This is a genomic window from Aminipila sp. (assembly GCF_032051575.1).
Taxonomy (GTDB): domain Bacteria; phylum Bacillota; class Clostridia; order Peptostreptococcales; family Anaerovoracaceae; genus Aminipila.
In genome coordinates, this window is record NZ_DAMBYD010000013.1 from 57,672 (window position 1) to 111,956 (window position 54,285).

Here is a 54,285-nt window from a genome sequence, read left to right on the forward strand (position 1 = left end):
GGAATTTATATCTCCTTTAGGTAGTTTTAAATGGGCATCTAAAGCTAACGTCCCTAATGCAAAAACAGATATAACTAAAATAACATTTATAACTGTAAATGCAATATAATTTTTTATAAGAAGAGAAAAGAAACTTCCTCTCTTTCGCTTATCTTTTTTCAATTTTATATCCAAGCCCCCTGATTGTTTTTATATATTCGGAACTTTTAGGATCTCTTTCAATTTTTTCCCGAAGTTTTGAAATATGCACCATCATGGTATTATCATCACTTTCAAAGTACTCACCACTAATGGTTTCATAAATCTGAGCTTTTGTGTAGACCCTGCCAGGTGATCTCATAAGTAATGTTATAATTTTATATTCTGTAGGCGTTAAAGAAATTTCTTTTCCGGATTTAGTTAGTTCTAGTTTTTCAGTATCAAGTTCCAATTCACCGACAACAAGTTTTGTACTTGAAATAATTTCTTTTCCCGCACCATCATTTAATTGATAATATCGCCTTAGTGCAGCCTTTACCCTTGCAATTATTTCTAATGGATTAAAAGGTTTTGTCATATAATCATCCGCACCTATATCCAGGCCAATTATTTTATCACTGTCCAAATTTTTTGCAGACAGGATTAAAATAGGAATATTACTTATATCCCTAATCCGTTTTGTAACTTCATAGCCATTAAGTTTTGGCATCATTATGTCTAATACCGCTAAATCCATTTTATTATTTTCTAATATTCCCATTGCCTGGAGACCATCACTTGCAGCATAGACCTCATATCCTTCATTTTCTAAATATAGTTTTAAAAGATCCACAATAGAATCATCATCCTCTGCTACGAGAATTTTGTAACTCATATCATCAGCCTCCTTATATTTTTTGTACTTTCCTTCAAATTTACCTTATAAATTACCTAAATTCTGATATATTTATACCTTTCGTTATTAATTAATCATATTTCTTTATTCTTAATTGTACCTTTATATAACCTTAAGATTTCTTAATTAAAGACAAATAGTATCATATTTTATCATACAAGGATTTATTTATCTATCTGAATTAATCTTCTCCTTATTTTACCATTGCTTTACTAATCTTCCAAAACAATTCTCATACTTCTAAATCCTGTCGCATATATTGTGATATCGAACTCATTAGATTGAATCCAATAAATGATAGGGGCGGTGAAGTATTTAATATGAAGGATTACATAGAAGAAAGGGTCCTGGAACTAGCCAGGTACATTCTTGATACAAATTCTACGGTTAGAGCGACTGCTAAGAAATTTAGAGTCAGCAAAAGCACAGTACATAAGGATATAACGGAAAGGCTGCATGAGATTAATCCAGGGCTTGCCGCTGAAGTAAAAACAGTTTTAGATGCAAATAAGGCGGAACGTCATATAAGAGGCGGTCTAGCAACAAAAGAAAAATATCAGTCAAAATCATCTAAATAAAATTTTTTAAAAAGCCTTACGAAGGACTTTTAATCTTTCGTAAGGCTTTTTACTCTTTAGAACCTCTTTTTAGTTCTTATAAATTTTAATCTTATTTTTACCAGAATTTTTTGATTGATATTGAGCGGTATCAGCATTTCGGTATAGTTCATTAAATTCAATACCATGTTCAGGAAAAAATGCAATCCCAATTGAACTAAGTACTGTTACTTTTTTCCCTTTTTCTATAAATTGGATTTTTAGTTTATTAAAAATGGCCTTAATCTTATTTATAAAGTATTCTTTTGAATAGATATATGGGATAAATATTGCAAACTCATCCCCTCCCATCCTTCCAATTACATCATCTCTATCGACTACTTCTATCAAAGCATCCGCAACCTTTATTAGTACAACATCTCCTACATCATGTCCGAAAGTATCATTTAAATATTTGAAATCATCTAAATCTATCATTATAAACGCAGCTTTATCTATTTTCTGTTTTAACAAACGCTGCACCATTTCCTCGAATGCAGTTCGATTATAAATTTTAGTTAATGGATCCCGTAGGACCTGACGTTTTAAATTAATAATCTTAAGTATATTATTAATTCTTGTCTGTATTATTTCTATCTCACATGGCATTAATATAACATCTATTACGCCCATATTTACCGCCTTAACGGCAAGTTCCTGCTGTTTATTGCTACAAATTAATAAAAGTGCCGTATTTTCATCATCTCTGAATTTATTTATAAGTTCAGGCAGTGCAGTGCAGGTATTTTCTAACTTACTTACCTCCAAAACCACTAATTTAGTATTCCCTATATATTTATCTAACGCCCCCTCATTATATATAGTATCCATTGCTTCAACAATGTAGCAGTCTTTTTCAAGGCTGCTTGTTATTCTATCTATAAAGAATTGGTTATTACATATTAGTACGATCTTGTTCTTAATATCCATGACAAAACTTTATCCTTATCCGAGCTAGATTTTTATTAAACAGCATCACTTTTTGACTTATAATATAGGTCATTATAGTTCTAATTATAGCATATACTTTTTGTACATACAATGTATTTGTCTATCAAACTGGATATACTATAAACGGAGGAAAGAAATGTTTCATACCAAAAGTAAAGATGGATTAAATAATATCTGTGGTAAAAAAATCCGTGCCTTCAGAGAATCTCAGCCAGCCCGTTATTCCCAGCGAATGCTGGCCGATGAAATGCAACGCAATGGAGTAGATATGGACAAAAATATTATCCAGCGAATTGAAAGTGGCGAACGTTTTGTCACTGATATTGAGCTAAAAGCATTTGCAAAAATACTTGGAATGACATATGATGATTTACTAAAATAAGCCTTACTAAAACTGTTAAGTCCTAGTAAGGCTTTTTTCTTTATTGTTTTTTACTGTTGTTATGTGCGTATGGATCACTATAAGCAAAACCAAAATTCTTTTCTAAATATGGACTTTCGCATTTAATCTTCGTTGATTCTGAATTCTCTATTCCTAAAGTAAGGTATTTGGCATTTTTTTCGAGTTGTATTTTTATATAGGAATTTAATTCATTCGGTGAACTATGGCTATAAATTCCCGTTAAATCACCATCTACTTTGGGCCATGCACTTAATAAACCACCTTTTTCCGAATCATATGGTTCTGATCTTCCGATTTTATAATTTGCTGTAATTCCATAGGGTTCTACTTTAGTCTGCAGTTCCATACCATTACTATATTCGTGTAATGGCAGCAACCTTACGAGTTTTCCCACTGCACTGGCATCTCCAACATATTCAACATTAGCGTTACGTAATACTTTTGGTAAAATTTCACGTTCATACTTGTCATTGATTAATTTTAATACTGAATAATCTACGCCCCCCTCTGTTAAAAAGTCAGTAGGTAAGAATCCAAGAAAAACAGCTTTATAAGTTTTCCCTTCTTCCGAATAGCCATAAAATACAGCATAACTTTGTATATAATGTTTGTTGCCATTTGCAGTTATTTCATAACCTCCATCAGCTGAGTCATCGTATTTTTTTACATCTTGTGGTATTAACTCATAATCTACTTTAAATACTTTTGCCGTAGGATAAATGATATTCCAAGGTGCAGTTTCATTTTCAACCATGCCCATATCAATTATTCCTGGAATATCCATAACTGGTGAGATTTGTTCAAAACTATTTATTTTATATCCTTTAATATCTCTGCTTGGAGGCATTACAATATTCACATAGTTATCAAAATAATCTTCCATTAATGCTTTTGCATCGTACTCTCCCCCCATAACAGCAGTGCCTGCTTTAGTATCCGTCTGCATTCCAGCCTCAGCTACTGGTGTATATGAAGAAGGCTCCTTGATTTTTTGTAAAGTCATAGCAACTTTAATCAATTCTTCATCCGTTATACGATTACTTACTTTATATAAGACAGGAATAATCTGAGCATAATCATCTGCTATAAGATAGATTTCAGTTCTTACTGACTTTAAGTTACTCAAATAATTTACTTTATAGGCTGCCCAAATATCTGTAGAATTGGACTTTATCCGTTCAATCTTTACATTTTTTTCGTGATTATCTGCTAATTCAGAAAAACTACTTGATTGTTTTATGAGTTGCTTTACCTTTGATTCATAATCCACTCGTCCTCTCATGGTTAAAGCATTACTGTCTTCTGGAATCCATTCAGATTCTGATAAATCAACCTTTCTATAATTTAGCCCTGCAACTTCATTTTCTTTTTTATCTTTAAATAAAATCTTTTCACAATAAGGAGGTTCCTCAGGCACGGTCTCTTCATATTCTTTACCCCAAGATAGAGGGACTTCCATCATATAATTATCCCCTTCATTATTGGGCCCATTTACACCAATTATCTGTGTCTTTTTAGAAAGATCTACCGCATTGGTTAAACAGAAAATACCCAATAACACGACTAAAAGCAATCCAACCATGCTTACCCATAATTTAGGAGTCTTAAAATATGCAATTTTTTTAATACGCTGGCTTACCTCTTTTTCTCCGCTTTCCAAGCAAGTTGTTGCAAAAATAAAAGAATTTTGAGTAGTTGCTGTTTTTAAAAGCACCTCTGCATATGCTTTTTTCTCTCCTGCAATACCTATGACCATATAATCACAATACATCTCTAAATCACGCCTAAAAATTTTAAAAGCATACCACGCTAGTGGATTAAACCAGTTCATACAAAGAAGTACTGAAGAAACCATATTCCAAATGTTATCTTTGTTTTTATAATGACATAGTTCGTGATAAAATACATGTTTTAATTCTTCATTATTATACCCCTCTGATATATAGAGAGACGGTTTAAATACGCCTGCCAGCATAGGGGATTCTGCACCTTGTTTTAAGGTGAGTTTATGACTTCTGACTCCAAGTCCTTCTTTGCAAATGGAAAACACCTCTAGAATTTCATCATCACTACATATACGCAGTTTCCTTATTCTCTTAAGTAGCCTGCCATATGAAAGGAATAAAGCAAATGCCATGACTAAAGTTCCCAACCAGTATAGGGCTAATATGATTTTTTCTATATACTTCATTGAATTAATATTTTTTGCCTGATTTTTATCAATTGTTTGTGCGATAGAGTTTTCCTGGTTGCTGCCGTCTGTTTTTAAGGTAATATTCTCATCCTGCAGCTTATGGTCTTGCAGATTGCTGATGTTCTCCACTGACGTATTGTTTAATTCTTCAGTTTTCTGGTCTATAAAATGAACATATTTTGCTGACATATCTGGTATATAGTTAAAAATGCTTATTTCACTTTCAGGTAGTATGGGAATAGCTAATCGGATAATTAATACTGTCCAAATAAGCACATGCCACTTAGGTGTAAATCTATTTTTAAACACTTCTTTTAATATTAAAATCAGTATAACTGTCACTGAAAATGTAACCGTCATATTAATCAGTATACCCATATTCCATCCCTCATCATTCATTCAGCAACGCGTCACAACACTTGGCATTGCCTATTCACAGTTTATTTACAATATACATTTATTACTTATCAATTTTATCAATAATCCCTTTTAATTCTTTCTGCTCTTCCTCGGATAAGTTTGAGTTTTTTGCTAAGGCAGATATTAGCATTCCTGCTGATCCGTCAAACACTCTTTCCAGAAAACTTTTTACTTCTCTAATTTTGCATACCTCTTCAACAGCTATCGGATAATATTTAAAATTATTGGCAACAGATTTGTCTGCATCAATTGCCCCCTTATCTGCCAGTCTGTTCACTAAAGTCCTAACGGTAGTATAACTCCATCCACATTCATTTACCCTTCCTGCTATTTCTTTCAGGGTGATATTGGGTGATTCCCAAAGTACCTTCATTATTTTCCACTCTGAATCACTAATGCTGAAATTACTATTACTCATATGTTAAACCCCTTTCATGACCTAACTCAATTTGTGAAACAAATTGTTAGTAAGTCAGATGCTTAAAAATAAAAAACAATGAGGACTACAAATGTAATCTTTGTTTTAGTTTACATTTGTAGTCCTCGTTTGTCAACACTATTTTATTTTTAATGCCGCCTTAACGAATTCTCTAAATAATGGATGAGCCTTATTGGGTCTGCTTTTAAATTCAGGATGATACTGAACGCCTACATGGAAGCTATTACTTGATACTTCAACAGCTTCTACTAACCTTTCATCTGGCGAAGTCCCGCTGATCTCCAATCCAGCCTCTAAAAATCGGGTTCTATAAATGTTATTAAATTCATATCGATGTCTATGTCTTTCATATATCATTTCCTGGCCATAGGCCTCTGCCATTTTACTATTTCCCTTAATCTTACAAGGGTACGCTCCTAGTCTCATAGTTCCACCCTTAGGTATATCTCCTGATTGGTCTGGCATAAAGTCAATAACAGAGTTCAACCCATCTGGTAAAAATTCACTTGAATCAGCATCCTTTATTTCAAGCACATGTCTGGCAAATTCTATAACTGCAATCTGCATACCAAGGCATATTCCGAAATAAGGTATGTCATTTTCTCTAGCATATTGAGCCGCACATATTTTACCTTCTATTCCTCTGTCTCCAAAACCTCCTGGTACTAAAATTCCAGTCACATCGTCTAATACCGATTTTGAAGTTTCCTCAGTTACATCTTCAGAATCTACCCATTTTATATTTATCCTGCAGCCATTTTCATAGCCTGCATGACGGAGTGCCTCTGCCACCGATAAATAAGCATCATGCAGCTTTACATACTTTCCTACAATTGCAATCTTAACTTCTTTATCACGCTTCTCAATTCTGTCAAGCATCTGATTCCATTCAGTCATATCACAAGGTCCGGCATTAAGTCCTAATTCTCTGCAGACTATCCAAGAGAAATTGCTTTTTTCTAACATAGTTGGTGCTTGATATAAAACTGGTAATGTAATGTTTTCAATAACACAATCTGGCTTTACATTGCAGAATAATGAGATTTTCTGACGAATGTCTTCGTCAATAGGTTCATCTGCACGCATAACAATTATGTCGGGAGAGATCCCCAGCGCACGTAATTCTTTAACTGAATGCTGTGTAGGTTTTGATTTATGCTCTCCAGAGCTTTTAATATAAGGAACCAATGTTACATGTATGAATAAACAATTTTCTTTCCCGACTTCTAATGATACCTGGCGAATAGCTTCTAAAAATGGCTGGCTCTCAATATCCCCAGTAGTTCCCCCAATTTCCGTTATAATTACTTCTGCCTGGCTTGATTTTCCTACGTTATATATAAAGCTTTTGATTTCATTTGTAATATGGGGGATAACTTGAACTGTACTTCCTAAATATTCTCCATTACGCTCTTTAGTTAAAACATTCCAGTATACCTTACCTGTAGTTAAATTAGAAAATTGGTTTAAATCTTCATCTATAAATCTTTCATAATGCCCTAAATCTAAATCTGTTTCAGCTCCATCCTCTGTTACAAAAACTTCACCATGCTGATAGGGACTCATGGTTCCCGGATCTACATTTATATATGGATCCAATTTTTGTGCCGCTACTTTCATTCCTCTTGCTTTAAGTAACCGCCCTAGTGATGCAGCTGTAATGCCCTTTCCTAGCCCTGACACTACACCGCCTGTCACAAAAATGTACTTCTTATTCATTCCTTCATCATCTCCTTTTTTCCAATAAAACTGCATAAAAAACGCACAAAAACTAAAAAAATAAGGTCAAACAGCTAATTAGAGTGAAAGAGATACAAGACCCCTATTTCTGCCGTCTTCCTTATTAATATTTTGTTCTTGTGCACTTTATATACAATAAATATTTATTTTATTATTCTACTATAACTCAAAAGAAAAATCCAATACTTTTTTCTTTTATTTATATTTTTTCTTTGCCATTTGTTTATCCCTTAAGTAAGAGGGGCAATGGCTAAAAATCACTATCTTTCAGTTTGTAGATTTTTATGGTAATTTAATATATAATATGCTTAGGCTTACAACACTACAAAGCCACAAGATAAACTTTTAGGAGGACTATTCTATGATATTTTTAAGATGTGATTATAGTGAAGGTGCACATCCTCAGATTCTGGAGGCACTAGTAAAAACAAATATGGAACAGACAGTAGGCTATGGTGAAGACCCTCACTGTTTAAACGCTGCTGACAAAATAAAAGCAAGAATTGGAAGAAAAGATGTTGATGTACACTTTTTTGTAGGTGGGACTCAAACAAATTTCACTTCAATAACAGCTTTTCTCAGACCTTACGAAGCTGTAATATCCCCAGCAAGAGGTCATATATGCGTACACGAAACAGGTGCTGTAGAAGCCCGTGGTCATAAAATTATTGCAATGCCTACTAAAGATGCAAAGCTGAATCCTGACCAAATTGACGAAGCTGTCAGATACCATGAGGATGAACACTTTGTAAAGCCTAAAATGGTGTATATCTCAAATACTACAGAGTTGGGAACCATATATAAAAAATCAGAATTACAAGAAATAAAAAAGAGATGCGAAAAGTATGGTCTATACTTATACCTTGACGGGGCTAGGCTTGCCTCTGCTTTAACTTCACCAGAAAACGATATGACCATTGAAGATATTGCACAGTTAACAGATGCTTTCTACATTGGCGGAACAAAAAATGGTGCTTTATTTGGTGAAGCCTTAATCCTCTCAAATCCAGAATTAAAGAAGGAATTCAGATGGCTTATAAAACAAAGTGGTTCTATGCTTGCGAAAGGAAGGCTTCTAGGTGTACAATTCGAAGAATTTTTCAATGATAATCTTTATTTTGAGTTAGGACAACATGCGAACGATATGGCAAAACTTTTAAGAGAAGGCATCGCTGCTAAGGGTTATAAGTTTATTACCGACTCCCCTAGCAATCAGATTTTTCCCATATTTCCTAATGCCCTTGTTGCAGAACTGGAAAAAGAAGTTTCCTTTGAAAAAGAATGCCCTATTGGGGACGATGAATATTGTATTCGTTTCGTAACGTCTTGGGCTACTCCAAAAGAAGATATAGAAAAAGTAATTAATATGTTATAATCTATAGCATAAAAAAAGGGACTTGCCCTACGTCGGTCCCTTTTTCATTTTTACTAGTCAATATATTTATTTCTGCCTGTTATTTCATATTTTTTTAGGATTTTATCTACCTGTTTATTCTCTGCTTTTTTCTGATCATATTCTGCCCTTTCGTTCTCCGTAAGTTCTGTAATTCTCTTAATATGTGATTTTATTGGCTTTGGTAATATTGCTAAATATATTAACGGATTGATCAGGACTAAATCTATAAGAATCCATAAGACTATTGCCGCTGCTATATATTGGCTTTGCAAATGTTTCCAGGCATTAAAACCAACAACTCCAATGCCAATCAGACCAATTAAGGAAGTAAGAAATGTCCTTTCTATTCTATCCATACATTTTTGCATTGTTTGGTCATACCACGTATCTTTTAAACTTTTGAATATATATTTACCGCCCCTAACATTACTCCAGCACACGATTTCAGCTAATTTTATATCTTCAAAAGTAATTTTGGGTTTTACAGTTTGTTGTGTTAAATCCTGCTGTTGATTATTATCTTCAATACAAATTTTTTCTTCATTAAAATACACATGAGTCCTTATAGACTTTCCCTCGCCCATTATTCCTATTTCGTAGGTGTCATCATAATCACAAGTTACCACAAATAGATCTCCTGCATTTAGCATGAAGCTCTGCTTATTAAAACTAACTACACAAAATCCTTCCGCACAGTAAAATCCCTGACTCATCTTTTTATATTCATCAAATTTATCTACTTTCAGAGACATATGCTCATTGGTCAAAGTTATTGCTTCTGCAAACCCCTGGTTTCCTTTTTTCACCATCAAATTAAAATCGGTTATTTTACCAAAGCTTTTTGTTTCATACGCGCCACTAAACCTGTCCTGCTCATATTGGGCCAGTCTTGCTACACGAATTTCTTTATGCACTAACACAACTTCTCCATTCAGTACAATCAAAACTCGATCATAATCCGGCAAAGGAGTAAATTCAGATTCCTCAATTTCCACGGTTGCAGAACTAAGTCTCCAAATAAATTTTCTTTCACTATATTGGGCGTCATTAGGATATATCCCCAATTCAGTAGTAGTTCCACCGGACCAATTTCCTATTTTATATTCATCTTTTTTATATACGTTAATCGCTATATTACTCATTTTTACACCCTAACTAAAAGTTAAATTTAATGTATTACTTTTATAATATTATACATTAATTTATCTCTATTTGCAAATTCTGATAATTTGTGGTAATATATACATTAGCTTTATTATTAGAGGAAGTTTTTTAGAAATAATTAACTTCAAGACTTTTACCAAGGAAGGTTCCAGATGATTTTCGTACAAACAAATCAGCTTAAGCCAGGTATGATAGTTGGTCAATCTGTTATGAACGATGTAGCAGTTGTCCCGCTTTTGCTTGCCGATCAAAAACTAACTATACGTAATATCAGAAGATTAAGAGAACTAAATGTTCCTGGAGTTTACATAAAAACAAAATATAGTGAGGATATAATAGCTCAAGGTTTTGTTGACCCCATTTTGAAGCATAAGATAACATCAGATTTAAAAAATGTATGCAGGAATTTTGTGTCGAAGTCCGCAATAACTTCAAGCATGGCCAATACGTTAATTGAGGTTTCCAGTTCTCTAATGGATCACATACTATCTAAAGATGAGTATGTATTAAATATGGTAGAAATAAAAACATTTGACAATTATACATATTCACATTGTATAAATGTTGCAAGCTTAGCAACTCTTATTGGTATACAACTTGGTTACAGCCGCGTTTCCCTGCAAGAGCTTACATCTGCAGGTCTAATGCATGATTTTGGTAAATTAGATGTTCCAATAGGCATTATCAATAAGCCATCCTCTTTAACAACGGAAGAATTTTCTATTGTTAAAAGGCATCCGACTTATGCTATAAATAAGTTGAAAACTTCTATGAAAATTTCGTTAACTGTTTTAGACGGAATTGCAAGCCACCATGAAAAGTATGACGGGAGCGGGTATCCTAACGGACTTGTAGGTGCGAATATTCCTCTATGCGGTAGAATTTTAGCTGTAGCAGACGTTTATGACGCATTAACAACTGCACGTTCATACCGACCTGCATGGCAGACTAAAGATACATTAGATTTTATGGCAAGTAATTCAGGTACGCATTTTGACCCTGATATTCTCAATGCTTTCTTTAAAACTATATCAGTTTACCCTGTGGGAACTATGGTTAAGCTAACGGATGATTCCATAGCTCTGGTTATAAAAAACACACCTGGATGTATGCTTGATCCTGTGATAAGAATTCTTTCTTCTAAGAAGCTTTCTAATGGAACAGAATTTGATTTAGCAAAAGTGGAAAATTTGCATATCGTCAAGTCCATCGATGCTGATAGTGAAATCCCAATGGAAATCTTTGATTAAACATAACAATAAAGCCTGATTCTTGTGCAGTGACTTTTACACTGCTGAATCAGGCTTATTTTTATTTTCTACATAAAATCATCTATGCATCAAACCCATCTCCACTAATACATAGTTCTGGATTTTTAATGCTTACCTTGGTATGAGGGGTTATAGATTTAGTAATAAAAGCATTACCACCAATAACACAATCATGACCAATAATGGTTTTCCCGCCTAAAATGGAAGCTCCAGAATAAATGGTTACGTTATCTTCGATAGTAGGGTGACGCTTAACTCCAGCCAACGCCTGACCTCCCCTTGTAGATAAAGCACCGATTGTAACTCCTTGGAAAAGTTTAACATTATCTCCAATAATCGTAGTTTCTCCAATTACAACCCCTGTACCATGATCAATAAAGAAATACTTTCCAATCGTTGCTCCCGCATTAATATCAATACCAGTACGGCTATGTGCGTATTCTGTCATGATTCTTGGAATAAAAGGTACATTTCTAATATATAATTCATGTGCCATACGATATACATAAATTGCATATAGTCCAGGGTAAGAGAATATGATTTGTTCCTTACTTCCTGCAGCAGGATCCCCATCATAAGCTGCCTGTATATCGGTTAAAAGTACCTTCTGAATCTTTGATAATTCTTTAAGGAACTCAACGGTAATTGTTTCAGCCTGTTCTGTAATTTCCTGACTTTTTCCATTATTCATATAGGAAAGACCTCGTTCTATCTGAGTAGAAAGGCCATCAAAAACAGTTGCAAGTTTCTGCCCAATAAAATAAGGAGCTATCGTGCAATCAAGCCTGTCTGTGCCAAAATATCCAGGGAACATAATGGTTCTAAGCTCTTTTAGCAAATTGATAATCACACTTCTATCAGGTAATGTAACTGATTCCTTTGCTAAAAATAGTTCTTCTGTCAAATAATTAGCTGTAATGTCTTCAACTATATCTTGAACGTTTTGTTTAAACTTATCTTTCACTTTTATAACATCTCCTCTATCTATTATATAAAATCACATTAAAGTTTATTATACTACAGTGTATTCCTATCAGTCCAGCTTTTTACTATAATAAACGCAAAAAGCCATCAGATTAGACCTCCAATGGCTTTTAAGTCACTTTTATTAAGTTATGCCTTTTGTACTTATTCTGTTACTAGAGAAAGATCTACCGGAATTGACTTTTCTACTTTTTCGCCGCCAATAACCTTCATTGCAGCTTCAATACCTGCCGCACCAATTTCTTTAGGAAGCTGTTGAACAGTAGCAGCCATGTCACCAGCCTTAACTGCAGCAACTGCATCATCATTAGCATCGAATCCCACAATTAGAATATCTCTGCCTGATGCCTTAATTGCTTCTAAAGCACCTAATGCCATTTCATCATTGTGTGCAAATACTGCATCAATTTCTGGTTGTGCCTGTAAAATATTTTCCATTACCGATAAGCCTTCCGCTCTGTTAAAATTAGCAGTCTGTTTTGCAACTACTTCGATATCACTTTTAGCAATAGCTTCATTAAAGCCTTTACCTCTGTCAATTGCTGCAGAGTTTCCTGGAATGCCTTCAAGTTCTACTACTTTGCCTTTTCCATCAAGCTGCTTAATGATAAAATCACCTGCAAGCTTGCCGCCTGCAACGTTATCAGAAGCAATGTGGCAGACAACTTCGCCTGTATCAGCCGATCTGTCCAGTGTGATTACGGGTATCTTTGCTTCATTAGCAGCAGCCACAGCATTGCCCGCTGCTTTTGAATTTGTAGGATTGATTAAGATTAGGTCTACCTTCTGTGTAATTAAGTCTTCCATGTTTGAAATCTCTGTTGCAGAATCGTTTTGTGAATCAAGAACAATTAGTTTAGCTCCCATTTCATCTGCCTTAGCCTGTGCACCGTCTCTAAGATCTACAAAGAAAGGGTTGTCTAAAGTTGATACAATCAGACCTATCGTTGCTGTTGTTTCCCCCTTATCTTCTGGAGCTGCCGCTTTGCCGCCACATCCGAACATCCCTAATGCTAAAACAAGCACTAGTAAAACCACTAAAATCTTCTTCATTTTTCGTCCTCCTAAAATAACAATTAAAACAATATATATTTAATCGCCCATCGATTAAATAGCATAGTTATCTGGCTGATTTCTGCTTTCTGTCCAAAAGAACAGCAAATAGAATAACTGCCCCCTTGGCAACGTTCTGATAGTAGGAAGGTACTTGTAATAAGTTTAGCGCATTGTTTAATATACCAATAATCAAAGCTCCTATGGCAGTACCGCCAATTGTTCCAACCCCGCCTGACATACTTGTTCCTCCAAGTACTACAGCCGCTATGGCATCCAGTTCGTATCCCTCTCCTGCAGTGGGAGAGGCTGTTCCAAGTCTTGCAGTCACAATAATACCAGCAAGAGCAGCAAGCAATCCGGAAGCTCCATATACAAAAAGCTTCACTTTATCCGTTTTTACTCCAGAATAAATAGTTGCTTCTTCATTGGATCCAAGGGCATAAACGTACCTTCCTGTCCTTAAATGTCTCAAAATATAATAGGCAATTACAAATACAATAATCATAATATAAACAGGAATTGGCAGACCGAATATATATCCTGATCCAATTTTCCCAAATATGAGACTGCCTGTCCCACCACTTGTTCCAATAGGCTTGCCTTGTGTATACACAAGAGTAAATCCCCTAAATAACGTCATAGTTCCTAATGTAGCAATAAAAGGTTGTAACCGCCCCTTGCTAATTAATAAGCCATTTACAATACCAATTGCCAAGCCTAGAAGCAGAGTAATAAGTATAGCTAATATAAGGTCCATACCAGAAGCAATCAGATTCGCCATGACAGCACCACATATGGCTAGTACGGAGCCAACTGAAAGATCAATACCACCAATTAAAATGGCGAATGTCATCCCTGTTGCAATTACTGCATTAATAGATGTTTGCCTAAGTACTGTAAGAATATTCCTCCAAGTAAAAAAATTATCACTTAAACATGCCATAATAATACATAATATAACTAAAACAACTAACGGTTTATTTTTCTGGATAATGCCCTTCACACTATTATTAGACGTCCATTTCAATTTTATTACACACCCTTCCCTACAGCTAAACTCATAATACTCTCCTGATTAGCGTTTTCTTTATCTAAAATACCACTTACTCTGCCTTCATGCATAACTAAAACTCTGTCACTCATTCCTAAAACTTCTGGAATTTCAGAGGAAATCATTATTATGCTCATACCCGCTTTCTTAAATTTATTAATTAAATCATAAATTTCTTTTTTGGCTCCTACATCTACACCTCTTGTAGGCTCATCCAGAATAAGAATACTAGGCTCAGCAAATAAATTTTTCGCAATAGAAACTTTTTGCTGGTTTCCACCACTTAAATATTTAACCAATTGTTTTGTTCCACTGGTTTTAATGGATAAATTTTTAATATACTCTTTAGAGATTTCTTCTTCTTTAGCTTTATAAATATGTCCAAATTTTCCACTAATATTTTTCAAATAGGTTAGTGTAATATTTTCTCTTATACTCATACCTAAAACAATGCCATTGGCTTTTCTGTCTTCAGATACATAAGTAATTCCTGCTTTAATTGCATCTTTAGGATTGTTTATACGGACCTTATTCCCATTTATGCAGATTTCACCTTTGTCCATTTTATAGATTCCATAGATCGTTCTGGCTAACTCCGTTCTGCTAGAACCCATAAGCCCTGCAATTCCTAAGGTCTCACCTTTTTTAAGATTAAACGAAGCTTCTTTCACAAACTGATTTGTAAGTCCTTTTACCTCAAAAATAACATCTCCAATTTCAGAGTCAACTTTAGGATATTGTTCTTCCAATTTTCTTCCCACCATCATTTCTATAAGCTTGTCTTCATTTACATCTGATATAGGAACTTCTCCTATAAGTGCTCCATCACGAAGTACTGTTATATCATCGCAAATTCTAAAGATTTCTTCTAATCTATGTGAAATATAAACAATACTATGGTTTTGCTCTTTTAGTTTCTGGATAACACTAAATAGCTTTTCTGTTTCTGAAATTGTTAATGCGCCTGTAGGCTCATCCATGATAATAATTTTGGCTTTTAAGGATAAGGCTTTTGCTATTTCAACTAACTGTTGTTTTCCTACACTAATGTTGTTTACAATTTGCTTAGGACTCTCATTTAAACCTAACATAGAAATCCATTTCTCAGATTCGCTGTATAACCGCTTCCAATCTATTTTTCCAAGCTTGTTTATAGGTTCCCGCCCTAAAAAAATATTTTCTCCAATGGATAAATGTCCAATCAAATTCAGTTCCTGATGTATAATGCCTATGCCCTTTTCTTGTGATTCTTTTGTATTTTTAAATTCTACGGGGTCACCATCTAAGTAAACTTCTCCAGATGTTCTTTCATATACTCCAGTGAGAATTTTCATCAAAGTAGACTTTCCTGCACCATTTTCTCCGAGCAGTGCCATAATTCTTCCTTCATATATATTAAAGTCAACCATATTTAACACAGTAACCCCAGAAAATGCCTTGGTTATCTTGCTCATGGTTACAATCTTTTTATGCATTTGAATCCTCCTTAGAAAACTACCCCTGAAATTAAAATAATATTTGCAAAGGGCGTAAATTCTCCTGTTCTTATGGCACATTTACAATTTTCTGTGTTATTTTTAAAAACTTCATGGGGTATATACTCTATTTCAATTTCACTCTCTGCTTCTTTACATATCAATAAAATTTCATCGTGAAGTTTAGCACTAACCATCTTTATTTCTTCTGCCAAAATAATCTTTTCAATCTTTTGTTCTGATAAAACAGCTTTTAAAACTTCCACAAACGACGGAATCCCTTCCGATAACGCTAGATCTATACGTTTTACACCATCTGGAATAGGTAGTCCCGCATCTCCAATAACAATCCTGTCCTTGTGTCCTAACTTTGAGATACTATAAGATATTTCAGAGTTAATTAACATACTTTTTTTCATCTATTACACCTCTTCGAAAATTATTTAGTTGACTTACGAACAATTAATTCAGTCGGAAGTAATAAGGTATTTTCTTGAACTAAATCTTCTTTATTTTCATATTTTATTCTGTCCAGTCTCATTTTTTCTATGTTCTTAATAAGTAATTCTGCAGCCTTATATCCCATCTCATAATTCGGTTGTTTTATTGTAGTAAGAGGCGGCTCGACCAAGCTGGCTAGATATATGTCATCAAATCCTACAATTCCTACATCCCCAGGAACATTTAATCCACGCTCTTTTAATTTCTTGATCGCACCAATAGCAATTAAATCATTACCGCAGAAAATACCATCAATCGGTTCATTTTCATTAAGAAGCTGCTCAACAGCTTCTATACCCCACTGCATCTTGTATTCTCCAACTTTTATAAAGCTATTTTTTACGGTTATATTTCGGTCTGCAAGAGCCCGATTATATCCTTCAAGCCTGCCTATTGCAGTGGCCGTAGTTATAGAACCTGCGATGTACGCAATATTTTTATATCCTCTGTTCAGTAAATAAGAAGTTGCCATATATGCCCCTTCTTTATTCTCAACGATTACTCTGCCTATAACATTTCTATTATCATAATCTCGGTCTATTAAGATGATGGGAACCTTACACTTATCTAAGCTGTCAAATCCCATCTGTCTGTCTGAAGAATGGGCAAAAATAATACCATCAACCATTTTTTCTGTCAAAACCTTAATATACTTATCTTCTCTTTTAATCTTATCATCTGTGTTACAATATATAACGCTATAACCAAATTCACTGGCCTTATCCTCCACGCCCCTTGCTATTTCAGGGAAAAATGGATTCACTATATCGGGAATTACTAATCCAATTGTACGAGTCTGTTTAGTAATCAGGCTTCTTGCCATCGTATTTGGTGTATAATTATATTTTTGTGCAATATACAAGATTTTTTCTCTCGTAGCCTCACTAATTTTCTTATCTTTTTTATTTAATACCATAGAAACTGTAGCTATGGAAACCTTTGCTTCTGCTGCAATTTCTTTTATTGTAATGCTTTTTTTCATGTCCATATCCTTCTTTTTATATTAGTTAAACGTTTAACCAACTTTACACATACATTTTACTGTAAATAATTCATGGTGTCAATGTATTAAATGTCAATACAATCCAATGAAAAATGTGGCTTCGCCACTCCGTTAGGGACCCCCTTGGTTCTCTTCGGCTCTCATTTTATTCGCTGAACACCCTCCTTTATGGGCAAAGAGGCTTCCGCCCAATGCCTTTTTTCCACAGCTTTAGCTGTATTGGAAAAACGGACAGCGAAATGAGCTTTGCGAATGAAGGTGCACTTTCTTATTTTATTTAATAGGAAAATCCAACGATATTTTCTATTAAATAAAAAAAGAGCTGTCTCATTTTTGAGACAGACTCTTTTATATTATTGTGAGCAGTTTATAATTCAGCTAATTTTTTATAACTGTCAAATAGTGTTATATATAGTTCTTTATATAATTTGTAGTATTTCTGATATTCAGCACTATTTGCTTTCACTGGCTCATGTATAGATTTCTTTATTATAAATTTTTTACAAGTTTCTTCTAAGTCTTTATATACACCTGCACCAACTCCAGCTAGTATAGCAGCACCTAAAGCACCGCCCTGTTCAGCCTTTATAGTGCTTACTGGGCACTGATACATGTCAGCAAACATTTGTCGCCAGAAATCACTCCTTGCTCCACCGCCACAAATCATCATTTTATTTATATTTACACCCATTTCTCTGAAAACATCCACGCACTCCAACTGAGAGTATGCAACACCTTCAAGGACAGCTCTAATTAAGTGCTTTCTTTCATGAATTGCTGAAAGGCCAAAAAATGTACCACGGCAATCCGGATCTGGGTGAGGTGAACGTTCACCCATTAAATATGGCAGATATATAAGCCTGTCAGCTCCAATAGGTGTTTGTGCCGCCATCTCAGTCATGATTTCATAAGGATCAATGGCCTTTTCTTTTGCTTCTGCTACCTCGCTGCTGCATACATTGTTTCTTAGCCATTGAAGTGAAAGTCCTGCTCCCTGAGTACAACTCATTACAGTCCATTTTCCTGGAACTGAAGCGCATAAAGTGTGTACACGTCCTTTTTTATCGATAGCCACCTTATCTGAAATGGCATATACAACACCAGAAGTACCTATAGTTGTAAAGGCACTGCCTTCAGATACGATTCCCGTACCAATAGCCGCAGCTGGATTGTCCCCAGCACCTCCAACTACTATAGTACCTGCCGCAAGTCCTGTCTCTGCTGCTGCCTCTTTATGAACTTCACCCGTTATATCAGGTGATTCATACATTTTTCCAAGTAGTTCTCTGTTTATACCCAAGGCGTCTAAAACTTCATCTGACCAGTTTCGCTTTGATACATCCATAAGCTGCATTCCTGATGCATCTGAAACTTCTGTTGCAAACTCACCAGTAAGTTTATATCGTATATAGTCTTTAGGCAATAGAATGTGAGCACACTGACTATATATTTCGGGTTCATTTTTCTTAACCCATAGAATCTTTGCTGCCGTAAATCCTGTCAATGCAGGATTTGCCGTAATGTCTATCAGTTTTTCTGGAGTCAAAATTCGATTCATATCTTCCACTTCGTTTCCAGTTCTCTGATCACACCAGATGATAGATTTTCGAAGTGGATTCCCCTTGGAGTCTAACATAACCAAGCCATGCATCTGGCCAGAAAGACCTATTCCCTTTATTTCTCTAGGATCAACCTTTGATTCTCTTATGACCGATTTAATTCCTGCTACTGTGGCTTCCCACCAATCATCTGGTTTTTGTTCTGCCCAGCCATTTTGCTCTTGATAAAGAGGGTATTCGCCAGTTTTAGAGCTTATGGTATTTGCATCTACATCAAATAAAACGGTTTTTGTCCCTGAAGTTCCTATATCTATTCCCAATAAGTATTCCATAATTTTTACTCCGTAATCTTAATTACTGCTTTTACTACATTATCTTTATCATTTATAGCACATTCAAATGCTTCCTGAATATCATCAAAATCAAACTCATGCGTTACGATACCTGATACATCAATAATGCCGTCTGCTATAGCTGCTATAGCTTTTGGATAAACGTTACGATACCTGAATACAGATTCAATCTTCGCTTCTTTGGCCATAATCTTACCAAAGTTAAAGTTAATTTCAGGCTGTGCTGCTAACCCAACTAATACAATGGTTCCACCATTTTTTACTAAATAAGGTGTCTGTGCTATAGTAACCGGTGACCCTGCTGTTTCAATTACTTTTTCTAATCCCATACCGTTAGTTAATTTTTCTATTTCAGCAATTACATCAACATCTTTGCCATTTAAGACCCTAGTAGCTCCGAGTTTCTTTGCATATTCTAGTCGCTTAGGAATAACATCCACTACTGTAATGTCTGTTGCGCCATATGCTTTGCATGCAAGTAATGTAACAAGACCAATGCACCCAGCTCCAAGAATTATCACATGGTCACCCAGACTAATTTGTCCCTGTGATGCAGCATGCATACCCACTGATAAAGGCTCTACTAACGCACCTTCTTTGGTTGAAATGTTTTTAGGCAATTTAAAACACATGTTTTCTGGGAATGCAATGTAGTTTTCATAACAGCCCTGAACTGGTGGCGTTGCTAAAAATTGTACATCAGGACAAAGATTGTATCTTCCTGACTTACAAAATTCACACTGTCCACAAGTAATACCTGGTTCCAGTGCAACTTTATCGCCCACAGCTAACTTAGTCACACCACTGCCCACCTTAACTACAGTACCTGCGCATTCATGACCAAGCATAAATTCACCATCTACCACAAAGTCTCCACATCTGCCATCATGGAAATAATGGACATCGGACCCACAAATTCCCACATATTCAAGTTTTACTAGAACATCCTGTTCCCCAGTTTCAGGTACAGGAATTTCACGAATCTCCATTTTATTTAATTCTGTCATATAAGCTGCTCTATTTTTCATACGACCTATCCTTTCTTTGCTCTTATAACTGAAAAATTTCTAGCAGCTAAAGCTGCTGAAATTGCAGTAAGTTTCTACAAATTAGAAATTTGTGAAACTTTTGCATAAGTCTGTCACCTAATTACTCCGTAATTAGAACAGGCTAGTATCTATATGAGCCCTGCAGGACCACATCACAGATGTGGGCAGGACTTCAATTTAATAAAGATGCCTTAATTTAGTCTCAAGGCACCTTTAATATTAGTAATTAATTATTCAGTGATTAGACCTCTGTCTCTGTAGATCTTTACATATTCGCTTGCATTATCCTTTGTGATAAGTGGTGCATCAATGTCTGTATCAATCTGAGTTTCTTCACCAGTTAATAGCTTATGAACAGTTTCCATATTAAGCTTAGCAAGGTCAATAGCTGACTGTAAGCAAGTTGAAGTCATTTTACCCTGTTCAATAAGAAGACAAGCTTCTGCAGTACCATCTACACCATAAGATAAGATGTTTGCATAATCAGGATTATCTTTAACAACTTCTAAAGCACCTGCTGCCATGTTATCATTCATTGAAATAATAGCATCAATCTTACCCTGAGATGTAACCCAGTCTTCCATTAGCTGCATAGCTTCATCTTTATTCCAGTTTGCGAAATCTTCGCCGACAATCTTTACATCAGGTCTTGCTGCAAAGAATACTTCTTTCCAAGCTTTTAGTCTCTGGTCAGCATGGAAGTTACCTGAAGGGCCCTTAAGAACTACAACTCTGCCATTCTTAGGTACCTGTTTGATAGCAGCTTCAGCATTAACCTTTGCCTGTACATAAGGATCAGCGTCAACAGAAGAAGCGCCTTTGATGTTATCAATACGTGCATTTGTAGTAATAGCAATGATACCAGCATCAACAATCTGTTCTACATAAGGTCTCTGAGCTTCGCCATTGTTAGGCTGTACAATAATTGCATCAAAACCATTGGCTATAGCATTTTCGATTGCAGCATTTTCCTTTTCATCATCAGCCTGTCCATCAAAAACTTCAAGATCAATATCTTTGTACTCTTTTGCTGCTGCCTTCATTTCATTGGCAAGCCAAGCTGCAAAAGAGTCAGACTGAGCTCTTGCGATATAAGCTACTTTGTAAGTTTTGCCTTCCTTATCGTCCGTTTTAGGTTTAGAATCAGTGTTTCCACAGCCAACAAGTGTAGCAAGCAAAAGGGTTAAAACTAATAGAATGGATAAAATTTTCTTTTTCATAATGCTCTTTTCCTTTCTGTTTTACATTTATACTTAATAAATAAAATTGGAACCATAAAAAATTAATTCATTTTCTCTGTGTTTTTCTTTTCTTTATTTCCAAGAATAACCTTTACACTCTTTTTATTCTTAAACTTAAGGTCATATAATACTGCCGCCACAATGATACCACCCTTTACAACCTGTTGAACATATGAATCTACGCTTTGCAAGTTCATAATGTTGTTTAAACATCCAATAATGAAAGAACCCACTAATGTTCCCAGCGTAGTCCCAACACCACCAGAGAAACTTGTTCCACCTACGATGGCAGCTGTAAGCCCTTCCATTTCATACCCAACGGCACCGTTGGGAAGACCCGCATTAACACGAGACATAAATAAGATTCCTGCTATACCAACCAGAATTCCATTTATGATAAAGGCTTTATATTTTGATGAAATTACGTTGATACCTGACGCAATAGCTGCCTCTTCATTGCCTCCTATAGCGTAAAGTGAGCGTCCAAACTTAGTATGATTTAATACATACCAGATAATTATAGTAATTAATATTAAAAAAACTATTGGAATTGGTACGCTATCTAAAAATGTCATTTTTTCTAAAAATGGAACATCTGTAAGTTTTCCTTGTCCAAACACTTTATAATCACCAATTTGAAGAATATTCTGTCCTTGGGTATACATCAGAGCCAGCCCTCTGGCGGCCATAGTCATTGCCAAAGTAACAATAAATGCTGGCATCTTACAATTTGCCACAAAAAAAGCGTTAACAATATTACAAGCTACGGCTACCACTATGGCTACCAGAAATGCGCCCAACAGCGATCCTGTAGTTTTATAAAAGCTTACTGACAACACTCCAGAAAGTGCTAAAACAGCACCCGCAGACAAGTCCAACATACCGCTTATAATAAGTAACATCTCACCATAAGCCAATATGGTTGCAACAGCCAGCTGTCTACCTATATTGGTAAGATTCCCTGGGCTGAAAAAATTATCATTCATAGTCATCGAAATTAATATCATAACCAGCAATACAAAAAATATTGAATATTTCTGCATTATCTGGCTCGCACTGTCCTTTAGTCTCATTATTTTGCTTCCTCCCTTAACATGTTCCTGTAGCAAATTTCATGATTGCTTCCTGCGAGAACTGCTCCTTTTGAAGTTCTCCCTCAACCCTGCCCTGACACATAACGTATATACGATCACACATACCAATCAGTTCAGGTAATTCAGAAGATACCATTATAACGCCTTTGCCATTTTCAGCCATCTCAGTCATAAGTTTATATATTTCAAACTTTGCACCTACATCAATACCTCTCGTTGGTTCATCTAGAATCAGTATATCTGGATTTCTAAGCATCCATTTTGCTAAAAGTACTTTTTGCTGATTACCACCGGATAAAGACTGAATGGTTGTTTCTAAGGTAGGGGTTTTAACATTCATTTTATTAAAATAATTTCCCACTTGTTCTTTTTCTTTTTTTCTATGAGTATAGCCACCATATACAAACTGCTCTAGTGAAGACAAACTGGCATTCTCCATAACACTTCTGACTGGAACAATCCCATACCTTCTTCTATCCTCTGAAAGCATAATCATTCCATTTTTAATACTGCTGGCTACATTTTTAATGGTAACTTTTTTCCCAGATATAAAAATCTCACCAGAGGACATGCTGTCCAAGCCAAATAATGATCTCATCACTTCTGTTCTACCAGCTCCCACTAACCCAGCGAAGCCTATGATTTCACCACGATTTAATTGGAAAGATACATTTTCATAAAGATTATCACTGCATAAGCCCTTAACTTCCAAAAGCGTCTCACCTATTGTTAGATTTTTCTTAGGATAAACATTGTCCATCTTTCTTCCGACCATAAGAGCAATCACCTCATTTATATCAGTTTGCTCTGCCCTCATACTCTTTACAACAGTTCCATCTCTAAATACTGTTATATCATCCGCAATTTGAAAAACTTCATCTAGTTTATGGGATATGTAAATTATACTTACACCTTTTTCTTTTAAAATATCAATTTTCTTAAACAGTAATTCTACTTCCTTCTGCGTAATGGCAGATGTTGGTTCATCCATTACGATTACTTGTGCATCGTTAGAAATAGCTTTAATTATTTCAAGCATCTGTATATCAGAAACAGTTAAAGTTTTAAGTTTCTGATCTGGTTTATAATTTAGTCCTTCGTCCTTAAGGAACTTTAAAGTTCTTTGGCGTACTTCCTTCCATTTAACCTTACCGAATTTATTTACTGGAAGCCTTCCCAAAAATAAATTTTCTTCGACTGACATCTCAGGTACATAATTAAGTTCTTGAGCAATCATTGCAATCCCCAAGCTCTGTGCCTGTATAGGGTCCTTAACTTGCACAGGCTGTTCATCAATAAAAATCTGCCCTGCATCAGGCTTATAAATACCGTTTATGATTTTCATAAGTGTAGATTTTCCAGCTCCATTCTCTCCACAAAGAGCATGAACTGTACCTTTTCGAACAGAAAAATCTATTTTATCAAGAGCTTTAACTCCTGGAAAAGTTTTTTCAATTTGTGAAACTCTTAACTTAATTTCATCGCCCATGGCAAAACTCTCCTTTCTTACAATCTTCGACGGATATGTCAAATACTTTTGTATATCTACTTTACATAAGTTTTAAAAAAAGTATACACTCTACCGTTTTTCATGTCAATCTTTTAAACTAAATTTTCAAATATTATAGACATTATTTATTTTTTATATACTCATAATATAATCATCTAAGTAATGTAGTGCAGCCCCCACTGCTGATGCTTCAAACTTATAATTACATACTTTTACATAATTTCCACTTTTCTCAAACGGATTTCGGTTATTTACCAGTTCAGTAAGTTTTTCTACATGTTTTTCCATATGGCTTCCCACATATCCACCTAATACTACGTCGCAGTCAAATGTCATTCTTAAATTGCATACTAGTTGTGACAGATAATATAAATACTCATCAAAAGTCTTTAAACAAACTGGGTCATGATCTTCTACCTTACTAAAGAATTCAATAAGATTTCCCTCTGTTAAATCGGATAGAATCTTTGCATTGCAATATGCATCAGCACATCCCTTCTGCCCACAATAACAAGCTTTGCCTTCAGGAACTAAGGTTATATGTCCAAATTCTCCACTTCGCTGATTCATTCCACTATATGCACTTTGCGAATACATAATAGCGCCTCCAACGCTGTTACTTAATGAAACATATACAATCGGCTCTTGAGAATCTCTTCGCCAAAATTCTGCAAATCCCCCTGAATTTGCATCATTAAAAAACTCTAATTTATATTTAATATATTTTGACATTCGATTGTATAAATCTTCTGGAGCAGGCAGTATCGTTAAGTATATAATACTCTTACCATCCTCCCCAATAATTGCAGGTAAAGATACACCAAGTCCCAATATTTTCTCTGGTTTTATATTGCTTTCTTCTACAAAATTGTCAATAATTTTACCCAGTCCTTCATAAAAGCTGTCTTCATTTTTAAACTCATATCTTATCCTGTTGCTATGCAAGATAGCTCCTTTTAAATCTACTAAAACTAAACTCACATGATTTCTTGTTATATCTAATCCTAAAGCAACCTTAAAGTCATCAACACTACAGATAACTCTTGCTTTTCTTCCTCCTGTTGATTCAAAAGTTCCATCCTCAGCAATTAAACCTCGTTCTTTTAGTTCTGTTAAATTCTGGCTTACTGTAGGCAGACTCAAATTCAAAATCCTGGTAATCTCCTGCTTAGATATACCTTCTGACTCATAAATTAATTTATATATGTTGTTACGATTTTTGCCTTTCATTAGCATCCTGTTTTCCATAATCTCTCCACTTTTCTAAAACACTTTTATAAAACTTCCGTATGCATTTTACCTTATATAATTTTTTATTTCAATAAAAAAGTGCAAATTACAAAATTGAGAATTTGTATTTGCACATATTGGCAGTTTGATAATCAAATCATCTGCCAAGAATTCATGTATTTTTGACATCTCAACCTGAGAGATATATAATGATATATACTTTTTACAATATATAATAAAGGGATTTAACAAAATGATTAATGTTAATAACGAAATTAAAATAAGAAAGCTTACCATAATAAAAGCTTCAGCAATAATCTTAATAAGCTTATTGCTTTTTTTCTTGGTATATAATAATTACAGCTTATACGATTCAACTATTGCAAAAGTAACCTCTGTAAAAGATAGCTTTTTATACAGCAAGGACTCCTCTTTAGGGAATACCGAAGATTATTATAGACAGGATATTACAGCTGAAATAAAAAATGGAACGTATAAAGGCCAATTGGTAACTCTTCAAAATACCTATGCTGAATCTTTAGTATACGACAATAAATACGCAGTTGGTACTTCACTTTTTATAGAAAAACTTGCAGAAAACAATCATAAACTGACTGCTACCATTACTGAAGTGAAACGAGATTATTATGTAGCCGGGGTTATTCTAATTCTTGTGGATTTACTTATTTTTGTAGGCGGTCTACAAGGCATTTTCACGATAATATGCCTTGCTGTAAATGTTTCACTACTTTATATAATGCTTCTCTTAAACACTTGGGGTATTAATATTTTCCTTCTTTCCTCCGTAATATCTATACTTTTCTCATGTATTGTATTATTTCTTATAAATGGGAAGAACAAAATTACTTTTATTGCCCTCTGTGCAACTTTAGCATCCATAGCATTTGTAACTCTGTTAGCCTATATTGTTATGAGATTTACCTCTGATATTGACTATGAATTTTTAGAATACCTAATCCATCCTTATGAACGCTCCGATGCAGATTTGCTTTTTCTTTCCGAAATTCTAATGGGTTGTGTTGGGGTAATTATAGATATTTCTGTAACCATTACCTCCTGTGCCTCAGAGCTTATAAAAAAAGATATCAATATAACCAGAGAAGCTTTAATTTCATCTTGCAGGGAATTAAGTGATGATATATCAGGCGCTATGATCAACGTAGTTTTTTTTACTAATGTGTCTTCCTGTATTCCTCTATTCGTCATTTCCATGCAAAATGAAATTGGATTTGCCACTGTTATTCGTTACAATGTATTTTTTGAAGTGGCCAGATTTTTAACCGGAAGCATCGGTATAGTTGCTGCTATACCTTTTTCTATATTAGCTGTTTACTTATCATACGGAAGGAGAATTCCCAAATGTTAATTGTTTTAGTTTTAGTGCTTATCGCATTAATTCTTTTAATTGGTGGTGATCGAACTGCAAAATCACTAATCACTTTAGGATTCAATGCCGTTATACTTTTATGTACTATCTTTGCTATAAATATTGGCTTAAATCCAGTTATTTCAACCATTATATCCTGTATTATTATCAGCCTTATAACCCTTTTTTATCAAAATGAAGTTAATATAAAAACTAAACTAGCTTTTTTTTCTGTCATAATTGTTATTGCCTTACTTTTCTTGGTGATATTCCGGATTACTTATATCTCGAACATTCAAGGGTTTCCTTTAGATCAGCTTTCTATACAGGACTCCAACGGATATTCGAGAAACATCAATAGAAATATGGTATATATTCAAATCTCGGTTGTACTAATGGTTTTTATAGGTGCAGTTATAGATACTGGACTTGCAGTCACATCAGCCCTTTATGCCGTTCATCAAAATAATCCAGATTTGTCAAAGGGAAAACTATTTCAGTCGGGCGTAGGAATCGGAAGAGATATATTAAGTTCAACCATAAATACTTTGTTTTTTATTTATATAGCAGAATATCTTACCCTTTTTATACAGTTTGTAAATGATTTTACTTTCGTCGAAATGATAAACTCAAAACAATTCTGCCAGGAATTTATATCAATTTCCCTAAGCGGCATGGGCTGTGTATTGATTATCCCTATTGCCGCCTTATTAGGAGCATGGTTTTACAAAGACCACTTGCCTCTTTTTGATTAAAATGTAGACAACTAAAGGAATTACAACTTTACTTGCTCTATTATTTTTATTATGCTATTATCAATCTAACCATAAGGAAAAATTTATATAGGAGTATTACATATATGAAAAAATTTGCTTTGTTCATTATATTAATTTTACTATCTACTTTAAATGCTGGCTGTAAAAATGGCAATGAGGAATTAGAGGATATGCAATTTAATGAAACCTGCGGTAATATTTATCAAACAGATTCTACTGAATCGAAAGATGAGGATAAGGGATATACTACAATAAGTGCTGATGAAGCCAAAGCAATTATGGATGAAAATCCCCATGTGGTTATCTTAGATGTACGTACACAAGAAGAATATGATCAAAAGCATATTCCTGATTCAATTCTTATACCTAATGAAACCATTAATGAAGAAACGGTTTCTGGGCTTGGATTAACTTCAGATTCTGCTATTTTAATTTATTGCAGAAGTGGCAACCGTAGTAAAGAAGCTGCTTCAAAACTAGTTAAGTTAGGATACTCCAATCTATTTGATTTTGGTGGCATCAAAGACTGGCCATATGAAACCGAATAAAATTGCATAAAAAAAGAAGCCGTTGTATACAATCGGCTTCTTTTTTTATTTATTATTAAAATTGAGAATACACATATCTTGGTGCAGTAGATAAATTTGCATTCATAAGATATAGGTATATAATCATCATTAAAGTATAAAAAACTAGTACCCAGCCAATCGACTTACTTAGCTGGCTGCTCTTTATCTTCATTATAATAGTTGTAAAGAACTTCATTGACTGTTACCCATCCTTTCCCTCCAAGATGTATGCTATCTTCGAAGAAATATTTAGTATATTCCTCATCGGATAAATCTACTAATTTTACTCCATACTCTTGAGTAATTGTTCGTATATTATCATAGTATTTTGTTCTGGTATCAGCTGGGAACCCTGTATAATCAAACCAGTATCCATTGACAGGAAGTGCCACAATTAAGGGTTCTATGTCCATCTGCTTGCAAATATCTAAAAAACATCTGAAATCATCATATTCAATAGAGTTTGCATAGCAATTTTTTACAGGTTTTTTCTTTGGACATACTCCACTCTTTAACCTATATTCTACTTTCATATATCCCCTTGGTGTCATATAAAAAGGATTTGTATTATTTTTTTCACCTTGCTCCTCTGCCTTAACCATATAATTTTTCCAGTCAATACTTCGGTCTTGGTTCCCTTGATTTTGATTTGCCTTCAAGTTTGCCAGCTTAGCTTGTAAAATAACTCCTTGGCGTTCTTTTTCCATTAGAAACTGTTTATACACATTGTAACTTAAATCATCCATAAGAGAAGTGCGTTCACCCATCAATACACGATTATATATATTAACACGATTGAGTGTCCCTTGATCAACCTGCAGCAGCTTATTCGTTCTCTCTTTTATATAATCCTTTGTTTCAGGTGATAAATTATCATTTTTTAACATTCCAAGGTAACTACTTTCAGAAAATCGAGATGCAAAAGCTGTATCAACAACTCCTTTCTTTCTAAACCATGTAGGCGAAAGTAATAGTACAACCTTTTTAGACTGAATGCTTTCACCTATAGATGCAAGCGTAATAGCATGCTCCAGACTTTGATAATACCCTGCTCCAATCAGCATAGGATTAAATTCAAAATCCTTAAACATGGCTTTAGGGTGATATATAGTTTTCTGCCCATGCTGAAATTCAGAAGACCCAAATACAACTATGGAACTTTCATTTAAATTAGCTTTAATTGCATCTGGAGAATTGAATTTTACCTTATTTGACCATGTACTAAAAGCATTATTATCTAAAGATAAAGCTTGCATACTATACATATGAAAACCACCTACCGTAAAGCCAAACAAAATTAACGCAACGATAAAGGCCTTTACTTTTTTCACTGTTTTATCCCCTTGTTTCTATTATTTCTATAATTTTAGCAGGTGTATTTAAATCTGACCTTTGGAATTCGGATGGAGATAAAATAATTCCAAACTCTTCCTCTATTAGTGCCAATAGTTCTGCAAATGCCAAAGAATCTAGCAAATCAGTTTTCAATAAATCAATATTTAAGTCTTCTTTTACAATATCATCTTCACAAATTTCCGCTAACATATCTAAAATTCTTTCTTTCATTCTAATGTCCTCCTAAATTTAAAATTTCCACAAATCTTCCGGAAAAGATCAGGAATCCAAACATAACAAGCTGCAATGTAATAAACCAAGATAAAATCTGATAGCCTTTCTTATCTTTATTCTTTTTATATAACTTTGATTTTTTCTGATATATTTCTGTAATGGCTAAAAGTACACCATGATACAGTCCATATAAGAGATATGACAGCGTTAATCCATGCCACATACCCATAATAAACATATTTACTATAAATCCTGCAGAGGCCCTTTGGAGCCTAGAATCAAACCATTTTTTCTTTACGCATTTCATAATAAAACGTGAAAATATAAAATCTCTAAACCAATAAGACAAAGTAATGTGCCATCGATCCCAGAAATCCCTCATATCCTTTGCTATGAAAGGTTTTCTAAAGTTATCTGGTGTCTGTATTCCCAAAATATAGCTGGTTCCTACAGCCATCAAACTATATCCTGCAAAGTCGAAGAATAAATAAAATCCATACATATAGGCATATCCAACAGCAAAATACCACTGCTGTCCATCAAAGAACCCCATTATTTTATAAAATTGTACTGCTAAAATTAATTTATATATAAGCCCTAATAAAATCTTAAATATACCGGTACCGACTAAATCTAAATATTCCTCTCGCTCATATACCTTTGTCCAATCCTCATGGAATCTTCTGCTTCTATCAATAGGTCCGCAGCTCAAAGCTGGAAAAAACAGTATAAAACCGGAAAACTCTAAAATCGGAACATCTGAAATAACTCCATCATAAATTTCTATAATCATTTGTACTGTTTTAAAAGTTAAATAAGAAATCCCTAAAATTCCGAAAACATTTAATTCAAATAAGGAACAGCATTTATTAAGAACAAGTGGTAAAATACTTAAACAAACAGCTGCATAATAAAGTTTTGCATTTCGTCCATACTTATTTCTTATAAATAAATATCCTTTTACAACCATCAGTTCTGCTAAGAAGAATCCCGTAAAACATAATAGCTGGTGTATATCACTTGCTAAAACCAGACAGATAAATATCAATGATATACATAATGTATAATGTTTTAATGGTTTTTGCATAATTCCAAGTGTAATTGCTGGAATCAATGCTACCACTAAACATATGTAAAACAAATATCCCCCATATAGTGTCACTTTGATAGTCCTCCCAAAAGTTTTCTATCGATTTTGCCATTATTATTTATAGGGAATTCATTTAAAAATACAAATTTTTTGGGTATCATGTAATCGGGGATGAATTGTTTTAGCTGCCTTTTCAATGCCAGCGCAGTGTCAAAAGGCTCAGTTATTTCACCGTTATATATTATATAAGCGGATAAGCTCTTAGTCTTGCCCTCTTTTATATTAGGTATAACCACCGCTTTTTCAATTCCTTTTAATTTTAAAAGATTATTTTCAATATCCTCAATTTCAATACGATAACCATGCAGTTTTATTTGTAAATCTATTCTTCCACTATAATGCAGCATTCCGTTATTTAAAAATCCTTCATCTCCTGTACGATATCCCCTTACTATATGCCCCTCTTCATTTACTTCAAAAAAAGCCTTTTTGGTCAATTCAGGAGATTTATAATACCCACTACTTACCGTATCCCCCAAAATAACAATTTCACCTTTCTCGCCATCAGGAACGTCTCCCCCCTCTTTATCCCTGATTTGTATAATAGTTCCAGGTCTTGGACTTCCCACTGGTAAAGGACTTACTGATGCACATAATTCCTCTGTAATGTCAACACTGGTCACCGCAACTGTTGATTCTGTTGGTCCATAGGTATTGATAATTTTGGATTGAGGAAATCTTTTTCGCAGTTTAGTTACCGTATCATTGGTAAGCGTTTCCCCGCAAAATAAGAAAGTGTCAAGTTCTGGCATCAATGCTCCATCAAACTGCTTGTCAGTTAAACAAATTTCTGCAAAAGATGGGGTAGAAACCCATATTCCAGCCTGTGAATCTCTTAGAGATTCCATTAAAAGACAATAATCACTTTGCACTGTCTTTGATAATGCCCACAAAGTTCCACCGCTGGCTAAACAAGTATATAAATCCATCACTGACAAATCAAAAGAGAATGGTGCCTGGTTTAAAAAACACTTTCCACGCTTTTTCTCTCGTGAGCTGCCAAGGCCTACCGACCAATCCAAATAATTATTCAAACAATTGGCAGTAATTTGTACCCCTTTTGGCTCCCCTGTACTCCCAGACGTAAAGATAATGTAAAATACCTCATCATTTTTTACCCATTTATCAGGAGAAATCCCTCTCGTCTGAAGCTCAATAATATTTTTTATCTCTTCTATATTAATCACCCTATTATACTGACATTGCAGTTTTTCAACAGCTAATGTAATTGGTGAATCCATTTTATTTAGTATCAATTGTGTACGTAAATCAGGAACTGAAACATCAATTGGGCAGTAAGCGCGTCCTGATTTTACACAAGCTAACATACAAATAAGCATATATACTGATTTGTGCCCATAAACTGCTATTGGTGATTTGTTTTCTCCACAAGTGTTGTCTAGATACGTTGCCAGATAATCCGATGCTAAATCTAATTCCTGATAAGTTATCTCCTCTTCACCTGATTTCATTGCATTTACAAGTGGCTGTGCACACGCATAATGCTTGACTTTCTCGAGTATATTCATTTCTGTTAGTTTCCCCCCTATAAAAATCTTTACTAAAAGTAGAATCCCATAGCCTTTTATTTTAATATATCGTTCAATTCTTAAGCTAATATTTACTAATTATTACGATTTCCTTAATTATTAAGTTTTTGATAATATTCCGTTATAATAAAGTTTTTAGCTTTCTTAGCTGCCGATTTAATTTATTTAAATCATCTATCCTTCTTGCCACTGTAATTGAATTTTTTTCTCTATACATAAGAATTAAGTTTAAAGTACGGTCTAGTTCATCGCAAAGCTGTTTTGCCTCCTTTAAGAATTTCTCTTTAAGATTCCCTATATTACCCTGCGAGTTATCAAACTTATAATTCTCCGCTACATTAAGTTCTGTAAGTTCATAATGATACTCCATGCCAAAAAGCTCAGATACAGATAAAGATAATTTCTGCTTCATTTCATTTAATTCAACTTCAAGCATATTGGATACAACAAAATATTTCTCATTGTTTGTTTCTTTATCTAGTTCAGAAGCAATATCAGTACTCTTCCTCTCTATCTCTGCAAGGCATTTTTTCATTTGGTTAAAGCTGTTATCCAATCTTCCAATTGGCATTTTTAATGCATTCCAATATAAATCTAACCTGGACATAGCACAGCTGATTATGTCCTTTAGTTTCATTCCTACAGAGTCTTCGAGGATTTCTTTTACTGATGTTTTACAATCACCTTGAATCTTATTTTTTAATTCTACTAAACCATCCCCATACTTGGCACTTACAGGGAACAACATGATATCTTCCACATCCATTAAGCTGCAAAGTAGTTTACGGCAATACTCCAGATATGCTGACAGTTCGTCTTCCTCCACATTATCGATTTTATTTACAGTAAAATAAAATTTAGCAGCATACTCCTTGGCATTTCGTAGGAAGTCAATTTCTATTTCATTGATAGGACTATCCACTGAAAGCATAAAAATAACAGCATCGCTTTCCTTTACAAATGCATATGCAGCATCTGAATTATGTTTATGTGCAGATCCTACACCTGGAGTATCTACAAAAGTAAGACCTTCTTTTAAGAAAGGTGCTTTTGTGTGTATAGTAACCGACGACACACAAAGCTTATTCCCAGGATTTTCCTGCTCATTTATATATTCTGAAAGTTCTTGGAAATCAATGGGTTTAATAATTCCATTGTCAAAATGTACTGCCACTGACTTTTCACCGTATTCTATTCTAGTCACCACAGAGGTTACCGGAACGATTCCTACAGGCAAAAGTTTTTCTTCTAAGATTGCATTTACAAGAGTACTTTTTCCTCTTTTAAACTGGCCTATTACAGAAACGGTTATGTCCTGTGACTCCAGTTTATCACGGAGCACCTTAACACGCGTCGCTTCCGCTCGGCAGATTTCAGAGGTATTTAATAATTCTTCTGCCTGCTTTGCTAAATCTATAATTGAAATGGTCATATTTCTAAATCTCCTATAATATAATGCTTATTTGTAGATATTTATCCTAGAATCTACGCTCTAAACTAATATTATAACATAACATATATTTACAAACAATGCCTTTAATGGTAACAACCATTGACATAATAAAGTATTTGCGATAAATTAAACATGTAAAATATTGTATTATAAATAGATACTTGCCTTCATATAAGGAGAGAAGAAAATGAATAATAACCAATTAAATGGCTATTTTAGCCGTTCTATACATAAAATTATATCTGATGTTGTAAGTAATACTTTTTCAAATCCTAAAGAAACAGCCTTTCTTCTAAAAACTCTTGCTTACAGTAAAACTGCTGCACAATACAGAAATAATTATGAGCAGCAGGGTAAACATATACCTGCTTTCTTAATTTCCAGTATAACACATTCCTGCAATCTTTTTTGTACAGGCTGTTATGCGCGAGGTAACGGGAACTGCCATGATGATAATAACGTTCCTATGCTTTCCGCAGATGAATGGTTAAATATTTTTGAGCAGGCTAAAAATTTAGGAATTATGTTTAATCTTTTAGCTGGAGGCGAACCTCTAATGAGATATGAAATAATAGAAGCCGCCTCCCAAGTACCCGAAATAATTTTTCCTATTTTCACAAATGGTACTCTCATAGATAAAAAATACATAAAATTATTGAATCAACATAGGAATCTTTTCCCTATAATCAGCATAGAGGGTTCACAAGAGTCTACAAATGCACGTAGAGGTCAAGGGTTATATGAAAAAATATTAAATGTAATGGAAATGCTAAAACAGAACAGGATTCTTTTCGGTGTATCGGTTACGGTTACAACAGAAAACTTAAGCGAAGTAACCGATAACAAATTCATTGAAACCTTACAGGAACTGGGCTGCTATGCCATTCTATTTATTGAATATGTACCCGTAGACCCCAGCACACAAAATCTTGCATTTTCTGCGGGTGAAAGACTTTGTTTAGAGCAATCACAAAATCAGCTTCGTGATGATTTTCCTTCCATTTTATTTCTATCCTTTCCAGGGGATGAAAATAAAATGGGCGGCTGCCTTGCTGCCGGCCGTGGGTTTTTTCATATTAACTGTTATGGTGATGCAGAAGCCTGCCCATTCTCCCCTTATTCTGATTGTAACTTGCAAAATCATTCTCTTCTTGAAGCCTTAGATTCACCATTTTTTCATCGCTTGCAGGACCATAAATTAGTTGGCAGTGAACATATTGGCGGCTGCGCACTGTTTGAAAAGGAGTCCCAAGTGAGAGAATTGCTGAACAAAACTATATAATCAAATATTAGAAAATCCCCTTATTACGAACTCCCCTCCTATCGGTTAGATTTTTGTCTAACTTTTGGGGGTTAGTTCAAGTAATAAGGGGATTTTAATTTTAGTGAATTGTATGCTTTATTTTATTTTATTCTTCATAACCATCTCATGCAATTTTTCCAAACCCTCAATAATAGTTTTTAATTCCTGTTCTGAAGCGCCGTTAAACAAATCTGTGAGAACTTGTTTTTTAATCTCAATCAAGTCACATTTTTCTAAAAAATCCGTTGATAGAAAAAGTCGTACGCTCCTACGGTCCTCTAAAGGAATCTCACGTGTAACATCCCCCTGGCTTACAAGCCGGTCAACTATACCAGAAACGGTACTTTTTGATAATGCCAATCTTTCACTTAACTCTTGAAGGTTAATTCCTGGGTTTTTATAAAGAATAAGAATTAAAAATAGCTGTGGTCCTGTGCATCCAAATTGTTTTGCTTTTTCAAATGAATACTCACTTAACTCTTTTTTTGTCGTTCTTAAAAGCCTCATAATAGTTTCAGAATAGCTAATCAATGATTGTTCTGAGTTATTATTTGTTCCCACACCTATTCTCCTAACATTTAAAAATTTCTTTTTGACCTTGCGCTTTCATCATAAATACCAAAGCAATGGCAACTAGTACTGTTACAGCTGTAAAAGCAATGGTATAGTTAATGGCATCAAGATAAGCTTGTTTTTGTATAACTCCCGCAATAGCAGATATGGCAGACATTTGCGAATCTGCTGATGTCATACCAGAAGACATATATATTCCTTGTACTTGTTTTATTGTATCAGCAACAGCTTGATTTGACAAGGTCACGTTCTCTGCTAATCTAGAATAGTTATTATTCATTTTAGTAGTCATTAATGTTGCTACAATGGTTACACTTATTGAGCTGAATATGTTTCTAAGCGTATTGGTAAGTGCAGATGCTTTTCCTGTTAAATGAAGCGGTACAGCATTCATTCCTACCGCATTAATTGGCATCATAGCAAGCCCCAATCCAATTCCTCTTATAAAGGAAATTGTCATAATCGTTAAGTTTGATGTATCTGAACTTAAGTAAGTAAGATGGTAAGAACCCCACAATAATATGAAAAGACCTGGTATTGTTACTACTTTTGCTCCAAACTTGTCGAATATAGCACCACTGATAGGCATGGTTATAGCAGCAGAAATAGCTGATGGCAGCATAATAATGCCGCATTGCATAGCCGATAAGCCTTTTACATTTTGAAGATATAATGGAAGTATATAACTTCCTCCCATCAATGCCATAACCAAGACACAGCTAATAATCTGGCTTAGTCCATAATCATAAAGTTTTAATACCCTTAAATCCAATAATGGATTTGTGTGGGTGAGTTCATTTATGACAAATAGAATTAAACTAAAAATCCCAATAGTAAGTAAAATAGGAAAATGAATTTCCTTCCAATTTATAGTAGACCACTTTCCTACTACATATAAAGTACATACAATTCCCACAACAGAAGTAATAAATCCTATAATATCGAAATTTCCCTCATAGGGTTTCTTATCCGTCTCTCTAAGTAAAAAGCATGCAAAAATAATTCCAAATATACCTATAGGCACGTTTATATAAAACAAAAGCCTCCAGTCTAAATTCGAGAGAATATATCCACCTAAAGTAGGACCCAGTGCCGGAGCGGCCATAGCAGCTACTCCCCAAATTCCTAAAGCTTTTCCTCTCTCTTCAACTGGAAAAATAGCATAAACAATAGACATTCCTACAGGACTCATAAGGCCCCCTCCTATTGCCTGTATCACACGGAAAACTATCATTGCACTGTTGCTCCATGCCATACCAGATAGTGCAGATCCCAGAGTGAACATAGAAAGTGCTATGACATATAGCTTCTTTATTCCAATGGTATCACTTAAAAATCCAGTTAGAGGCACTACAGCACCCATAGCAAGAGAGTAAGCCGTAACCACCCAGGTTATATCCGACAAAGTTACTCCAAAAACAGACATCATTTTAGGCAGGGCAAGATTAATCAGGCTGCTGCTTAAAACGCTCATAAAGGTTCCAATTAAAACTACAAACAGCGCAAGCCACTTATAAACGTCATCATGTTTATTCACTTGAACCCACCTCTTATCTAATATGAATCTTTACTACTGCATTTGTTCCAAGTAATAATCCGTTACAATTTTGTTTATCTTCAAATACTATTTTTACTGGCACTCTCTGCACTACTTTCGTAAATGTACCACTGGTTGATCCAGATAAAAGAGAAAAGGCTGAATTTGCGGCTTTTCCTACGGATTGGATTTTTCCATACATTTTATGACCATCAAATTCATCCACCGTAATTTCTACCCTTTGCCCAATTTTAAGCTTTGCAAGGTCATTTTCCTCTATATTGGCATTTATGTAAAGTTTAGCAGGGTCTACCATCATAATAAGGGTTTGCCCGGTTGATACCAGTTCTCCCGGTGTAACCTGCTTTTTTAAAACAAATCCGGAAATGGGAGCTCTTATTACAGACTGCTCTAAATTGGTGTCAGATAAGGTCCCCATTTCTTGACGTCCAATGATTTGATCTTTCTCTAAACTTTGTCCCTCTTCTACATCAAGTTCCAATAACTTCCCTGTCATTTGTGGGGAAACCTTTACAATATCCCCTGCAACCTTTGCATCTTCTGTGGTTACATAATAATTACTTTCATACCAGTAATAAGCGCCGATGCTACTTAAAACAACCAGCATCACAGCAACTACAGATAACATTAATACTTTTCTTTTTGATTCCATTTTGTATCACCAGCCTTATTTCTTTACTGCTATTTCTGCAAACATACCAACCTTAACAGCTGAATCATTCTCTAGCATATTCACCCTAACCAGAATGTTTTTATTTTGAGCATCTACTACAGGGTCAACCAAAGAAATTTCACCATTAAAAGTCTTATCTGGAATTTCTGATATCCGTATAATTACTTTCTGCCCCTGCTGAACTTCTCCTGATAATCTTGCAGGCAAATATGCACTTATATACGTCTTATCTGAATTTACTATGCTCATTAAGGTTGATCCTGCCGTTGCTACTTCTCCTAAGTTTATATTTTTAGCAGTCACAGTTCCTGAAACAGGTGAGACGATTACTCCATTTGAAGAAGTTGCATTTACTACATCTAATCCAGACTGCGCCTGCTTTATCTGTGCCTTTACCGTATTTAGTTGTTTCTCCGCATTCTCAAGAGCCTCTTTTGCCACAGCTCCCGCCTGATATAGCTGCAATGTTCTATCGTAGCTACTCTGCGCATTTTTTAAATTTACACTTGCTATATCTATAGCAGATTGTGCCTGATTTACTTGTGCAGGTACCTCTTGCATATCAATTCTTGCCAGTACGTCTCCTTTTTTTACAAAAGATCCAACGTCCACATTCAACTCAGCGATTTTTCCTGAACTTTTTATTGATACATCTGCACTTTCCATTGCTTCAACTTTTCCAGCCATAATATACGAGGGTCCACCTGACTCCTGATTAGAATATACATCCTGATTATTAATGGACTGACCAGCACTTGAATTTTTTACGCCCATAAACACCAATAAACCTATAAATAAAATAGCCAATACCACTGCCACAGTAATTTTTTTATGTTTTTTCATTTCTACACCTTCCTATGAAATTTTAGAACAGTTCGCTTTCGAACTGTTCTTGTCAATACTAAAACAAATTATGGAAAAAGTCAATAATAAAAATAAAAAAAGAGGGATTAAATCCCTCTTAACCTTTTATGGCATAACCCTATTTATATCTCTTGGAAACAGAGTTGATAATCTCACATTTTTCTGGTTTAGCAACTTGCTTGTAAACCGTTCATATAACAATTTTTCTTCCTCTGGCGCTCTATTCTAACTCTGTAAAACGCTTCAATACTGCTGCAACTTCTGCACGGGTTGCTACAGTATTAGGTGAAACCTTAGTACCGTTACTGGTTCCTGTTATGATACCTACGCTGCATGCCCAGTCAAACCCATCCCGTAGTTCAGGCGAAATTGCAAAAACATCAGCATAATTGTAAATTCCAGGGTATTTACCTTTCGTCACATCCATTTCTTTGTATTTTGCATATTTCCATAACATGTCAGTCAGTTGTTCACGGGTTACCGAATCATTAGGTGCAAATTTTTCATTACTATTCTTTAAAACAATTCCATTTGATAAAGCCCATTCCACCGCTGACTTATACCAGCTATTCCCTACATCTGCTGGTATTTCATAATCACCCGTTACCGCTGGCGTTCCTGCCATTTTGTAAAGCGTATACACCAGCATTGCACGAGTCATAGGAGTCTTTGGCTGGAAGGTATTGCTGCTGGTGCCATTCATTATTCCCTTTTCATATGCATACATTACATAATCAAAATACCATGCAGTTGAAGGCACATCAACAAATAGTGAATTTGCCTTGCCTGCCTCCATACTCAGTGTATTTGTAAAGAAATTAGGCAGCATATTAGTAGCAAACTTTACAGAACCTGTATCTTTATCATAAGTACAAGGCATCTTCTGAAGCTTTCCGGATTGATCCAGATAATAAAGGTTAAGTGAGTATGTCAATTGCCCTTCAGATGGGGTATATGGCATATTAATATTCATAGAATCTTTAAAGCCTTTTAATGTTACATCGCTTAATTTTACACCTATATCAAATCTAATTTCATACGTTCTAAAGAAAGGTGCTGAATAATGATTCAGATTAATTTTACCGATAATACCGCATTCTCCCCCAAGGCCTTTAAAATACCTACAATCTGTAAGATTATCAATGATGTCATTTACTGTGACATTATACTCTGAAGTTTTCAGCATATTTTCTAAATATGCATTTATTGTTTTTATCTGTTCATCACTTTGATAAAAATTGCTGGTAGACCATCCCTTTGAAGTTAGATAGTCATTGAATAAAGTTTTTCCTCCCCCTCGGATATAACTGATATCCTTTTCATAGGAAAAAATTAGTCCTTTTAAAAATGCAATATCGGCTTTATCACTGCTATTATCTCTACTATGTAAATATAAGTAACGAGAAATGCCGTTGCAAAGTGATATTCCTATGGAATTACCTACTGTTCCCCAGCTGCTGTAAGAAAGCAGCATGCTCATTTCACATTCTCTAATCATTCTGTATTCAAGGTTGCCGCTATATGCGCTTGGGGCTGAATTAATCACTATAGTTGGAATTCCCTTGGAAATATTGTTATTTATATAATCAATCATCTTGTTTATGTACTTTGAATTTAAAGTTGCCGTAGATGGAGAAGTTAAAACCACTATTTCCATATCGGCTTTTTCTTTATCTACCAGATTTACCCCAATACTTTTTAGATGTTTTTCAACATTCTCTTTTACCGTCTCCATATCATAAACTGAACCAGATCCAGAGCCTTCCGTATTTCCAAAATATACAGCTGATGCATTCACGTTATATCCATAATAATCAATCATTAGATTTAGTACAGCCATCATTCCCAACTCATCTGCCCCAGAATAAATTAGTCCTCGATTGCCCAATTTTTTCTGAATAAAGTTAACCTCATTGGTCTGTATGGTATTTTGAGGATTGGAATCATCAATACCAATGAAATATTTTATTTTCCCAGAAGGATCCACTGATAGCATGTAGTCTATTAGACTTAGTTTTCTTTCACGGGTTTTTAGAGAATTGCTTACCTCTGTAGCATACTTTGGATCTACAGTAATTTTTCTGCCATTTTCATCTCTTTTATAATCTGACACAATATTTTTTATAGTTAGATTTTTGTCCGTCAGTACATACCTAGGTGTAAGATTATATTGACGCAGATAATTATAAGTTTCTATTGTCGCCCCTTGATAACCCACAGTGCAAGATGCCAGGCGGGTAACTGTATCAACTATATAAACATGGTTATTCTGTGAAAGTTTGATAATAGCATCTATCATCTTATTCTCTTCATAACACTTGGTATTGTAGAGTGTTCGAGAATTTACTAGTCCTCCCGAAAGAAGCTGGTCAAGAGAAATTACAAAGTAATCAGTTTTCTTATCCATCTCCAGTATCCATTCTAGTAATTTTCCACTATCGCCATATGCTGTTCCATTTGAGTTAAGAGGCTGTCCATCCAGTCTGGTAGCATATAAATCTTCATTGGGCATCATAACATTAAATCCTGCCGACTCTGCTTCATAAATGACTCGATCCACATTTACTGGTCTGTTGTCTAGAGGCACATACGCTAAAATTGGTTCTGTTTCATTTGATTTTGCTGTATCTGCCAATGCATTTATGGTAACCCCCTGTACCATTGTTATTACCATTGAAATACAAAGTAATAAGCTCAAAATTTTTCTACTCATTTTCTCTTTCCCTTCTGTTAAATAAAATATCAGTCTCTGTTTTTTATTTGTGCTATAATCGGCTCAGTGGCTGCCTTATCTGTAAAATCAACCCTTTTGCCATAAGTTTCTAGCATCTGTTTATCTTCCTCATTTAGTAATGCTGGGTCTTTTTTCATTAATTGATGCTTTAACATAGCCATCATAATTTTATGAACAGTGTTAAGTTTTCTATAATCTATCCCCCCACGCAGATGAAAAAACTCAATGTTTTTTTGCTCCTCAGCAGTAAAAGCTTTATCAATGCTTTTACGTAAGCCCTTAAGATTTTCCTGATCTTTTGGATCAGCAAGTCCACAGGTAAATACAATCAGTTTCTTATCTTTTAACAGATTAAAATTATCTTTGATAATGGATATCCCTTTAATGCCCCCCGCATAGAGAGCACCGCCAAAAATAATAATTTCATAGTTATTTAAGATTTTTTTCTGTTTGATTTCTTCTTTCTCATATAGGTCTGCATTTAGTTCTTCCGCAATCCATTCTGCATACTTTTTGGTCGTACCATAATGAGACTGATAAATTACAACAATTCTATTCATAAGCTTCTCCTATCCCATTCATTATAAAGGAATTTAAAAATTTATTTGGGACATAATTACTATTATACATTAATATGCCTTTACATACAAAAATAAATTAATAGAAAAAATCCTCTTTGAGGATTCTTAAGCGGGGTTATATTATGAATACAATATTTGATGAAGTCTACTACGAACCAAATTCACTTACTTATCCTTTAGGGCAAATGCTACAAAATAAATATTCCAGCATTCCATGGATTCCTATAGATAGTCATAATAACATACCCCAACTTCGTAAAGCTGAAAACAAAGAATTTACCACTCTTAAGCGCCACTTAATTATAGGGGTACGTAAAACCCATAAATATGTAGCAAATCACAAGGTATCTGATTATCTAGTCCCCTATACCTCATCTGGATGTAGTGCCATGTGCCTGTATTGCTATTTAGTCTGTAACTATAACAAGTGTTCCTATCTACGGCTATTTGTTAATAGGGAACAGATGCTGGATAAGCTAATAAAAACATCCAACTTGTCTGAGCGATCATTGACCTTTGAAATTGGCAGTAACAGCGATCTTATCCTTGAAAATACAATTACAGATAACCTTGTGTGGACAATTGAACGCTTTGCAAAAGAAGGAAAAGGGTATTTAACATTCCCTACCAAGTTTGATATGGTAGAGCCGTTGCTTAAACTGGATCATCAAGGCAGAACAATATTTCGGATGAGTGTGAATCCACCAGAAATTATCCGCCGCATAGAGCTGGGAACCTCTTCTTTAGAAAACCGAATCCTTGCTATTAATTCTATGTGTGATGCCGGATACCCCATTGGTCTTTTACTTGCGCCTGTTATTCTTATTCCTGACTGGAAACAGTATTATTCAGATTTGATTGATCAACTTGCAGATAAGCTAAGTCTTAAGGTTAAGGAAACAGCTTTTTTAGAAATTATATTTATGACTTACAGCTTTGTTCAGAATGCTATTAATACTGAAGCATTTCCAGGTGCGGTCACACTATATGATAAAAATATCATGACTGGACGTGGACGAGGCAAATACTGTTATCGTGACTTGCTTAGAGTAGACGGGGAAGCTTTTTTGCGTGAACAGCTAGATAAAAAATTACCTGGAATGAAAATTCTTTATGTGGTTTGATATAGGATTATATTAATGAAAAATAACCCTGCGGACTAAGCACTTATTTCTAGTATCTATTCCACAGGTTTTTTTAATCCACCTACTATTTTTTTTACTGTACGGTTTTAAAAGCTTCTTCTAAATCCTCAATAATATCATTAATATTCTCCGTCCCAATTGATAGACGAATGGTATTAGGTTTAATTCCTGAACCAAGAAGTTCTTCTGCTGTCATCTGAGAATGAGTTGTTGATGCTGGGTGTATAACAAGTGACTTAACATCTGCAACATTAGCTAGAAGTGAGAACAACTCCAGCTGATCAATAAAGTCTTTCGCCTTCTGTGCATCGCCCTTAATCTCAAATGTAAAGATAGATCCGCCCCCATTTGGAAAATACTTGGCATATAATGCTTTCTGTTCTGCATCATCTGTCACGGAAGGATGATGAATCTTCTCAACCTGAGGGTGATTATTAAGATATTCTACAACCTTCAATGCATTTTCAACGTGTCTCTCAACTCTTAGTGACAAGGTTTCAAGTCCCTGAAGGAAGAAAAATGCATGGAATGGTGAAAGTGTTGCACCTGTGTCCCTTAAAAGAATCGCGCGAATCTTTGTAATATATGCAGCAGCGCCAACTGCCTTTGTAAAGCTGATTCCATGATAACTTGGATTTGGCTCTGTCAGTGAAGCAAATTTTCCGCTTGCTTCCCAGTCAAACTTGCCACTGTCTATAATTACACCACCAATTGTTGTGCCGTGTCCACCAATGAATTTTGTTGCCGAATGAACCACAATATCGGCACCATATTCAATAGGTCTCACAAGGTAAGGAGTGGCAAATGTGCTGTCTACAATCAAAGGGATCTTATGTGCATGTGCAATAGTTGCAATTTTTTCAATGTCCACAACGTCTGAATTTGGATTTCCAAGTGTTTCAATTAATATTGCTTTTGTGTTGTCTTGAATTGCACTCTTAACCTCTTCATAATTGAAGATATCTACAAATGTTGTTGTAACGCCCAATGTTGGGAATGTATGCTCTAAGAAATTAAATGTTCCACCATAGATGTTCTTTGCTGCTACAATATGGTCTCCTACCTGTGCCAGGTTTTCCAATGCATAAGTGATAGCTGCCGCTCCAGATGCAACTGCAAGTGCTGCAATACCACCTTCCAATGCTGCAATTCTCTGTTCAAACACATTTTGAGTAGGGTTAGTAAGTCTTCCATAAATGTTTCCTGCATCCGTAAGTCCAAATCTTGCTGCTGCATGGTCACTGTTATGAAAAACATAGGATGATGTCTGGTAAATTGGAACTGCTCTTGCATCTGTAACTGAATCAGCCTGTTCTTGTCCTACGTGTAACTGTAATGTCTCAAATCTAAAATTTCTTTTTTCTCTTGTTAATTTGCTCATAATATTTACCTCACTTTTCTATTCTATTTTATATAGGGAATTACATTTATTCATCATTCATTACTTACTGGGCAACACATTCGCTTTTCCTCAATTACAATATGTCCCCGATTTATTTTAACTAACATAGTTTTTCCTCCCGTACCGTTTCATTATGTATTTTGTACTTAGAAAATCTTGTGGCTACGCACCCTTTCTGAATATGATTAAATTATATCTCATGTAATTCCAAAGTGTTAATACATATAACATGCATCCTGTTATAGGTTGAACTTATATCACCATTTAGAGTCTCCATCTGATTAATCATATAATCCTGCACTGAAATACCTGTCACCTCTGTCTGGCAATACTACTACAATATTTCCCTTATCAATCTTCTCTGCCAGCTTTAATGCCGCCGACATTGATGCTCCCGAAGATGAACCTGCAAAAATACCTTCAGTTGCCGTAAGTTTTCTTGCTGTATCAAAGGCTTCTTCATCATTTACCTTAATTACATCATCAACAAGCTTCATATCCATTGTCTCAGGAATAAAATCATTTCCAATTCCCTCAATATTATAGTCTCCATGTTCACCTCCACCTATTGTCGAACCAACAGGATCTGCCAGAACCCCCTTAATTTCAGGTTTTTTTTCTTTTAGATATTTTAATATCCCATTATATGTGCCACCACTGCCTGCTCCAAGTACTACATAATCAATGTTACCTTCAAGAGCATTATATATTTCTGGCCCTGTTGTTTCGTAATGTGCCAAAGGATTACTCATATTCTTAAACTGCTCAAAAGATATAGAATTAGAAATCTGTGCTTTTATCTCTTCTGCCTTTTCAACTGCACCTAGCATTCCTTTTTCTCTAGGTGTATTTACAATCTCTGCTCCAAGTGCTTTCATCAATTTCTGTTTTTCGATGGAGAACTTTGTAGGGACGACAAAGATAATTTTATATCCTTTATTCAATGCTGCCATTGCAATTCCAAGCCCAGTATTCCCCGCAGTTGCTTCTACAATGGTATATCCCGTTTTCAAACGTCCTGATTCTTCAGCATCCTTAATCATATATTTCCCAATTCTGTCCTTAACACTTCCCCCTGGATTAAAGAGTTCTAACTTAGCAAATATGTTTACGTGCTTTTTTTGGTTAATATAACTTAACTTAACAAGTGGTGTATTACCTATAAGTTCCTGCATAGATTCATAATATTTCATTTTATTTTCCCTCCTTTATGACTTTCTATCTACCTTCATGCACAAAAAAAAATGCTTTCGATTTTCGAAAGCATTTTCATATGATGTGTTTAACTAATTTTATTTAATGGGAACTGTATTGCTGTTATTTCAACATGTTAAACACATATATTTTTTATGAAGGTCAACTTTCTGAATCAACTTTATGTTATTAAGTTCTTTACAACAGCAACAACAATTCCAAAGTCTTTTCATTTTGTTTTCCTCCTTTTCATATTTTATATAATTCCTATCTGATTACTATGTTATTATAATATGCTTATATCTTTAGATTGTCAATATATATTTTTATTTTTTTATAAAAGCTATCTTTTTTTGGCCTTTATATGTATTTCAGATAAATTGTCCAGTGCTAGCTGCAAGGTTTCATCTCTCTTTGCAAAGTGCAATCGGATAAGGTGATTTACATTTTCTTTAAAAAATGTTGAACCAGGTACAGCTCCGACTTTTACTTCCTTTGCAAGCCATTCACAGAATTCAATATCATTTTTACATCTAAACTCACTTACATCCACCATGACATAGTATGCCCCCTGAGGCGTGATATACTTGAGTCCGATGTCATCAAGCCCCTTCAGAAACAAATTGCGCATATGCGTATAATGATTCTGCAATTCTTTGTAATAGTTATCTCCAAAATCAAGCCCAACCGCTGCTGCCTCCATCAGAGGAGCTGCTGCCCCCACCGTAAGAAAGTCATGCACCTTCTTAACACGGTCAATGATCCTCTCCAGTGCAATAACATAACCCAAACGCCATCCTGTAATGGAATAGGTTTTTGATAACGAACTGCAAGTTATTGTACGTTCTCTCATACCAGGAAGAGTTGCCATATAAATATGCTCATACGGTTCATACACAATGTGTTCATACACTTCATCAGTAATTACATATGCATCATATTTAATCGCCAAATCTGCAATGATTTGTAATTCTTTACGGGTAAAAACCTTACCACATGGATTAGATGGATTACATAAAATCAATGCCTTTGCACCTTGCTTGAAGGCGGCTTCCAAAACATTGGCATCAAAATTGAATTCAGGTGGTATTAATGGTACATATATTGGTTCTGCCCCACTAAGAATGGTATCTGCCCCATAATTTTCATAAAAGGGTGAAAAGATAATAACCTTATCTCCAGGATTAGTTATTGCCATCATGGCTGCCATCATAGCTTCTGTACTTCCACAGGTAACCACAATTTCTGTATTAGGATTGATTTTCATCCCTGAGAAATGCTCCTGTTTATGTGCTAATGCTTCTCTAAAATTCTGTGCTCCCCATGTGGTGGCATACTGGTGTGGGCCCTCCATTGATACTTCAGCTAACCTTGTAAGTATTTCTTTTGGAGGATCAAAATCCGGAAATCCTTGTGAAAGATTTACTGCTCCATATTGATCTGAAATTCTTGTCATTCTTCTAATCACCGAATCTGTAAAAGCCGATGTTCTATTACTTAATTCCTGCATTTTTCCCCTCCTACAGCGGAAGTTTTCTGCCTACACCATTTGTCAATGCCTTATCAAACAAACTTCTTACTACATACATATCTTCTACTGCCATTCCAACATTATTACATACAATTAATTCAGCATTATTTTCTCTGCCTTTTTTGCTTTCACCAACAACCTCTCCTGTTTCTGCATATATATCAGGCAAACCATACGGATAATATCCATATCCCTTTAAAAGCTCATGCTGCTCTATACTGTCAACTAAATATTTATCTGCCCTTTTTATCGTTTTATCTTCATATAACGAATGGCAATCACACAGTAAGATGGTTTTTCCGCCTTCTATCCATTCATCCTTTATCTTTGGTTCAGGCTGTTCTGTAATAACCGTTGCTGATGCAATTACTTCTGACTTTCTAACCAATTCTTCTAATGAAGCTGCTTTGATTATCTTTGCTTTTAACCCTGGCTGCAAATCTTTAATCAAATGATCCACTGCCTCTTCAAAAATATCGTAAACATAGATTTCTTTTAATTTTGGAAGTACTTGTTCAATATTTTTCACATGCTGTCTTCCCTCTACACCACAGCCAATCATTCCAAATGTCTTAGTATAAGGATTCGCCAATTTTTTGATAGAGGCATAGGTAACCGCTGCTGTCCTAATTTCAGTTACATAAATACAATCTAAAATGGCAATTGGTATTCCAGATAAATGATCATTAAAAATAATCAATCCTTCTGCCTGCGGATATCCATATTTTCTGCTATTTCCCGGGTAGCAGGAGCCCCATTTAATTCCTGCTGCAAATGCTTCAGGGGCATATGCGGGCATTGCATGGTAAAAAGTTTCATGTAATGGATGAATACCTATTTTAGCAGGCATATCTACATTTTTCTTGCTATATGCCACCAAGGCTTTCTCGGTTAAATCCAATATTTCTTCATGGGTAATTTGAATATTTCTGACATCCGCTTGGGTTAAATAGAGAAGTTCTTTACCAATTGTCAGTTGATTATTTACCCACTCTCTATATTTCTCAGCTTCTGGATACAATTCTTTGCTCAATTTCATAATCTATTCCTCCCACGCTGCTAAATAAGACCCTTTAAAGGTTGTGGCATAAATTTCTTTTACCGCATCTGACTGATACGCATCAACTATTTTTTTATAAATTTCATTATCTTTATCTGCTGTTCTTGCCGCAATCAGATTCACATAACTATTTCCCGAATAGTATGTTACATTATCCTGAAAAATGGAATCCTTAGCTGGATTTAGTCCGTTATCAAGTGCATAATTGCAGTTAATTACCGCTGCTGCAACATCAGGAAGTAAAGAATATACATTTGCCGCATCTGCCTCTACTAGTTCTAGACTAAGAGGATTTTCTGTAATATCCGATACTTCAGGACTGTCACCTGCACTTTTATCTAATTTGATTAATCCTGCAGCTTCCAGAATTTTTAATGCTCTTCCTTCATTGGTTGCATCATTAGGCACTGCAATTTTTGATTTTTGCCCAATTTCACTTACATCGGAGACTTTATTTGAATAAATATTCATAGCCGATATAAACGTATCTCCAATAGCTACGATTTTATAACCGTTATTTTTAATTTCATCATTTAAATATGCATAATGCTGAAATGCATTCAAGTCAATCTCACCATTATCAAGTGCCTGGTTTGGGGTTGTATAGTCCGTAAAACTCACAAGCTCTATTTTAACCCCCTCTTTTCCAAGTTCTTTAATAACTGGATCCCACATTTCATTTGCTTCTCCTACTACACCAACCTTAACAACCTTTTTATCACTATTGCCACTTTTGTCATTTTTGTTTCCACATGCTGTTGATACAAATGCTAATGCTATCACCAAAACAAGTGCTAAAATTGTTCTTTTTTTCATCTTTAGAATCTCCTTTAATTCATTAATATTTTATAAATTCAGTGCAAGCTCATAATTTTCTCTCATAGTCTTACACGATTGATTAAACTTTTCTTTTTCTTCTCTGGTCATATTAAGTTCTATAATCTCTTCTACGCCATTTATTCCAAGAACTGATGGAACGGACGCATAAACATCATGCTGTCCATACTCTCCATCTAACAATACTGAAACAGGGAGAACTCTTTTTTCATCTGCAAATATTGCCCTTGTTACCTCCGCAATAGCTGCTCCTATTCCAAATTCCGTTGAACCTTTTCCTCCAAGGATGTGCCATCCTCCAGCTTTCCCTTCCTCAGCAATTGCACACAGATTAAGTTTTCCATACTTATCTGGCTTTTCCTTAATCAATTCCAGTATTGGTTTTCCTGCAATTGTCACGGTTGACCATGCAACCATCTGACTCTCGCCATGTTCACCTAATGCATAAGCATATACAGACTTTTGATCCATTCCTATTTCCTGCGCAATAGCCCTTCTAAGTCTTGCTGAATCCAAGGTAGTACTTGTAGAAATAATTTTTTCTTTTAAATACCCCAATTGGTTTTGCACATAATGTGCCACAACATCTGCGGGGTTTGATATACTTACTATGATCCCATGGAATCCTGAGGATTTAATTCCTTCAATTACGTCCTTCAGTATCTCAACTGTCTGTCCCAGCGTATCCATTCTGGTCTGCCCTTTACTGATATCTGGCAGTGGACCAGCAGCAATTATTAACAAATCCGCATCAGCGGCATCCATATAATTTCCTGCTGTAACCAGCACACGATGTGGGAGATATACCGTAGCATCAAATATATCTAATGCCTGGGCTATAGCTTTCTCTTTATCCACGTCAATATATACAATCTGTTCTGCCAACCCTTGTGATGCTAATGCATATCCTGCGTGTGATCCTACATGACCTGCTCCGACAATAACTACTTTTCTGGGTTTTAATGCCATAATTTTTCCTCCTTTATTAGTGTGTACTTTTTTTAGCTATGATGTTTCCAGCAATCTGTATAGCGCTAACTAACAAAACTAATACTAAAACCGAAGCATAGGTTACATCTACCTGATTTCTCTGATAGCCAAACCTTATAGCAAAATCACCAAGTCCTCCGGCTCCAACTGCACCAGCCATAGCCGTTAGTCCAATTAAACTTATGGCGGTAATGGTAGTAGCTCTGACTATCCCTGGAATACTTTCTTTCAAATAAACGCTAATAATTATCTTTATTGGTCCGTCACCCATGGATTGGGCGGCTTCAAGTAACCCTGGATTCAATTCTGCCAGTGCTGATTCAATCTGCCTTGCGAAAAAGGGTACGGTTCCAAACACTAGCGGAACAATTGCACCTTCAACCCCTATTGCCGTTCCTGCTATCAGCCTTGTGAGCGGAATTAATCCTGCCAATAGGATAATGAATGGGATGGATCTAAAAAAGTTAATTACTTTATCCAGAATTTGAAAAACAATTTGATTCTGTATTACGCCTCCTCTTTTAGTAACTGTGAGCAAAATTCCCAGAACAAGTCCAATAACAAAGGATATCCACCCGGATCTCACAACCATTTGTACCGTTTCTTCTATGCTTTCATAAAAATCAGGAAGCTTTGTAATTACATTAGGAAAATATGTATTAAGAAGCTCTTGCATCTAGAATCACCTCCACTCCAACATTCTTTTCTTTTAAATAATTAATGGCGGCCTCAATGTCTTCATCCTTCCCCTTTACAATGGATACCAATCCTCCTATGGGACTTTCTCCGATCAGTTCAATATTTCCAAAAATAATGTTTACATTTAAGTTAAACTTCCTTGAAATCTGTGAAACTAAGGCCTCTGATGAACTTCTTTTCAAATATTTAAATTTCAGTATGCACTCGCCTTTATTTAATTTAGTAATGGAAACATTACTCTCCATCAGTTCATGTATCTTCGATAGGTTAGACGTGCTGTCTACAAAATCCCTTGTTATTGCCTTTTGCGGATTGGAAAATACTTGGAATACATCACCCTCTTCAACAATTTCTCCGTTTTCCATAACAACTACCTTGTCACATATTTCTTTTACAACCTGCATCTCATGGGTGATTACCACAATGGTGATTCCAAGCGTTTCATTTAATTGCTTTAGCAGTCTTAATATAGACTTTGTTGTCTGCGGATCTAATGCACTTGTAGACTCATCACTAAGTAAAATCTCTGGATTATTTGCAAGTGCTCTTGCGATTGCAACTCTTTGTTTCTGCCCCCCTGACAACTGCGAAGGATACATCTTAGATTTGTCTTCCAAGCCAACTAAATGAAGTAGCTCGTCGACCTTTTTATTTATCTCTTTTCTCTTAATACCCTGATACTTTAGGGGATATGCTACATTCTGATGCACAGTTCTTGAAGAAAATAAATTAAACTGCTGAAAGATCATCCCAATTTTCTTTCGCTCTTTACGCAGCTGTTTTTCTGTCAATGCGGTCAATTCCGTTTCTCCTAAAAACACTCTCCCTTCGTTAGGTCTTTCTAATAAGTTAATGCATCTTACCAGCGTTGATTTGCCAGCTCCCGAAAAACCAATAATTCCACATATCTTGCCTTTCTCTATATTCAGATTTACATTTTTTACTGCTTTAACTGTTTTGCCACCCGACTCAAAAGTCTTACTAATATTTTGAAATGTAATCATGTTTTTAATCCTCCTTTCCATGTTATCTTCATTTTCGGGTAAAAAAATAGCAGATGCACCTTTTCATACGCATCTACTAACTATTTCACATCTTCACATCAGAAAATATATTAGTCTCCAGCAGTTTTTTGCGCACTTAATACACCCATAGTCATATGCATCTGCATATAACAACAGCAACATATCGTTTCATTATTCATCATTTTGTTATTTACAAAGTTATCAGTACGCATTTTAATTGCTCCTTTCAATTTAATTTCGTGTCTTTCTGACAATACCTATATTATCACATCTAAAAAATAGGTGTTAATACGTGAAAACGATATCCTGTTATAAGTTCAACCTATAACACCAATTCTTTATATTTAATTAATTCATCAACATATTTTCTTCCTTCTAAACCTAATGGTATCCTCTTATGCTTAATATATCCTATACGCATCACTTCATCTGAGTCCAGTTTCACTGCCTGATAATCACTTCCATTTAACTCCTCACAGATAATGCCTGAACACAAGGTATATCCATTTAATCCAACCATAAGATTCAGCATGGTTGCTCTGTCGTTGGCTTTAATAATTCTTTTGTATACATAGGTACTTAAAACCTCTTCAGCAAAATAAAAGGAATTATTTTTCCCCTGTTCAAATGATAAACAAGGATATTCCTCCAACTCATCCATGCTAATTATTTTTTTATCCGCTAATGGGTGCCCCTTCCATAAATACACATATGTATCACAGGAAAACAATTCTATAAATTCCAAGGCGTTTTCATTTAGAATCTTTGTAATTACCTTTTCATTAAATTCATCTAGATAAAGAATCCCCAGATCACTTTTAAAGGTTTTCACGTCATCTATTACATCGTAGGTTTTGGTCTCATGAACTGCAAATTCATACTCATCCATTCCAAATTGTTTAACCATTTCCACAAAAGCTTTTACTGCAAAGGAATAATGCTGGGTAGATACACTAAAATATTTTTTTCTGACTTTCTTTTCAATGTATTGCTCTTCCATTAACTGATATTGTTCTACTACCTGTCTTGCATAACCTAAGAATTCACTTCCTTCAGCTGTTATGGTTATGCCTCTGTTTGTACGCATAAAAATTTCTATTCCAATTTCATCCTCAAGTTCTTTTATTGTTCCTGATAAACTTGGCTGTGAAATGAATAATGACTTTGCCGCAAGATTTATTGAGCCTTTATCTGCTATTTCTATAGCATATTTCATTTGCTGAAGTGTCATCTAAACACCTTTCCTTTCCTTTTACAGGTTCTGTTATTTTTCCCTTTTTTCAGAAATTAACCATCTACCCTTGTTCTTATAATTTCATAGTATTCTAGTAGGTTTTACACATATTACTATTTTACTTCTGCTTTGTCAAGTAAAAGGGTTCACATTGACAAGTCCTTTTAAAAAAGGTACTATGTCTTAAAGTAAAACAAATTATTTACTTCTGGGTGGGAATGTTTATTATGATAAGGAGACCAAGATGAAAAAAAAATGGATTTTTATTTCCATAATCATTATTTTCATTATTTTTATACTTTTTTGTGTAAATAACCAAAATACTAAAAATGGCATAAATAATGAAAATATACATCCAAGTAAAGAATCATATATGCCCGCCTTAGAATTATTATATGAGGGCAAAATGAATGGTGTTGAATTTGGAATCGGAACTAAGTATGATAAAATTATAACTCAATGGGGGGAGCCTGAAGAATATACCGATTCTTTCATGGGAGCAATATTAATAAAATATGGTGATACCTATTTTTTTGTAAACGACAATCAAGTAACAGGGATTTATTATACTGGTAGCAATGAAATATATGGGGTCGAAATTGGTATGGACCTAGAACAAGTAGTGGAAATACTAGGGAGTCAAAATGACTTATACGATTCACCGTATAGCGAGCTATATCCTGATGAGCCTTTAATTCTTGAATATAAAGCTGGCAAATATATCGTTAATTTTGAGATTAATACTGAAAATAAAAAAGTTAATTCTATTTGTATCTTGCAAGATTTTGCACAATAGATTAAAGGCGAAGAGGCTGCCGCACTGATATGCTCCCTTCTAGGTAGACAAGTGAAATAATAAAACACTTGATACGTA

General features: G+C 34.9%; 50 protein-coding genes (1 of these 50 cut by a window edge). 10 read left to right on the forward strand and 40 right to left on the reverse strand.

Translation table 11 applies throughout. The features are described from left to right. A protein-coding gene (locus RTW14_RS16260; RefSeq protein ID WP_312653365.1) for a HAMP domain-containing sensor histidine kinase crosses the window boundary here: on the reverse strand, nucleotides 1-162 show its beginning. 1,455 nt of this gene lie to the left of the window's left edge; only the first 162 of its 1,617 coding nucleotides appear in the window; the start codon lies at nucleotides 160-162; the stop codon falls past the left edge of the window. After that, nucleotides 149-853 (reverse strand): response regulator transcription factor, encoded by a 705-nt coding sequence (locus RTW14_RS16265; protein WP_312653367.1) that lies wholly within the window; start codon nucleotides 851-853, stop codon nucleotides 149-151. The genes RTW14_RS16260 and RTW14_RS16265 overlap by 14 nt, the downstream gene beginning before the upstream one ends. Before the next feature lie 341 nt (nucleotides 854-1,194). Here RTW14_RS16265 and spoIIID point away from each other — a divergent pair, with 341 nt between their 5' ends. Further along, a complete protein-coding gene (gene spoIIID / locus RTW14_RS16270; protein WP_312653369.1) occupies nucleotides 1,195-1,452 on the forward strand; it encodes a sporulation transcriptional regulator SpoIIID in 258 nt (85 codons plus the stop codon). Between the two features lie 69 nt (nucleotides 1,453-1,521). Here spoIIID and RTW14_RS16275 read toward each other — a convergent pair whose 3' ends face one another. Continuing rightward, the gene (locus RTW14_RS16275) at nucleotides 1,522-2,400 is read right to left on the reverse strand and encodes a GGDEF domain-containing protein (protein WP_312653371.1); all 879 of its coding nucleotides are present in this window, start codon (nucleotides 2,398-2,400) and stop codon (nucleotides 1,522-1,524) included. Nucleotides 2,401-2,557: 157 nt separating this feature from the next. On the opposite strand from RTW14_RS16275, the gene RTW14_RS16280 reads away from it, so the two are divergent. After that, nucleotides 2,558-2,803 carry a helix-turn-helix domain-containing protein gene (locus tag RTW14_RS16280; protein WP_312653373.1) on the forward strand — a complete coding sequence of 82 codons (246 nt, stop codon included), beginning with the start codon at nucleotides 2,558-2,560 and terminating at the stop codon, nucleotides 2,801-2,803. A 40-nt stretch (nucleotides 2,804-2,843) separates the two neighbouring features. Here the strand turns inward: RTW14_RS16280 and RTW14_RS16285 are convergent, their stop codons facing one another. From RTW14_RS16285 to RTW14_RS16295, 3 genes are all read right to left on the reverse strand, one after another. Beyond that, nucleotides 2,844-5,396, reverse strand: coding sequence for a M56 family metallopeptidase (locus RTW14_RS16285; RefSeq protein WP_312653375.1), 2,553 nt, complete (start codon nucleotides 5,394-5,396; stop codon nucleotides 2,844-2,846). Nucleotides 5,397-5,478: 82 nt separating this feature from the next. Beyond that, a complete protein-coding gene (locus tag RTW14_RS16290; RefSeq protein WP_312653377.1) occupies nucleotides 5,479-5,856 on the reverse strand; it encodes a BlaI/MecI/CopY family transcriptional regulator in 378 nt (125 codons plus the stop codon). 138 nt (nucleotides 5,857-5,994) lie between these two features. Next, nucleotides 5,995-7,596 (reverse strand): CTP synthase, encoded by a 1,602-nt coding sequence (locus RTW14_RS16295; RefSeq protein WP_312653379.1) that lies wholly within the window; start codon nucleotides 7,594-7,596, stop codon nucleotides 5,995-5,997. Nucleotides 7,597-7,978: 382 nt separating this feature from the next. On the opposite strand from RTW14_RS16295, the gene RTW14_RS16300 reads away from it, so the two are divergent. Next, entirely contained in the window at nucleotides 7,979-8,992 is a 1,014-nt protein-coding gene (locus RTW14_RS16300; RefSeq protein WP_312653381.1) for a threonine aldolase family protein, read from the forward strand. Between the two features lie 53 nt (nucleotides 8,993-9,045). Here RTW14_RS16300 and RTW14_RS16305 read toward each other — a convergent pair whose 3' ends face one another. Next, nucleotides 9,046-10,155, reverse strand: coding sequence for a HutD family protein (locus RTW14_RS16305; protein WP_312653383.1), 1,110 nt, complete (start codon nucleotides 10,153-10,155; stop codon nucleotides 9,046-9,048). A gap of 174 nt (nucleotides 10,156-10,329) precedes the next feature. Between RTW14_RS16305 and RTW14_RS16310 the strand changes: the two genes are divergently transcribed. Continuing rightward, on the forward strand, nucleotides 10,330-11,427 hold the full coding sequence (locus RTW14_RS16310) for an HD-GYP domain-containing protein (protein WP_312653387.1): 1,098 nt from the start codon (nucleotides 10,330-10,332) through the stop codon (nucleotides 11,425-11,427). 82 nt (nucleotides 11,428-11,509) lie between these two features. On the opposite strand, the gene epsC is transcribed toward RTW14_RS16310, so the two are convergent. The 12 genes from epsC to RTW14_RS16370 all read right to left on the reverse strand — a co-directional run bounded on the left by epsC (nucleotide 11,510) and on the right by RTW14_RS16370 (nucleotide 25,572). Beyond that, on the reverse strand, nucleotides 11,510-12,412 hold the full coding sequence (epsC, locus tag RTW14_RS16315; protein ID WP_312653389.1) for a serine O-acetyltransferase EpsC: 903 nt from the start codon (nucleotides 12,410-12,412) through the stop codon (nucleotides 11,510-11,512). Between the two features lie 164 nt (nucleotides 12,413-12,576). After that, nucleotides 12,577-13,485 (reverse strand): ribose ABC transporter substrate-binding protein RbsB, encoded by a 909-nt coding sequence (gene rbsB / locus RTW14_RS16320; protein WP_312653391.1) that lies wholly within the window; start codon nucleotides 13,483-13,485, stop codon nucleotides 12,577-12,579. A 67-nt stretch (nucleotides 13,486-13,552) separates the two neighbouring features. Continuing rightward, the gene (gene rbsC, locus RTW14_RS16325; RefSeq protein ID WP_312653393.1) at nucleotides 13,553-14,515 is read right to left on the reverse strand and encodes a ribose ABC transporter permease; all 963 of its coding nucleotides are present in this window, start codon (nucleotides 14,513-14,515) and stop codon (nucleotides 13,553-13,555) included. 5 nt (nucleotides 14,516-14,520) lie between these two features. Then, nucleotides 14,521-16,014 (reverse strand): sugar ABC transporter ATP-binding protein, encoded by a 1,494-nt coding sequence (locus tag RTW14_RS16330; protein ID WP_312653395.1) that lies wholly within the window; start codon nucleotides 16,012-16,014, stop codon nucleotides 14,521-14,523. Nucleotides 16,015-16,025: 11 nt separating this feature from the next. Continuing rightward, nucleotides 16,026-16,433, reverse strand: a complete 408-nt coding sequence (rbsD, locus tag RTW14_RS16335; RefSeq protein ID WP_312653398.1) for a D-ribose pyranase — start codon at nucleotides 16,431-16,433, stop codon at nucleotides 16,026-16,028. A 20-nt stretch (nucleotides 16,434-16,453) separates the two neighbouring features. Beyond that, nucleotides 16,454-17,497 (reverse strand): LacI family DNA-binding transcriptional regulator, encoded by a 1,044-nt coding sequence (locus tag RTW14_RS16340; protein ID WP_312653400.1) that lies wholly within the window; start codon nucleotides 17,495-17,497, stop codon nucleotides 16,454-16,456. A 388-nt stretch (nucleotides 17,498-17,885) separates the two neighbouring features. Continuing rightward, the gene (xylB, locus tag RTW14_RS16345) at nucleotides 17,886-19,409 is read right to left on the reverse strand and encodes a xylulokinase (RefSeq protein WP_312653402.1); all 1,524 of its coding nucleotides are present in this window, start codon (nucleotides 19,407-19,409) and stop codon (nucleotides 17,886-17,888) included. A 5-nt stretch (nucleotides 19,410-19,414) separates the two neighbouring features. Next, entirely contained in the window at nucleotides 19,415-20,458 is a 1,044-nt protein-coding gene (locus RTW14_RS16350; RefSeq protein WP_312653404.1) for an NAD(P)-dependent alcohol dehydrogenase, read from the reverse strand. Between the two features lie 251 nt (nucleotides 20,459-20,709). Continuing rightward, the gene (locus tag RTW14_RS16355; protein WP_312653406.1) at nucleotides 20,710-21,699 is read right to left on the reverse strand and encodes a sugar ABC transporter substrate-binding protein; all 990 of its coding nucleotides are present in this window, start codon (nucleotides 21,697-21,699) and stop codon (nucleotides 20,710-20,712) included. Between the two features lie 62 nt (nucleotides 21,700-21,761). Continuing rightward, nucleotides 21,762-22,793, reverse strand: a complete 1,032-nt coding sequence (locus RTW14_RS16360) for an ABC transporter permease (RefSeq protein WP_312653408.1) — start codon at nucleotides 22,791-22,793, stop codon at nucleotides 21,762-21,764. A gap of 16 nt (nucleotides 22,794-22,809) precedes the next feature. Next, the gene (locus tag RTW14_RS16365) at nucleotides 22,810-24,303 is read right to left on the reverse strand and encodes a sugar ABC transporter ATP-binding protein (protein WP_312653410.1); all 1,494 of its coding nucleotides are present in this window, start codon (nucleotides 24,301-24,303) and stop codon (nucleotides 22,810-22,812) included. Nucleotides 24,304-24,456: 153 nt separating this feature from the next. Next, complete coding sequence (locus RTW14_RS16370; protein WP_312653412.1) at nucleotides 24,457-25,572, reverse strand: ROK family transcriptional regulator; 1,116 nt, start codon at nucleotides 25,570-25,572, stop codon at nucleotides 24,457-24,459. Between the two features lie 235 nt (nucleotides 25,573-25,807). On the opposite strand from RTW14_RS16370, the gene RTW14_RS16375 reads away from it, so the two are divergent. From RTW14_RS16375 to RTW14_RS16385, 3 genes are all read left to right on the forward strand, one after another. Then, a complete protein-coding gene (locus tag RTW14_RS16375) occupies nucleotides 25,808-26,941 on the forward strand; it encodes a YibE/F family protein (protein WP_312653414.1) in 1,134 nt (377 codons plus the stop codon). Continuing rightward, complete coding sequence (locus tag RTW14_RS16380; RefSeq protein WP_312653416.1) at nucleotides 26,935-27,696, forward strand: YibE/F family protein; 762 nt, start codon at nucleotides 26,935-26,937, stop codon at nucleotides 27,694-27,696. The genes RTW14_RS16375 and RTW14_RS16380 overlap by 7 nt, the downstream gene beginning before the upstream one ends. Before the next feature lie 104 nt (nucleotides 27,697-27,800). Continuing rightward, nucleotides 27,801-28,265 (forward strand): rhodanese-like domain-containing protein, encoded by a 465-nt coding sequence (locus RTW14_RS16385; protein WP_312653418.1) that lies wholly within the window; start codon nucleotides 27,801-27,803, stop codon nucleotides 28,263-28,265. 164 nt (nucleotides 28,266-28,429) lie between these two features. Here RTW14_RS16385 and dltD read toward each other — a convergent pair whose 3' ends face one another. The 5 genes from dltD to RTW14_RS16410 form a co-directional block, all read right to left on the reverse strand. Then, nucleotides 28,430-29,617 (reverse strand): D-alanyl-lipoteichoic acid biosynthesis protein DltD, encoded by a 1,188-nt coding sequence (gene dltD, locus RTW14_RS16390; protein WP_312653420.1) that lies wholly within the window; start codon nucleotides 29,615-29,617, stop codon nucleotides 28,430-28,432. 4 nt (nucleotides 29,618-29,621) lie between these two features. Continuing rightward, on the reverse strand, nucleotides 29,622-29,852 hold the full coding sequence (gene dltC / locus RTW14_RS16395; protein ID WP_312653422.1) for a D-alanine--poly(phosphoribitol) ligase subunit DltC: 231 nt from the start codon (nucleotides 29,850-29,852) through the stop codon (nucleotides 29,622-29,624). A 1-nt stretch (nucleotide 29,853) separates the two neighbouring features. Next, nucleotides 29,854-31,017 carry a D-alanyl-lipoteichoic acid biosynthesis protein DltB gene (gene dltB / locus RTW14_RS16400; protein WP_312653424.1) on the reverse strand — a complete coding sequence of 388 codons (1,164 nt, stop codon included), beginning with the start codon at nucleotides 31,015-31,017 and terminating at the stop codon, nucleotides 29,854-29,856. Then, entirely contained in the window at nucleotides 31,014-32,534 is a 1,521-nt protein-coding gene (gene dltA, locus RTW14_RS16405) for a D-alanine--poly(phosphoribitol) ligase subunit DltA (protein WP_312653426.1), read from the reverse strand. Before dltA ends, dltB begins: the two co-directional genes overlap by 4 nt. 142 nt (nucleotides 32,535-32,676) lie before the next feature. Then, the gene (locus RTW14_RS16410) at nucleotides 32,677-33,987 is read right to left on the reverse strand and encodes a dynamin family protein (RefSeq protein WP_312653428.1); all 1,311 of its coding nucleotides are present in this window, start codon (nucleotides 33,985-33,987) and stop codon (nucleotides 32,677-32,679) included. Nucleotides 33,988-34,195: 208 nt separating this feature from the next. On the opposite strand from RTW14_RS16410, the gene RTW14_RS16415 reads away from it, so the two are divergent. Next, nucleotides 34,196-35,290 carry a radical SAM/SPASM domain-containing protein gene (locus RTW14_RS16415; protein WP_312653430.1) on the forward strand — a complete coding sequence of 365 codons (1,095 nt, stop codon included), beginning with the start codon at nucleotides 34,196-34,198 and terminating at the stop codon, nucleotides 35,288-35,290. A 117-nt stretch (nucleotides 35,291-35,407) separates the two neighbouring features. Here the strand turns inward: RTW14_RS16415 and RTW14_RS16420 are convergent, their stop codons facing one another. The 6 genes from RTW14_RS16420 to RTW14_RS16445 form a co-directional block, all read right to left on the reverse strand. Then, the gene (locus RTW14_RS16420; RefSeq protein WP_312653432.1) at nucleotides 35,408-35,872 is read right to left on the reverse strand and encodes a MarR family winged helix-turn-helix transcriptional regulator; all 465 of its coding nucleotides are present in this window, start codon (nucleotides 35,870-35,872) and stop codon (nucleotides 35,408-35,410) included. A gap of 10 nt (nucleotides 35,873-35,882) precedes the next feature. Next, a complete protein-coding gene (locus RTW14_RS16425) occupies nucleotides 35,883-37,421 on the reverse strand; it encodes a DHA2 family efflux MFS transporter permease subunit (protein WP_312653434.1) in 1,539 nt (512 codons plus the stop codon). Between the two features lie 13 nt (nucleotides 37,422-37,434). Then, nucleotides 37,435-38,094 carry an efflux RND transporter periplasmic adaptor subunit gene (locus RTW14_RS16430; RefSeq protein WP_312653436.1) on the reverse strand — a complete coding sequence of 220 codons (660 nt, stop codon included), beginning with the start codon at nucleotides 38,092-38,094 and terminating at the stop codon, nucleotides 37,435-37,437. Nucleotides 38,095-38,109: 15 nt separating this feature from the next. Next, nucleotides 38,110-38,958, reverse strand: coding sequence for an efflux RND transporter periplasmic adaptor subunit (locus tag RTW14_RS16435; RefSeq protein ID WP_312653438.1), 849 nt, complete (start codon nucleotides 38,956-38,958; stop codon nucleotides 38,110-38,112). 241 nt (nucleotides 38,959-39,199) lie between these two features. Continuing rightward, a complete protein-coding gene (locus RTW14_RS16440) occupies nucleotides 39,200-41,692 on the reverse strand; it encodes a DUF4127 family protein (RefSeq protein ID WP_312653440.1) in 2,493 nt (830 codons plus the stop codon). A gap of 29 nt (nucleotides 41,693-41,721) precedes the next feature. Continuing rightward, nucleotides 41,722-42,273 (reverse strand): flavodoxin domain-containing protein, encoded by a 552-nt coding sequence (locus RTW14_RS16445; RefSeq protein WP_312653442.1) that lies wholly within the window; start codon nucleotides 42,271-42,273, stop codon nucleotides 41,722-41,724. A gap of 143 nt (nucleotides 42,274-42,416) precedes the next feature. Here RTW14_RS16445 and RTW14_RS16450 point away from each other — a divergent pair, with 143 nt between their 5' ends. Beyond that, nucleotides 42,417-43,418 (forward strand): SPL family radical SAM protein, encoded by a 1,002-nt coding sequence (locus RTW14_RS16450; protein WP_312653444.1) that lies wholly within the window; start codon nucleotides 42,417-42,419, stop codon nucleotides 43,416-43,418. A 94-nt stretch (nucleotides 43,419-43,512) separates the two neighbouring features. Here the strand turns inward: RTW14_RS16450 and RTW14_RS16455 are convergent, their stop codons facing one another. The 10 genes from RTW14_RS16455 to RTW14_RS16500 form a co-directional block, all read right to left on the reverse strand. Further along, entirely contained in the window at nucleotides 43,513-44,820 is a 1,308-nt protein-coding gene (locus RTW14_RS16455; protein ID WP_312653446.1) for an O-acetylhomoserine aminocarboxypropyltransferase/cysteine synthase family protein, read from the reverse strand. Between the two features lie 302 nt (nucleotides 44,821-45,122). Continuing rightward, complete coding sequence (cysK, locus tag RTW14_RS16460) at nucleotides 45,123-46,034, reverse strand: cysteine synthase A (RefSeq protein WP_312653448.1); 912 nt, start codon at nucleotides 46,032-46,034, stop codon at nucleotides 45,123-45,125. 344 nt (nucleotides 46,035-46,378) lie between these two features. Continuing rightward, entirely contained in the window at nucleotides 46,379-47,545 is a 1,167-nt protein-coding gene (locus RTW14_RS16465) for a pyridoxal phosphate-dependent aminotransferase (RefSeq protein ID WP_312653450.1), read from the reverse strand. A 10-nt stretch (nucleotides 47,546-47,555) separates the two neighbouring features. Then, nucleotides 47,556-48,605, reverse strand: a complete 1,050-nt coding sequence (locus tag RTW14_RS16470) for an ornithine cyclodeaminase family protein (RefSeq protein WP_312653452.1) — start codon at nucleotides 48,603-48,605, stop codon at nucleotides 47,556-47,558. 3 nt (nucleotides 48,606-48,608) lie between these two features. After that, nucleotides 48,609-49,442 (reverse strand): MetQ/NlpA family ABC transporter substrate-binding protein, encoded by an 834-nt coding sequence (locus RTW14_RS16475; protein WP_312653454.1) that lies wholly within the window; start codon nucleotides 49,440-49,442, stop codon nucleotides 48,609-48,611. 30 nt (nucleotides 49,443-49,472) lie between these two features. Then, nucleotides 49,473-50,432 (reverse strand): L-lactate dehydrogenase, encoded by a 960-nt coding sequence (locus tag RTW14_RS16480; RefSeq protein ID WP_312653456.1) that lies wholly within the window; start codon nucleotides 50,430-50,432, stop codon nucleotides 49,473-49,475. Between the two features lie 16 nt (nucleotides 50,433-50,448). Then, nucleotides 50,449-51,129, reverse strand: a complete 681-nt coding sequence (locus RTW14_RS16485) for a methionine ABC transporter permease (protein ID WP_312653458.1) — start codon at nucleotides 51,127-51,129, stop codon at nucleotides 50,449-50,451. After that, on the reverse strand, nucleotides 51,113-52,156 hold the full coding sequence (locus tag RTW14_RS16490; RefSeq protein ID WP_312653460.1) for a methionine ABC transporter ATP-binding protein: 1,044 nt from the start codon (nucleotides 52,154-52,156) through the stop codon (nucleotides 51,113-51,115). Before RTW14_RS16490 ends, RTW14_RS16485 begins: the two co-directional genes overlap by 17 nt. 110 nt (nucleotides 52,157-52,266) lie before the next feature. Then, nucleotides 52,267-52,389 (reverse strand): hypothetical protein, encoded by a 123-nt coding sequence (locus tag RTW14_RS16495; protein WP_312653462.1) that lies wholly within the window; start codon nucleotides 52,387-52,389, stop codon nucleotides 52,267-52,269. A gap of 110 nt (nucleotides 52,390-52,499) precedes the next feature. After that, entirely contained in the window at nucleotides 52,500-53,408 is a 909-nt protein-coding gene (locus tag RTW14_RS16500; RefSeq protein ID WP_312653464.1) for a LysR family transcriptional regulator, read from the reverse strand. A 247-nt stretch (nucleotides 53,409-53,655) separates the two neighbouring features. Here RTW14_RS16500 and RTW14_RS16505 point away from each other — a divergent pair, with 247 nt between their 5' ends. Continuing rightward, nucleotides 53,656-54,207 (forward strand): DUF4309 domain-containing protein, encoded by a 552-nt coding sequence (locus tag RTW14_RS16505; protein ID WP_312653466.1) that lies wholly within the window; start codon nucleotides 53,656-53,658, stop codon nucleotides 54,205-54,207. Nucleotides 54,208-54,285 lie beyond the last annotated feature (78 nt).

Bases quoted from the DNA above. Each gene is read 5' to 3' on its own strand.
- RTW14_RS16265 (WP_312653367.1), bottom strand. From the start codon at position 853: ATGAGTTACAAAATTCTCGTAGCAGAGGATGATGATTCTATTGTGGAT.
- spoIIID (WP_312653369.1), top strand. From the start codon at position 1,195: ATGAAGGATTACATAGAAGAAAGGGTCCTGGAACTAGCCAGGTACATT.
- RTW14_RS16275 (WP_312653371.1), bottom strand. From the start codon at position 2,400: ATGGATATTAAGAACAAGATCGTACTAATATGTAATAACCAATTCTTT.
- RTW14_RS16280 (WP_312653373.1), top strand. From the start codon at position 2,558: ATGTTTCATACCAAAAGTAAAGATGGATTAAATAATATCTGTGGTAAA.
- RTW14_RS16285 (WP_312653375.1), bottom strand. From the start codon at position 5,396: ATGGGTATACTGATTAATATGACGGTTACATTTTCAGTGACAGTTATA.
- RTW14_RS16290 (WP_312653377.1), bottom strand. From the start codon at position 5,856: ATGAGTAATAGTAATTTCAGCATTAGTGATTCAGAGTGGAAAATAATG.
- RTW14_RS16295 (WP_312653379.1), bottom strand. From the start codon at position 7,596: ATGAATAAGAAGTACATTTTTGTGACAGGCGGTGTAGTGTCAGGGCTA.
- RTW14_RS16300 (WP_312653381.1), top strand. From the start codon at position 7,979: ATGATATTTTTAAGATGTGATTATAGTGAAGGTGCACATCCTCAGATT.
- RTW14_RS16305 (WP_312653383.1), bottom strand. From the start codon at position 10,155: ATGAGTAATATAGCGATTAACGTATATAAAAAAGATGAATATAAAATA.
- RTW14_RS16310 (WP_312653387.1), top strand. From the start codon at position 10,330: ATGATTTTCGTACAAACAAATCAGCTTAAGCCAGGTATGATAGTTGGT.
- rbsB (WP_312653391.1), bottom strand. From the start codon at position 13,485: ATGAAGAAGATTTTAGTGGTTTTACTAGTGCTTGTTTTAGCATTAGGG.
- RTW14_RS16330 (WP_312653395.1), bottom strand. From the start codon at position 16,014: ATGCATAAAAAGATTGTAACCATGAGCAAGATAACCAAGGCATTTTCT.
- rbsD (WP_312653398.1), bottom strand. From the start codon at position 16,433: ATGAAAAAAAGTATGTTAATTAACTCTGAAATATCTTATAGTATCTCA.
- RTW14_RS16340 (WP_312653400.1), bottom strand. From the start codon at position 17,497: ATGAAAAAAAGCATTACAATAAAAGAAATTGCAGCAGAAGCAAAGGTT.
- xylB (WP_312653402.1), bottom strand. From the start codon at position 19,409: ATGGAATACTTATTGGGAATAGATATAGGAACTTCAGGGACAAAAACC.
- RTW14_RS16350 (WP_312653404.1), bottom strand. From the start codon at position 20,458: ATGAAAAATAGAGCAGCTTATATGACAGAATTAAATAAAATGGAGATT.
- RTW14_RS16355 (WP_312653406.1), bottom strand. From the start codon at position 21,699: ATGAAAAAGAAAATTTTATCCATTCTATTAGTTTTAACCCTTTTGCTT.
- RTW14_RS16360 (WP_312653408.1), bottom strand. From the start codon at position 22,793: ATGAGACTAAAGGACAGTGCGAGCCAGATAATGCAGAAATATTCAATA.
- RTW14_RS16365 (WP_312653410.1), bottom strand. From the start codon at position 24,303: ATGGGCGATGAAATTAAGTTAAGAGTTTCACAAATTGAAAAAACTTTT.
- RTW14_RS16370 (WP_312653412.1), bottom strand. From the start codon at position 25,572: ATGGAAAACAGGATGCTAATGAAAGGCAAAAATCGTAACAACATATAT.
- RTW14_RS16375 (WP_312653414.1), top strand. From the start codon at position 25,808: ATGATTAATGTTAATAACGAAATTAAAATAAGAAAGCTTACCATAATA.
- RTW14_RS16380 (WP_312653416.1), top strand. From the start codon at position 26,935: ATGTTAATTGTTTTAGTTTTAGTGCTTATCGCATTAATTCTTTTAATT.
- RTW14_RS16385 (WP_312653418.1), top strand. From the start codon at position 27,801: ATGAAAAAATTTGCTTTGTTCATTATATTAATTTTACTATCTACTTTA.
- dltC (WP_312653422.1), bottom strand. From the start codon at position 29,852: ATGAAAGAAAGAATTTTAGATATGTTAGCGGAAATTTGTGAAGATGAT.
- dltA (WP_312653426.1), bottom strand. From the start codon at position 32,534: ATGAATATACTCGAGAAAGTCAAGCATTATGCGTGTGCACAGCCACTT.
- RTW14_RS16410 (WP_312653428.1), bottom strand. From the start codon at position 33,987: ATGACCATTTCAATTATAGATTTAGCAAAGCAGGCAGAAGAATTATTA.
- RTW14_RS16415 (WP_312653430.1), top strand. From the start codon at position 34,196: ATGAATAATAACCAATTAAATGGCTATTTTAGCCGTTCTATACATAAA.
- RTW14_RS16430 (WP_312653436.1), bottom strand. From the start codon at position 38,094: ATGGAATCAAAAAGAAAAGTATTAATGTTATCTGTAGTTGCTGTGATG.
- RTW14_RS16435 (WP_312653438.1), bottom strand. From the start codon at position 38,958: ATGAAAAAACATAAAAAAATTACTGTGGCAGTGGTATTGGCTATTTTA.
- RTW14_RS16440 (WP_312653440.1), bottom strand. From the start codon at position 41,692: ATGAGTAGAAAAATTTTGAGCTTATTACTTTGTATTTCAATGGTAATA.
- RTW14_RS16445 (WP_312653442.1), bottom strand. From the start codon at position 42,273: ATGAATAGAATTGTTGTAATTTATCAGTCTCATTATGGTACGACCAAA.
- RTW14_RS16450 (WP_312653444.1), top strand. From the start codon at position 42,417: ATGAATACAATATTTGATGAAGTCTACTACGAACCAAATTCACTTACT.
- RTW14_RS16455 (WP_312653446.1), bottom strand. From the start codon at position 44,820: ATGAGCAAATTAACAAGAGAAAAAAGAAATTTTAGATTTGAGACATTA.
- cysK (WP_312653448.1), bottom strand. From the start codon at position 46,034: ATGAAATATTATGAATCTATGCAGGAACTTATAGGTAATACACCACTT.
- RTW14_RS16465 (WP_312653450.1), bottom strand. From the start codon at position 47,545: ATGCAGGAATTAAGTAATAGAACATCGGCTTTTACAGATTCGGTGATT.
- RTW14_RS16470 (WP_312653452.1), bottom strand. From the start codon at position 48,605: ATGAAATTGAGCAAAGAATTGTATCCAGAAGCTGAGAAATATAGAGAG.
- RTW14_RS16475 (WP_312653454.1), bottom strand. From the start codon at position 49,442: ATGAAAAAAAGAACAATTTTAGCACTTGTTTTGGTGATAGCATTAGCA.
- RTW14_RS16480 (WP_312653456.1), bottom strand. From the start codon at position 50,432: ATGGCATTAAAACCCAGAAAAGTAGTTATTGTCGGAGCAGGTCATGTA.
- RTW14_RS16485 (WP_312653458.1), bottom strand. From the start codon at position 51,129: ATGCAAGAGCTTCTTAATACATATTTTCCTAATGTAATTACAAAGCTT.
- RTW14_RS16490 (WP_312653460.1), bottom strand. From the start codon at position 52,156: ATGATTACATTTCAAAATATTAGTAAGACTTTTGAGTCGGGTGGCAAA.
- RTW14_RS16495 (WP_312653462.1), bottom strand. From the start codon at position 52,389: ATGCGTACTGATAACTTTGTAAATAACAAAATGATGAATAATGAAACG.
- RTW14_RS16500 (WP_312653464.1), bottom strand. From the start codon at position 53,408: ATGACACTTCAGCAAATGAAATATGCTATAGAAATAGCAGATAAAGGC.
- RTW14_RS16505 (WP_312653466.1), top strand. From the start codon at position 53,656: ATGAAAAAAAAATGGATTTTTATTTCCATAATCATTATTTTCATTATT.